The 57,453-nt window shown below is 68.3% G+C and carries 48 protein-coding genes and 1 riboswitch (2 of these 49 only partly in view); of the genes, 26 read left to right on the forward strand and 22 right to left on the reverse strand.

Annotated elements, in window-relative coordinates:
* The 3 genes in view from AWR35_RS06195 to gshA are tightly spaced (at most 26 nt apart) and all read right to left on the reverse strand, a layout consistent with a single transcriptional unit that may run on beyond the window.
* On the reverse strand, nt 1-570 hold the 5' portion of the coding sequence (locus tag AWR35_RS06195) for an FAD:protein FMN transferase (protein WP_058575067.1). The gene continues 489 nt to the left of window position 1, outside the view; the window shows 570 of its 1,059 coding nt (coding positions 1-570); the start codon lies at nt 568-570; the stop codon falls past the left edge of the window.
* A complete protein-coding gene (gshB, locus tag AWR35_RS06200; protein WP_058575068.1) occupies nt 567-1,511 on the reverse strand; it encodes a glutathione synthase in 945 nt (314 codons plus the stop codon). The genes AWR35_RS06195 and gshB overlap by 4 nt, the downstream gene beginning before the upstream one ends.
* Before the next feature lie 26 nt (nt 1,512-1,537).
* Nucleotides 1,538-2,869 (reverse strand): glutamate--cysteine ligase, encoded by a 1,332-nt coding sequence (gene gshA / locus AWR35_RS06205; RefSeq protein WP_082663945.1) that lies wholly within the window; start codon nt 2,867-2,869, stop codon nt 1,538-1,540.
* 197 nt (nt 2,870-3,066) lie between these two features.
* Here gshA and AWR35_RS06210 point away from each other — a divergent pair, with 197 nt between their 5' ends.
* From AWR35_RS06210 to AWR35_RS06235, 6 genes are all read left to right on the forward strand, one after another.
* The gene (locus tag AWR35_RS06210) at nt 3,067-3,498 is read left to right on the forward strand and encodes a response regulator (RefSeq protein ID WP_058575265.1); all 432 of its coding nucleotides are present in this window, start codon (nt 3,067-3,069) and stop codon (nt 3,496-3,498) included.
* A gap of 69 nt (nt 3,499-3,567) precedes the next feature.
* Entirely contained in the window at nt 3,568-3,930 is a 363-nt protein-coding gene (locus tag AWR35_RS06215; RefSeq protein WP_058575069.1) for a response regulator, read from the forward strand.
* A 4-nt stretch (nt 3,931-3,934) separates the two neighbouring features.
* Entirely contained in the window at nt 3,935-4,483 is a 549-nt protein-coding gene (locus AWR35_RS06220) for a chemotaxis protein CheW (RefSeq protein WP_058575070.1), read from the forward strand.
* A gap of 70 nt (nt 4,484-4,553) precedes the next feature.
* Nucleotides 4,554-6,662, forward strand: coding sequence for a methyl-accepting chemotaxis protein (locus tag AWR35_RS06225; RefSeq protein WP_082663946.1), 2,109 nt, complete (start codon nt 4,554-4,556; stop codon nt 6,660-6,662).
* 124 nt (nt 6,663-6,786) lie between these two features.
* The gene (locus tag AWR35_RS06230) at nt 6,787-13,392 is read left to right on the forward strand and encodes an Hpt domain-containing protein (protein WP_058575072.1); all 6,606 of its coding nucleotides are present in this window, start codon (nt 6,787-6,789) and stop codon (nt 13,390-13,392) included.
* A 16-nt stretch (nt 13,393-13,408) separates the two neighbouring features.
* Complete coding sequence (locus AWR35_RS06235; RefSeq protein ID WP_058575073.1) at nt 13,409-13,927, forward strand: chemotaxis protein CheW; 519 nt, start codon at nt 13,409-13,411, stop codon at nt 13,925-13,927.
* 98 nt (nt 13,928-14,025) lie between these two features.
* On the opposite strand, the gene AWR35_RS06240 is transcribed toward AWR35_RS06235, so the two are convergent.
* Together AWR35_RS06240 and AWR35_RS06245 are read right to left on the reverse strand one after the other, a co-directional pair.
* The gene (locus AWR35_RS06240) at nt 14,026-14,643 is read right to left on the reverse strand and encodes a hypothetical protein (RefSeq protein ID WP_156413946.1); all 618 of its coding nucleotides are present in this window, start codon (nt 14,641-14,643) and stop codon (nt 14,026-14,028) included.
* A 41-nt stretch (nt 14,644-14,684) separates the two neighbouring features.
* Nucleotides 14,685-16,526: a TonB-dependent receptor gene (locus tag AWR35_RS06245; RefSeq protein ID WP_058575075.1), complete on the reverse strand. Its 1,842-nt coding sequence runs from the start codon at nt 16,524-16,526 to the stop codon at nt 14,685-14,687.
* Nucleotides 16,527-16,562: 36 nt separating this feature from the next.
* Nucleotides 16,563-16,769, reverse strand: a riboswitch (cobalamin riboswitch).
* Nucleotides 16,770-16,917: 148 nt separating this feature from the next.
* Between AWR35_RS06245 and nudE the strand changes: the two genes are divergently transcribed.
* Both nudE and cysQ read left to right on the forward strand, forming a co-directional pair.
* On the forward strand, nt 16,918-17,487 hold the full coding sequence (gene nudE, locus AWR35_RS06250) for an ADP compounds hydrolase NudE (protein ID WP_058575076.1): 570 nt from the start codon (nt 16,918-16,920) through the stop codon (nt 17,485-17,487).
* The gene (gene cysQ / locus AWR35_RS06255; protein ID WP_231723564.1) at nt 17,484-18,341 is read left to right on the forward strand and encodes a 3'(2'),5'-bisphosphate nucleotidase CysQ; all 858 of its coding nucleotides are present in this window, start codon (nt 17,484-17,486) and stop codon (nt 18,339-18,341) included. Before nudE ends, cysQ begins: the two co-directional genes overlap by 4 nt.
* Before the next feature lie 27 nt (nt 18,342-18,368).
* On the opposite strand, the gene AWR35_RS06260 is transcribed toward cysQ, so the two are convergent.
* From AWR35_RS06260 to hrpA, 4 genes are all read right to left on the reverse strand, one after another.
* Complete coding sequence (locus AWR35_RS06260) at nt 18,369-18,776, reverse strand: hypothetical protein (protein WP_058575077.1); 408 nt, start codon at nt 18,774-18,776, stop codon at nt 18,369-18,371.
* Complete coding sequence (locus AWR35_RS06265) at nt 18,773-19,069, reverse strand: YcgL domain-containing protein (protein WP_058575078.1); 297 nt, start codon at nt 19,067-19,069, stop codon at nt 18,773-18,775. The genes AWR35_RS06260 and AWR35_RS06265 overlap by 4 nt, the downstream gene beginning before the upstream one ends.
* Before the next feature lie 66 nt (nt 19,070-19,135).
* Nucleotides 19,136-19,732, reverse strand: a complete 597-nt coding sequence (locus AWR35_RS06270; protein ID WP_082663948.1) for a DUF4124 domain-containing protein — start codon at nt 19,730-19,732, stop codon at nt 19,136-19,138.
* Nucleotides 19,733-19,840: 108 nt separating this feature from the next.
* Entirely contained in the window at nt 19,841-23,941 is a 4,101-nt protein-coding gene (hrpA, locus tag AWR35_RS06275; protein ID WP_197408145.1) for an ATP-dependent RNA helicase HrpA, read from the reverse strand.
* A 94-nt stretch (nt 23,942-24,035) separates the two neighbouring features.
* Between hrpA and AWR35_RS06280 the strand changes: the two genes are divergently transcribed.
* Nucleotides 24,036-24,731 (forward strand): sulfite exporter TauE/SafE family protein, encoded by a 696-nt coding sequence (locus AWR35_RS06280; protein WP_058575081.1) that lies wholly within the window; start codon nt 24,036-24,038, stop codon nt 24,729-24,731.
* A gap of 3 nt (nt 24,732-24,734) precedes the next feature.
* Here the strand turns inward: AWR35_RS06280 and AWR35_RS06285 are convergent, their stop codons facing one another.
* The 4 genes from AWR35_RS06285 to AWR35_RS06300 all read right to left on the reverse strand — a co-directional run bounded on the left by AWR35_RS06285 (nt 24,735) and on the right by AWR35_RS06300 (nt 26,813).
* The gene (locus AWR35_RS06285; protein ID WP_058575082.1) at nt 24,735-25,001 is read right to left on the reverse strand and encodes an acylphosphatase; all 267 of its coding nucleotides are present in this window, start codon (nt 24,999-25,001) and stop codon (nt 24,735-24,737) included.
* Nucleotides 25,002-25,051: 50 nt separating this feature from the next.
* Entirely contained in the window at nt 25,052-26,068 is a 1,017-nt protein-coding gene (locus AWR35_RS06290) for a hypothetical protein (RefSeq protein ID WP_058575083.1), read from the reverse strand.
* Nucleotides 26,069-26,232: 164 nt separating this feature from the next.
* Complete coding sequence (locus AWR35_RS06295) at nt 26,233-26,451, reverse strand: DUF2892 domain-containing protein (protein WP_058575084.1); 219 nt, start codon at nt 26,449-26,451, stop codon at nt 26,233-26,235.
* A 53-nt stretch (nt 26,452-26,504) separates the two neighbouring features.
* Nucleotides 26,505-26,813, reverse strand: coding sequence for a hypothetical protein (locus tag AWR35_RS06300; RefSeq protein WP_058575085.1), 309 nt, complete (start codon nt 26,811-26,813; stop codon nt 26,505-26,507).
* Between the two features lie 273 nt (nt 26,814-27,086).
* Between AWR35_RS06300 and AWR35_RS06305 the strand changes: the two genes are divergently transcribed.
* The 11 genes from AWR35_RS06305 to AWR35_RS06355 all read left to right on the forward strand — a co-directional run bounded on the left by AWR35_RS06305 (nt 27,087) and on the right by AWR35_RS06355 (nt 39,482).
* Entirely contained in the window at nt 27,087-28,334 is a 1,248-nt protein-coding gene (locus tag AWR35_RS06305; RefSeq protein WP_058575086.1) for a lipoprotein-releasing ABC transporter permease subunit, read from the forward strand.
* Complete coding sequence (locus AWR35_RS06310; protein ID WP_058575087.1) at nt 28,327-29,025, forward strand: ATP-binding cassette domain-containing protein; 699 nt, start codon at nt 28,327-28,329, stop codon at nt 29,023-29,025. The genes AWR35_RS06305 and AWR35_RS06310 overlap by 8 nt, the downstream gene beginning before the upstream one ends.
* A 138-nt stretch (nt 29,026-29,163) precedes the next feature.
* Entirely contained in the window at nt 29,164-29,649 is a 486-nt protein-coding gene (locus AWR35_RS06315) for a (2Fe-2S)-binding protein (protein ID WP_082663950.1), read from the forward strand.
* Nucleotides 29,646-31,793 carry a xanthine dehydrogenase family protein molybdopterin-binding subunit gene (locus AWR35_RS06320; RefSeq protein ID WP_058575088.1) on the forward strand — a complete coding sequence of 716 codons (2,148 nt, stop codon included), beginning with the start codon at nt 29,646-29,648 and terminating at the stop codon, nt 31,791-31,793. The genes AWR35_RS06315 and AWR35_RS06320 overlap by 4 nt, the downstream gene beginning before the upstream one ends.
* Entirely contained in the window at nt 31,790-32,806 is a 1,017-nt protein-coding gene (locus AWR35_RS06325; RefSeq protein ID WP_058575089.1) for an XdhC/CoxI family protein, read from the forward strand. Before AWR35_RS06320 ends, AWR35_RS06325 begins: the two co-directional genes overlap by 4 nt.
* Nucleotides 32,796-33,380 (forward strand): nucleotidyltransferase family protein, encoded by a 585-nt coding sequence (locus AWR35_RS06330; protein ID WP_058575090.1) that lies wholly within the window; start codon nt 32,796-32,798, stop codon nt 33,378-33,380. Before AWR35_RS06325 ends, AWR35_RS06330 begins: the two co-directional genes overlap by 11 nt.
* A gap of 124 nt (nt 33,381-33,504) precedes the next feature.
* On the forward strand, nt 33,505-35,007 hold the full coding sequence (locus AWR35_RS06335) for a glycoside hydrolase 100 family protein (RefSeq protein ID WP_082663952.1): 1,503 nt from the start codon (nt 33,505-33,507) through the stop codon (nt 35,005-35,007).
* 3 nt (nt 35,008-35,010) lie between these two features.
* On the forward strand, nt 35,011-37,194 hold the full coding sequence (locus tag AWR35_RS06340) for an HAD family hydrolase (protein WP_058575091.1): 2,184 nt from the start codon (nt 35,011-35,013) through the stop codon (nt 37,192-37,194).
* The gene (locus tag AWR35_RS06345) at nt 37,191-38,084 is read left to right on the forward strand and encodes an HAD-IIB family hydrolase (RefSeq protein WP_197408146.1); all 894 of its coding nucleotides are present in this window, start codon (nt 37,191-37,193) and stop codon (nt 38,082-38,084) included. Before AWR35_RS06340 ends, AWR35_RS06345 begins: the two co-directional genes overlap by 4 nt.
* A gap of 22 nt (nt 38,085-38,106) precedes the next feature.
* Nucleotides 38,107-38,913: a M90 family metallopeptidase gene (locus tag AWR35_RS06350; RefSeq protein ID WP_058575092.1), complete on the forward strand. Its 807-nt coding sequence runs from the start codon at nt 38,107-38,109 to the stop codon at nt 38,911-38,913.
* A 71-nt stretch (nt 38,914-38,984) separates the two neighbouring features.
* On the forward strand, nt 38,985-39,482 hold the full coding sequence (locus AWR35_RS06355; protein WP_058575093.1) for a bacterioferritin: 498 nt from the start codon (nt 38,985-38,987) through the stop codon (nt 39,480-39,482).
* Between the two features lie 80 nt (nt 39,483-39,562).
* Here the strand turns inward: AWR35_RS06355 and AWR35_RS06360 are convergent, their stop codons facing one another.
* Entirely contained in the window at nt 39,563-40,186 is a 624-nt protein-coding gene (locus AWR35_RS06360) for an alpha/beta hydrolase (RefSeq protein WP_058575094.1), read from the reverse strand.
* An 8-nt stretch (nt 40,187-40,194) separates the two neighbouring features.
* Nucleotides 40,195-40,899, reverse strand: a complete 705-nt coding sequence (locus AWR35_RS06365; protein ID WP_058575095.1) for a VIT1/CCC1 transporter family protein — start codon at nt 40,897-40,899, stop codon at nt 40,195-40,197.
* Nucleotides 40,900-41,068: 169 nt separating this feature from the next.
* Between AWR35_RS06365 and AWR35_RS06370 the strand changes: the two genes are divergently transcribed.
* Together AWR35_RS06370 and AWR35_RS06375 are read left to right on the forward strand one after the other, a co-directional pair.
* Complete coding sequence (locus AWR35_RS06370) at nt 41,069-43,003, forward strand: TGS domain-containing protein (RefSeq protein WP_058575096.1); 1,935 nt, start codon at nt 41,069-41,071, stop codon at nt 43,001-43,003.
* 37 nt (nt 43,004-43,040) lie between these two features.
* The gene (locus AWR35_RS06375; RefSeq protein ID WP_058575097.1) at nt 43,041-44,246 is read left to right on the forward strand and encodes a glycosyltransferase; all 1,206 of its coding nucleotides are present in this window, start codon (nt 43,041-43,043) and stop codon (nt 44,244-44,246) included.
* Between the two features lie 24 nt (nt 44,247-44,270).
* Here the strand turns inward: AWR35_RS06375 and AWR35_RS06380 are convergent, their stop codons facing one another.
* The 7 genes from AWR35_RS06380 to AWR35_RS06410 form a co-directional block, all read right to left on the reverse strand.
* On the reverse strand, nt 44,271-45,224 hold the full coding sequence (locus AWR35_RS06380; protein WP_058575098.1) for an MBL fold metallo-hydrolase: 954 nt from the start codon (nt 45,222-45,224) through the stop codon (nt 44,271-44,273).
* A 19-nt stretch (nt 45,225-45,243) separates the two neighbouring features.
* Nucleotides 45,244-45,612 carry a metalloregulator ArsR/SmtB family transcription factor gene (locus AWR35_RS06385; protein WP_231723565.1) on the reverse strand — a complete coding sequence of 123 codons (369 nt, stop codon included), beginning with the start codon at nt 45,610-45,612 and terminating at the stop codon, nt 45,244-45,246.
* Between the two features lie 130 nt (nt 45,613-45,742).
* Complete coding sequence (modC, locus tag AWR35_RS06390) at nt 45,743-46,840, reverse strand: molybdenum ABC transporter ATP-binding protein (RefSeq protein ID WP_058575100.1); 1,098 nt, start codon at nt 46,838-46,840, stop codon at nt 45,743-45,745.
* 4 nt (nt 46,841-46,844) lie between these two features.
* A complete protein-coding gene (modB, locus tag AWR35_RS06395) occupies nt 46,845-47,537 on the reverse strand; it encodes a molybdate ABC transporter permease subunit (protein WP_058575101.1) in 693 nt (230 codons plus the stop codon).
* Nucleotides 47,538-47,565: 28 nt separating this feature from the next.
* Nucleotides 47,566-48,327 carry a molybdate ABC transporter substrate-binding protein gene (gene modA / locus AWR35_RS06400; RefSeq protein WP_058575102.1) on the reverse strand — a complete coding sequence of 254 codons (762 nt, stop codon included), beginning with the start codon at nt 48,325-48,327 and terminating at the stop codon, nt 47,566-47,568.
* Between the two features lie 75 nt (nt 48,328-48,402).
* Complete coding sequence (locus tag AWR35_RS06405) at nt 48,403-49,206, reverse strand: TOBE domain-containing protein (RefSeq protein WP_066185086.1); 804 nt, start codon at nt 49,204-49,206, stop codon at nt 48,403-48,405.
* 63 nt (nt 49,207-49,269) lie between these two features.
* Entirely contained in the window at nt 49,270-50,724 is a 1,455-nt protein-coding gene (locus AWR35_RS06410; RefSeq protein WP_058575103.1) for a deoxyribodipyrimidine photo-lyase, read from the reverse strand.
* A 42-nt stretch (nt 50,725-50,766) separates the two neighbouring features.
* Between AWR35_RS06410 and AWR35_RS06415 the strand changes: the two genes are divergently transcribed.
* The 4 genes from AWR35_RS06415 to pstC all read left to right on the forward strand — a co-directional run.
* Entirely contained in the window at nt 50,767-51,867 is a 1,101-nt protein-coding gene (locus AWR35_RS06415) for an efflux RND transporter periplasmic adaptor subunit (RefSeq protein ID WP_197408147.1), read from the forward strand.
* A complete protein-coding gene (locus AWR35_RS06420; RefSeq protein WP_058575105.1) occupies nt 51,864-54,950 on the forward strand; it encodes an efflux RND transporter permease subunit in 3,087 nt (1,028 codons plus the stop codon). Before AWR35_RS06415 ends, AWR35_RS06420 begins: the two co-directional genes overlap by 4 nt.
* Nucleotides 54,951-55,128: 178 nt before the next feature.
* Entirely contained in the window at nt 55,129-56,145 is a 1,017-nt protein-coding gene (locus tag AWR35_RS06425) for a PstS family phosphate ABC transporter substrate-binding protein (protein WP_058575106.1), read from the forward strand.
* A gap of 237 nt (nt 56,146-56,382) precedes the next feature.
* Nucleotides 56,383-57,453: the 5' portion of a phosphate ABC transporter permease subunit PstC gene (pstC, locus tag AWR35_RS06430; protein ID WP_058575107.1), read on the forward strand. 189 nt of this gene lie beyond the right edge of the window; the window shows 1,071 of its 1,260 coding nt (coding positions 1-1,071); it begins with the start codon at nt 56,383-56,385; its stop codon lies off the right edge, out of view.

A 57,453-nucleotide genomic window follows, 5' to 3' on the forward strand; every position in this document is an offset into this window, starting at 1 on the left:
CCGGGCGGCGAACCCCTCGGCCAGCGCGTTGAAGTCGAACTGCACCCGACGATTGCTGACTTCGATCCGGTCGCCGTCGAGGTGGACGTCGTCAAGCGAGGGTGCGTCGGCCAGCCAGGCATCGAGCGTGGCCTCCGCCGGCGGTTTGGCGTCGGGTTGTCGCCTGCCGTCGCGATGGAAGCCCCACAGTTCGACCAGCCCGCCGATGCTGGGGTCGAAGCGCCCGCCGCTTGCCTCGAACAGGGGGCGTGCGGAATGAATCAGGGCGAGAATGTCGTCGCTGGCGCGGGCCTCGCCGTGGCGTGCCAGTTGGCGGTTCAGGCGGGTGAGCTCGCTGTCCTTCCAGGGGTGCAGGCGGCGGTAGAGCGGTTCGACGATGCCTTCGGCCGCGCGCAGGGCGGCATTGATGCGCTCGGGCGGGGTGTCGAAGAAGGTGAGGGTCCAGATCTGGCCGAATACCGAAAAGCCCCCCTCGCGCAGCGGCGGGGTGTCCGAGCAGCCCGGCAGCAGGGAAAGCAGCGGCAGGCCGGCCAGCCCGGCGAGCAGCGCGCGACGCCGCCGGTTGGTCACGCCGGGACGCGGCTCGCGAGGTGGTCGAGCAGTCGGCCGGTCACGTCCTGGTCGGTTGCGGCGCTGATCTCCCGGGCGCAGGTGGGGCTGGTGACGTTGATCTCGGTGAGCCAGTCGCCAATCACGTCCAGGCCGACGAACCAGTGGCCGCGCTCGGCCAGCCAGGGGCCGACGGCCGCAGCGATCTCGCGATCGCGCTCGCGCAGCGGCACCACCTCGCCGCGGCCGCCGGCCGCGAGGTTGGCGCGGAAGCTCTTCTGTCCCGGGATGCGCAGCAGGGCATGGTCGACCGGTTCGCCGTCGATCAGCAGCACCCGGCGATCGCCGGTGCGGATCTCGGGCAGGTAGCGCTGCGCCATCACCAGTTCGGTCTGGTCGCGGGTCATCACCTCGAGGATCACCTGGGTGTTGACGTCGTCCTCGTGGACCTTGAACACCGAGCTGCCGCCCATGGCATCGAGCGGCTTGACCACGATCTCGCCCTGCTCGGCGGCGAAGGCGCGCAGCTGCTCGATCGAGCGGCTGACCAGCGTCGGCGGACAGAACGCCGGGAAGTGCTGGGCGAGCAGTTTCTCGTTGGCCGCGCGCACCGCGTCGGGGCGGTTGGCCACCACGACACCCGCTTGCTCGGCCAGCGACAGCAGGCCGGTGACGTAGTGGTAGTCGAGGTCGATCGGCGGGTCCTGGCGCTGCAGGATGATGTCGAAATCCGTCAGCGCGCGAGTGGCGCGTTCGCCCAGCGTGTAGAAGTCCTGGTCGCGGTCGATGACCGAAACCGGCGCGGCCTCGGCCTGCGGTGCGCCGTCGGCGAAGAACAGCCACGACGGCTCGATGTACCAGCACTCCCAGTCGCGTGCCTGGGCGCTCAGCAGGAAGGCGAACGAGGTGTCCTTCCATGGCTTGATCCGCTCGATCGGATCCATGACGACGGCAATGCGCATGAGAGGGGCTCCGCTTGCGTGTCGGCTCAGTCGGCGGCCGGGCCGCCGATCAGGTCGCGCTGTTCGCGCGCGGCGGCCAGGAGTGCCAGGCGGGCGACCACGCCGTAGCAGTACAGCCGGTTCTGGTCGCTGTCGGGCGAGGCGTCCGGGGCCGGCGTGACGCAGGACTGGGTGAAGGGTAACGGCACGAACTCGGCGCCGGGCGAGTTGAGGTTCTCGCTCTGGCCCTTCTTGGTGTGGACGCGGTAGAAGCCGCCGACGACGTGGCGGTCGATCATGTAGAGCACCGGCTCGGCGACGTGGCCGCTGGAGCCGAGGCGTTCGAAGCTGTGGATGCCTTCCTGGATCAGTACCCGGTTGATGTCGCGGCCGTCCTTCGAGGCGGCCATGCGGGTGCGCTGCTTGCGGTTGAGGCCCACGACATCCTCGGCCGACTGGGCCATCATCACGCCCATGCCGTAGGTGCCGGCGTCCGCCTTGATGACGACGAACGGCTTTTCCTTGATCTCGAGTTCGTCGTACTTCTTCTGGATGGAGGCGAGCATCTCGCCGACCTTCTCCTGCAGGCAGGCCTCGCCTTCGCGCTTCATGAAGTCGATCTGGCCGCAGTCCAGGATCATCGGGGCGAGGTGCCATGGATCGAGGTCGATCAGCTCGGCGAGCTCGTGGGCGAGCGCCTGGTAGTGGCTGAAGTGATTGAACTTGGAACGGTTCCACCAGCCCAGGACGGTCGGCGGCACCACGGTCTGTTCGAGGTCGTCGAGGATCTCCTCGCGACCGCCGGAGAGGTCGTTGTTGAGCACGATGGTGCAGGGCGAAAAGCCGTCAACCTCGATGCGTCGACCCTCACGGTGAATCGGGTGCTGGATGAGGGTGCGTCCGGAAGGCAGTTCGAAGCGCGCCGGTTCGTCCAGTTCGTCGAGCGAGCCGATGCGGGTCTCGAAGCCGGCCAGTTCGAACAGTTCGGCCATGGTCGCCAGCGACTCGAGATAAAACTGGTTGCGGGTGTGGCGCTCCGGGATGATCAGCATGCCGCGTGCGTCGGGACAGGCATGCTCCACGGCCGACTGGATCGCCTGGACGACCAGCGGGTCGAAGCTGTGGTTGAGGTTGTTGAAGCCGGCCGGGAACAGGTTGGTGTCCACCGGGCCGAGCTTGTAGCCGGCGTTGCGCAGATCCACTGAGGCATAGAACGGCGCCGGGGTATGACGCCACTGCTCCCGGAACCAGGTCTCGATGTGGCGTCGGTTCTCGATGATGTGGGACTCGATCATCAGCAGCGGGCCGCAGTAGCTTTCCTCGAGCTCTGGGGTGGCATCGTTGCTTTCGATCTGCAGGGCTGAGTGGTTGTTCGGCATCGGATTTCGTCGGGCTCTTCGCTGGATGGCATGGCGGGCCGGCGGGCGGCGTGCGTTCCGGGGGCGTATTGTAAACGATGGGAGCCAGCCTTGTTTCGCCGCCTTCTCGGGAGATGGCGGCGTTTGCCAAAGGCGGGCACGTTGGTTACATTCCGATCGGAGCACGGCAAGAATCGGCCAGCAGCAAGGACGAAGACATGGAAGCGACAGAGAATCAGGCGGGCCTCGATGGCCTGAGAGTCATGGTGGTCGACGACAGCAAGACCATCCGCCGGACGGCTGACAGCATTCTCAGCAAGGCAGGCTGCGAGGTCGAGAGCGCGATCGACGGCTTCGACGCGCTGGCGCGGATCGGCAGCTTCGATCCCGACGTCGTGATCATCGACATCCTCATGCCGCGTCTCGACGGCTACCAGACCACGGCGCTGATCAAGAACAACGATCGCTTCGCCGACACCCCCATCATCCTGCTGTCGAGCAAGGACAGCATCTTCGACAAGGCGCGCGGGCGCATTGTCGGCGCCTCCGACTACCTCACCAAGCCCTTCAACAGCGACGAGATCCTCGCGGCCGTGGAGCGGTTCGCCGAGGGGCGTTCCGTGACCGACGAGGGCGCGATGGCCGGTTGAGGCCCGGATGGCAGTCGACCGCGGTCGGCAATTACGTTTCAGAACCGGATTTTCTAGAGGAACAGGGTAGTGGCTCACATCGTTGTCATTGATGACTCGCCCACCGAGGTGTACGTGCTCCAGCAGATTCTCGAGCGTCACAATCACCAGGTGTCCGTGGCCAACAGCGGCGAGGAGGGTATCGAACTGGTTCGGGAAGTGCGCCCCGATGCCGTGCTGATGGATGTAGTGATGCCCGGCATGAATGGCTTTCAGGCTACCCGCACGCTCAACAAGGATGGCGACACCAGCGATATCCCGGTGATCATCGTCACCACCAAGGATCAGCAGACCGACCGGATCTGGGGCATGCGCCAGGGGGCGAAGGAGTACCTGGTCAAGCCGGTCAAGGAAGCCGACCTGATCGCCGTGCTCAAGACTGTGCTCGGCTGACACCATGCAGCGGACGGAAGACGTATTCGACTATCTCGACTGGATCAACGGCCAGGTCGAGGCACATGCAGTCGGCCTTCCCCGGAACGAGGATCACGTCCGGACGTGGCAGGGCATCCTGTTCGCCGTGGACGGCCGGCGCATGCTGGTCGCGCTCGACGAGGTGCGCGCGATCGTCACCCCGCCGCGTCAGGTGGCGCTCCCCGGCGCGAAGCCCTGGGTGGTGGGTCTGGCCAACCTGCGCGGCGAGCTGACCGGCGTGTTCGATCTTGCCCGGTTCTGGTTCGACAACCCGGCGCCGGCCTCTCGTCATAGTGTGGTGTTCCTGGCCAAGCGTGCCCAGGCCGCCTCCGCCTTTCTCGTGGAACGTTCCTACGGCATCCGGCAGGTGCCCTATGGCGAGGAGCGCCCGCTGAGCGAGTCCGAGCACCATGGCGATCTCGCCGCCCTGCCGGGCTTCCATCAGGAAGTACGCCTGAACGACGAGTGGCTCCCGGTGATGGAATTCGGCTCGCTGTTGGAAAACGATCAGTTTCACAATGCCGTCGCGTGATGTCGCGGTTAGGGGCGCAGGCCCGCAAGCAACAAAAACGATGATTCGACCTCAGGAGTAACTGGCAACTATGAGTCTTGGCGCACGGATGGGCGGCATCAGCCGTAAGATACTGGTTCTCGTTGTCCTGGCGGTGCTGGCCCTGATCACGACGGTTGTCGTGTTCATCTATTCGGCCCAGCGCGAACAGGATTTCCTTGATCGCCGTCTGGCGGCCGCCGAACTCGAGCGCTCCTCTCAGGAGTTGACCATCGAGGTGCTGCGCGCCATCCGGGGCAATCCCGGCGCATTCGACCGAGTCCAGTCGATCCGTGCCGATTTCACCGACAGCCTCAACGGCCTGCAGGGCGAAGACCCCCAGCGTCCCCAGCTGGCGATTCCCGCCAACCGCGAGGAGCTGCTGGGCAAGGTGTCCCAGCGTTGGAACGTCTACAACGAGTCTCTGGCCAAGGTGCTGGAAGGGCGTGCTGCCATCCTGAGCGTCGGTGAGCAGTCCGGGCAGATCGAGGAGATCCTCCCGGACCTGACCGCCGCCTCGGACGAGGTGGTGCAGACACTGGTCGCCAACGACGCGCCCAGCCATGTCATCTACCTCGCGACCCGGCAGCTGATGTTCATCGAGCGCATCGGCACGACCCTTGACGAGATCACCGGCGGTGGCGAGCAGGCAGTCAACGCCTCCGAGCGCTTCGGTCGTGACGTGGCCCTGTTCGGCGGCGTGCTCAACGGTCTGCTGAACGGCAACCGCATGGCGCCGCGGGTGAGCGATCCCGAGGTGCGCGACGGCCTGCGCGAAGTGGGCGTACTGTTCGCCACGGTCAACCAGCTGGTATCGGCGGTACTCGAGCAGGCGCCGCAGCTGCTGGCGGCCAACCAGGCGGCCCGCGAAATCGACGCCATGTCGGGCGAATTCACCCAGGCGACGTCAGAGCTCGCCCGAACCCTGGCCGACGATCAGAACCAGGCCTCGGAGTTCCTCTACGTGGGCTACGCCAGCGGCGCGATCGGGCTGCTGTTCCTGATCTGGCTGGGCGTGACTCTGGTGCAGGAGTCCCGGCGGGCCCTGGCCGACACCGAGGCGACCAACCAGCGTAACCAGGCCGCGATCCTGCGTCTGCTCGACGAGATGATGACGCTGGCGGACGGCGATCTGACCGCGCACACCACCGTCACCGAGGACATCACCGGCGCGATCGCCGACTCGGTCAACTACACCATCGACGCCCTGCGAGACCTGGTCGGCACCATCAACGACACCTCGGTCCGGGTCGCCGAGGCGGTGCAGTCCTCGCAGGACAGCTCGCGGGCACTGGCCGAGAAATCCCGCAACCAGGCGCAGCGGATCACCGACATTTCGGACGCGATCGCGCAGATGTCCGACGAGATCCAGAGCGTCTCGGTCAGCGCCCAGCAGTCCGCCCAGATCGCCGAGTCCTCGGTCGACGTGGCCCACCGTGGTGGCGACGCCGTGCGTCAGACCATCAAGGGCATGAACCAGACCCGCGAGCAGATTCAGGAAACCTCCAAGCGACTCAAGCGCCTGGGCGAATCCTCGCAGGAAATCGGCGACATCGTCGGCCTGATCACCGACATCGCCGACCAGACCAACATTCTGGCTCTGAACGCCGCCATCCAGGCGGCCATGGCGGGCGAAGCCGGCCGCGGCTTCGCGGTGGTCGCCGACGAAGTCCAGCGCCTGGCCGAGCGTGTCAGTGACGCGACCCGCCAGATCGAGCTGCTCGTCAACACGATCCAGACTGATACCTCCGAGGCGATGCTCGCCATGGAGCAGACCACCTCGAACGTCGTCGACGGCGCGACACTGGCCGAGAATGCCGGTAAGGCACTGTCCGAGATCGAAAGCGTCTCGCTGAAGCTTTCCGAGCAGATCAACGACATCACCTCGGTCGCTCAGAAGGAGGCCTCGGTGGCCACCGATCTGCGTGAGGCGGTCAACCGGATCATGCAGGAAACCCAGCAAACCGCGGAGAACGCGACGCAGGCGGCCGACGAGATCGGTGAGCTCGGGTCGCTTTCCCAGGAGCTCAACCGCTCCGTGGCCGGCTTCACCATGCCCGAGCGAGACGAGCCGGCGGCTCAGCCGACCGTGCAGCAGGATGCGATCGAGGGTGAGTCGACCGACGAGGAGTGGGACGAGCCCGAAGAAAAGCGGGCCTGATCCCGGTCGACGCGACGGACCATGGCTCCGTTGGCCTGATGATGGGCGACGGGGATTCCAGCAGGCGGGATGCCGAGAGGCGGTGTAACTGAAGATGCGGACAGAAAGGAAAGTCGATGCGATCGTGTTCGACTGGCTCCGTGAGGGGCTGGAGGAACGTCTCGCCGAGCTGCTGAGGGCGCTGGAGCAGCTTTCCGAGGGCGAGAATGCTACCGAGCACGTCTTCGATGCCACCCAGGCGCTGCAGACGCTGGATCGCGTCTTCTCGATGGTCGACATCCAGTTGGTGCGCGTGCTGGTGCGGACGCAGCTGGCCGCACTCGAGCCCCTCGAAGAGGAGGGGCGTGACGAGGCTGCCGTCTCGGCGCAGATCGAGTCGGCGGCGCTGCTCCAAGCGCTGCTCGACCGCATGGCCGCCGGGGCGGACATCACCCCGGCGAGCCTGCGGCCGATGGTCAATCGCCTGCGCGAGACCATCGGTCAGCCGGCGCTGGACGTGCGTGAACTCGCCGCCCGCGCCTACCTGCTGCAGGCCGAACACGAGTTGGGCAAGCGGCCGCACCGCCCCAAGGGCGTGGATGCGGAAGCCGAGCTGCGCCCGTTGCTGCGGCGAATGGAGCGCGAGGTGCTGGCGGTCATGCGGGATGACTGGTCGGTGCTGCCCGGCCTGCGTGACCTGTCCATGCAGATCATCGCGCACGAATCCAGCCGCAGCGCCATCATCGCGATCCGAGTCGTGGGCGAGCTGCTGCGACTGACCGAAGCGGAACCGGAGCGCTACGCCCCCATCCTCAAGCGTGCCGTCGGTCGTGTACTGCAACTGTTCCGCCTACAGCTACAGGCCCGCAGCGAGGGTGTGATCAACCACGCCGGTCTCGACCTGGGTGCCTCGGTGCTGCTCTCGCTGCTCGATCAGGTGGACGACGATGACGTCATCTGCCGCGACACGGCGGCCGAATGGCGTGCCCAGCTGGAGAGCGCCGATGAAGCTCCGGCCCGCTTCGTCGGCCTCAATGCCGAGGCGCTGGTGGCCGTTCAGCAGGCGCTGCAGGAAGAGTTGCTGGTCACGCAGGACGTGCTGGACCTGTTCGTACGCGGCAAGCGCGACGACCTCGAGCCGCTCAGCCGGATCCTGTCGAAATTCGAGCAGATGTCCGGCGTGCTGGCTGCCCTGGGCTATGACGCGGCAGCGGCGTCACTGGACGACGGCCGTGACCGGTTGCTGGCCGTCACGCGGGGTACGGAACTGCTCGACGATGCCATGCTCATGGATCTTGCCGGCACGGTCATGCTGCTCGAGCAGGTCATTGACGGCATTCCGCGCGACATGGCCGACGGTGGCCGGGCCGAATCGCTCCACGACCAGACCGTTGCCAGCTCCATTGGTGCCATTGCCAGCGCCGCCTACGAATCGCTTGGCGAGGCTCGCGAGAAGATCGATGCCGGCCTGGCCGGGCGCACTGAAGCCGAGGCATCCCCGGGAGAATCCTTTGAGCAGGCCGCCGAGATGCTTACCGGTATCGGCGAGGTATTGCGGCTGTCCGGTCGTGAAGCGGCCACTCCGCTGGCCATGGCGCTTGCGCGGTGGAGTCGGAGCCAGGCCTCTGGGGAGCCCGCCGGTGACGACCACACGCTCTCGGCACTGAGCGAGATTTTTGCCGCACTGGAGTTCTATCTCGAGAACCTGCGTGACTTCCAGAAGGAAATCGCGCGCTTCCTCGAGGCGCCGAAACGACGCGTCGAGGACTTGCTGCCGGGTGACCAGAGCGAGACATCCGCTCAGCCGCCTGTCGATGAGCCGAGCGAGCCCGTGGACACGGCCGAGCCGGCGGCGGCCGAAGCGGCCGATGAAACCGCCGAGCAGGCAGCGCCGGAGCCCGTGGACGACAGCCTGGCCACCCCGGACGAGCTGATTTCGTTCTGGCAAGTCGAGCAGGACGAGCTCGAGGCCACGGCAGCAGAGACCGACACCGAGACATCCGAGACGGATGCTGGCAGCGAGCCGGTCGAGCCCATCGAGGCCGATGCCAGCGACCAGGCGAGCGGCGAGGAGCTCGAGGCCGCCCTGGATTACTCGTTGGATGCGGGTGAAGACGACCAGCGTCTTGACGCCGCGACGGAGGATGACGGCGAAGAGCTCCCGGATCTGCCCGAGGCCGGACCCGAACCTGCCGCGGCCGAGCCGGAGGAAGCGACGGAAGAACTCGAGGCGTTCAGCCTGCCGGAGACGGACGAGGAGAACGAGGCCCAAGCCGATGTCGACGAATCGGCATTGAGCGAGCCGCTCGCCAGCGACGAGGACGCCCTCCAGGTGCCGGAGACCGAAGGCGCCGAGCACAGCCAGGCGGAGCCGGCCGCCGAACCCTCCGTTGACGAGGACGCGCTCCTCTCGACCCCGCTGACCGAATCCGCCGAGGAGGCGGATCAAGCACAATCGGATGACGAGCCACAGGCCTTGTCGTTCGCGGAAACCGAGGCTGAATCCTCACCGGCCCTGGAATCGGCCCTCGATGCCGGCCTGGCCGAAGATCAGGACGAACTGCGTCTCGAGTCGGGCGAGACGGCCGGGGACACCGACGAGGACGCACAACCTCACGAGCTTCCCGATCAGCCGGTTGCCGCACCGGAAACCGAGGGGTTGCCGGTGGAGGCCGAGGAGCGAACGCTCTCGTGGACCGAGACCGAGACCGAGACCGAGACCGAGACCGAGACCGAGACCGAGACCGAGACCCAGACCGAGACCCAGACCGAGGCTGAGGCTGTGGCTGAGGCTGAGGCTGAGGCTGTGGCTGTGGCTGAGGCCGCGGCGGGAGAGTCCCCCAAGGATGGCGAGGCCGTAGCGGATCAGGGGGCAGCTTCTGACGAACCGGAGGGGTTGACCTTCGACGAGGCGGAAGCCGAACCCTCGTCGGAGCTCGAGTCGGCGCTCGATTTCGGACTTGCCGAGGACCAGGACGAACTGCGGGCCGACGCATCGCCCTCAGCGGACGACGAAGCCGCGGTCGATCTGCCCGACGAGGTCGTCGCGGCACCTGAGCTGCCCGAAAAGGCGGACGACGGCTCGTCGGCGGTTGAAGCCGAGGCGACGGAGGAAGTGGCCCCCGCCGAACCGGAAGAAGATCCGATGATGGCGGAGATGCGTGAAGTCTTCGCCGAGGAAATGGCAGAGACCGTGCCGGATATGGCCGAGGCCGCCGCCGAATGGCGCACTCAGCAGGGTGGTGATGAGCTTGCGCGCCTGCGTCGCGGTTTCCACACCATCAAGGGCAGCGGCCGGATGGTCGGGCTCGATACCATCGGCGAGTGGGCCTGGTCCTGGGAGCGCCTGCTCAACCAGGTGATTGACGGCAAGCTCGAAGCCGGCAAGACCACGCGCGAGGGGGCGAGCGACGCCGTTGCCCTGATGGAGGCGGCGTTGCCCGACCTCGAGGCCGGTCGGGCAACGCCGGCGGAGCATTGGGCGGCATCCCGGGAGCTGGCCGACCGTCTCGAGTCCGGCGAGGCCGAGTCCGAGGTCGACGAGGCGGCGGTCGAGCCGTCGGCCGCGATGGCCGACGAGATCACAGAGCCGGCGCAAACGGAGCCTGCCGAGGCGGTCGAGTCAGTCGACGCCGCAGCGCCGGTGATCGAGGATCCGGTACTGCGAGAGATCTTCGATCAGGAGATCGGCGGTTACATCGATGAGTTGCATCGCAAGATCGAATCCGCCCGCGAGCACGGCGTCGGTCTGACCTGCGACAACGACCTGGTGCGGCTGCTGCATACCACGCTCGGCTCGGCCCGTACGGCCGGTGTCGACATCATTGCCGCCCTGGCGCGCTATCTCGAGGACTGGACGCGGGTGCTGGCCGAACACAAGCAGCGTCTGGCCGGCGCGGACCTGGCGTTGTTCGCCGAAGGTGCGGATGCCATCGAGGCACTGCGCCAATGGGCGGTCGATCCCGTCCGTGAACGGCCCGACAGCGAGGCACTGGAGCAGCGGCTCGACGAACAGCTGCAGCGGGTGCTGGCCGAATATGGCGAGGTCGGCGAGAGCGCGGAGGCGCGCGAGTCCCGTGAAGAGGACAAGCCGACCGACGAGACCACCGAGGCCGATACGCCGGCTGACGAGGCGGTCGATCTCGAGCCGACCGGCGACGAGAACGAGCCCGAAACGTTCGAACCGGCCGATGCCACCGAGGAGACGGCAGACGCCGATGAGGGCGAACCCGCCGAGGAGTCCGAGGCCTCCTCCCAGGAGCCCGGCGACGAGCCGGCGGAGGCGGACGAGTACGCTGATATCGAGCAGCGTCCGGACGACGACCCATCCGAGCAGGACGAGGACATCCTGCAGATCTTCCTCGACGAGGCGGACGAGCTGCTCGAGCAGGCCGACGCCTACCTTGCCCACTGGCGCGTCCACCCCCACGACCTCGAATCGATCCGACTGCTGCATCGCAACCTGCATACTCTCAAGGGCGGTGCACGGATGGCCGGGCTGCTCAATCTCGGTGATGTGGCCCACCACCTCGAAGGCCGCCTCGACGTCGCTCGACGCGACGAGTCGCAGGACAACGAGGCCCTGGTGGCGTTGGTCCAGCACAGCTACGACGTCATCGCCGGCCTGCTCGACCGGGTGCGCAATCAGCAACCGATTCCCCAGCAACGGGAACTGATCGGCCTGATCCGCGACCCGGAGGGCGCGGAGCGCTTCGCCCAGCGTACTCAGGGTGGTGCGGAGTCGGAGGCTGAGCCCGAGGCGCCTTCAGAGGGCGATCTGCCCCCCGCCTCGACCGCGACCGTCGAGGAGACGCCGCCCGAGCCCGAGCCGGCCGCCAGCGAATCCGGCGGTGGGGCGGAGCCGGCCGCCGTCGAGCGTCGTGACGAGCAGGTGCGGGTCGCCGCCGGCAGCATCGATGCGCTGGTAAACCAGATCGGCGAGTCGGTACTGCTGCAGTCGCGTGTCGATCGCCAGGTCAACGGCTTCGAACGCCAGCTGTTCGAGCTGCAGCAGACGGTCACGCGCCTGCGCAGTCAGCTGCGCCGTCTCGAGATCGAGACGGAGACCCAGATCAAGGCCGACCTGATGGAAGAGGCGGGCGTCGACGAGGATCACTTCGATCCGCTCGAGTTCGACCGTTTCACGCAGGTCCAGGAGCTGTCCCGCGGCATCATGGAGTCGCTGGGCGACGTCGCCAACATCGAGGAAAGCCTCAGTTCGCTGACCGAGCAGTCCCAGCTCCTGCTCCTGCAGCAGTCCCGCCTCGGTCGCAAGATGCAGGACGGCGTGCTGGCCATGCGGCTGGTGCGATTCAACGACGTCGCCGGCCGCCTGCGCCGCATCGTCCGCCAGGTAGGCGACGAAATGGGGCGTCAGGCGGAGCTGGTGATCGAGAACGGCGATGCCGAGATCGACCGCGTTACCCTGATGGCCCTGCTGCCCTCGCTGGAACACATGCTGCGCAACTCGATCGCGCATGGCATCGAGCCGCCCGAGGAGCGCCGTGCCGCGCACAAGGCACCGGTGGGGCGCCTGGTCATGAATGTCGACAGCGGCGGCGGCAACATCACCGTCAGCCTGCGAGACGACGGCCGCGGCCTCGACCTCGACGCCATTCGCCGCAAGGCGGTCGAGCGCAGCCTGATCCCGGCCGACATCGATGTCAGCGACGAGGAGGCCCGTTCGCTGATCTTCCTGCCGGGCTTCTCCACCGCGGGGAACGTGTCCCAGGTCGCCGGGCGTGGCGTGGGTATGGACGTGGTCGCCAGCGCCACCCGCGAGCTGGGTGGCTTCGTCGACATCGACTCCGAGCAGGGGCGCTACACCGAGATTCGTCTCAACCTGCCGCTGACCCAGGCGATGACCCGCGGCATTCTCATCGGCAGCGGCGAGGACCGCTACGCCATCCCCTACAAGGGCGTGGTCGCGGTCACCCGCATGACCGGCGTGTCGCTGGCCGAGCACTATCGCGAGGAGAAGCCGCAGGTCGAGTACGACGGCGAGCACTACCCGCTGTATTACTTGGGCGAGCTGCTGTGGGGGCAGCCGCCGGCCGAGACCGAGCAGGACGTGGCCGCCATCCGGCCGATCCTGCTGTTCAAGCTCGGCGAACGTCGCTTCGCCCTGCACGTCGATCATCAGCTCGGCGGCATCCAGCTGTTCGTCAAGTCGCTTGGGCCGCAACTCGGCCGGATTCCCGGCCTCTCCGGGGCGACGATCGCCGACGATGGCGACGTCATCCTCGTGCTGGAGTTGTTCGAGCTGGTTCAGCAGTTCCAGCGGCGCGACTACCAGCGCCGGCTGGGCGAGCAGGTCGGGCTCAAGCCGCATCGCGCCCGGCCGACGGTCCTGGTGGTGGACGACTCGCTCACCGTGCGCAAGGTCACGGCGCGGACGCTGGAGCGCAACAACTACGACGTGCTGCTTGCCCGCGACGGCGTCGAGGCGCTGGGCCTGCTGCAGGACAGCATGCCCGACCTGGTGCTGACCGATATCGAGATGCCGCGCATGGACGGCTTCGAACTGCTGGGGGCAATCCGCAACGATCGGGCCGCCAAGGACACGCCGGTGGTGATGATTTCGTCGCGCACGGGGCAGAAGCACCGCACCCGCGCCGAAACCCTCGGGGTATCCGCCTACCTGGGCAAGCCGTATACCGAGCTCGACCTGATCGACACCATCGAGCGTCTGCTGCCGTCGACGACGGCAGACCGTCCGGATTCGACCGTAGGCGAAGAGCATGCCGACTGAAACGAGTAACGCCGTCATGGACCAGCCGAACGAATCGCAGGCGCAGGAGCAGGCCGGGGTCATCCGGACCGTGCGCCTGCCCACCCAGCTCACCGAGATCGAGCTGCTCGTACCCTATTCATTGATCGCCGAGATCACCGACGTCTCGCTGCCCGACGGCAGCATTCACCTGGGCCGAAACGAGGCGACCATCGTCAACTGGCGTGGCCAGCGCGTGCCGCTGGTGAGCCTGGAGGCGATGAACGGCGAATCGGTGCCCACCATCGGCCGACGGGTACGCTGCGCGGTGCTCTACGGCACCAATCCGGAGCGGGCCCTGCCCTACTTCGCCGTGCTGCTCTCCGGTGTGCCACGCTCCGAGCAGGTGGTTCGCGGTCAGGCCGAAGGCAGCAGCGCGCAGGACAATCCGCTCTGGCGCGCCGTGGTCCAGCTGGGCGGGCGCATGACCGCGATCCCGGACATCCGCGAGATCGAGGAGCGCATCGACCGGATGCGCCTGGGCGAGGAAGAGGGACGCGAATCGGCTACCGACTGAGTCCAGCCGGCTGCTGACGTCTCGCTCCCGATGCCATGAAAGAACCCCCGGCCACCGTCAGGTGACCGGGGGTTCTTGGTATTGGGGCGTGTCGTTTTTTAGCCGTGGTGGCGCTGGGCGGCACTTTCCCGGATGAGGTGAAAAGCGCCCAGCGAGGCCAGGGCCAGTGCCGAGTAGCCTGCCGCCGAGCCCAGGTAACCCGCCAGATACGGGAGCACCTGTGCGAGATAGTCGCCCGCGCTCATGGCCTCGAACTGCCCGGAGAAGACGTAGAAGGTCCCGTTCGCAATGCCGAACGCGGCGGCGACGCCGGCGACCAGCGCCACGGCGATCGCGGCGAGCCCCCCGATCATGCCTGCCCGGTTCGGGGTGGCAAGCCGGCGGCCGGCCAGCCGGCCGGCGCCCCAGAGCGCCGCGTAGGCCAGCAGCACGCCCGGGTAGGCCGGCGAGAAGCAGCTGGCCATGGCCGCGCCGTCCAGGACGATGCTGCCAAGGTCGACCAGTACCGCCACGGCAAGCAGCCCGACGAGTACGCGCGCCGAGCGGAACCACAGTCCGGCCAGGAAGAACACCGCCCAGGAGGTGTCCGCCAGATGCAGCGCCGAGCTGAAATGGTGATAGCGGGTCGCCAGCATCGACAGGGCGAGCAGGGCCAGTACCACCATGCCGACGACACGGCTGGACGGAAAGAGGCGGTCAAGCGTCGGGTTGGGCATCGGCAGCATGCTCCTGAAAGCCGGTAGGAAGGTCGCTTATGTTACCGACCGTAGCGCAGGCCCACAAACACGCCCCGAGGGGCTCCGTGGTAGCCATGGACCGGTTGATAGTCGCGATCGAAGAGGTTCCCGATGCGGGCCTCGACCCGCCAGTGGCGCTTGAAGCGGTAGCTGCCACGCAGGTCGGCGGTCACGAAGCCCTCGTTGTCGGGGGCGTAGGGGCCGCCCTCGGACTGGCTCTGGCCCCACAGGCTGCCGCCGACGCTGAAGGCACCCAGCGAACGATCGATGTCGAACCGGCCGCTCCAGCGGGGCTGACGCACCAGCCGGTCGCCGCTGGCCCGATCCTCGGTTGAGAGGTAGGTGCCGTCGAGTCGGGCGTGCCAGTCATCCCTCGTGTAGCTCAGCGCGAGTTCGGCGCCGCGCACCCGGGTCTCGTCGAGGTTCACCGGGTTCAGGCCGGTGCGAATCAGGTCGTCCCCTTCGGTCTGGAAAACGTGGGTTTCCACTGCGATCGCCTCGCCCTGCCACTGGACCCCGGCGCGCGTGGTGCGGGTGTGTTCGGGGTCGAGATCCGGGTTGCTGTAGGCATCGTACGTGCCGGTAAACCAGTTGTAGACCGGCGGGTAGTAGAGCAGGTTGAACGACGGCGCGGTGAAGGCGGTGCCGTGCCCCGCCGTCAGCGTCCATGCCTCGGTCAGCGCCCAGGCGAGATCCAGCGAGCCGGTGTTGGCGATACCGAACTGCTCGTTGAAGTCGCGGCGCAAGGCAAGCTGGAGGTCGAGGTCGCCCAGGCGCGAGTTGAGCTGGCCGAACAGCGCCCGGTTGCGTCGTGAGGTTTCGGTGAAATCGGTGCTGCTCGAAAGCTCGTCCCGGGTCTGCTCCGCGCCGATGGTCAGCGTGGTGTGGCTCGCGAGGAAGAAGTCGCCGGCCAGCGAGAGGGTGTCCCGCCGGGTATCGAAGCGGTTGACGGCACTGCCGTCGGCGAAGTTGTCCTGATAATCGAGATGACGGCCGAGGCGGGCGCGCAGCTGCCAGAATTCGATGCGCCCGGTGGCTGCCTCGACGCCGAACGTGGCCTGGTCGACGCTCGATTCGTTGGTGTAGCCGTCGTACTCGACATCGGCGCTGCTGGCGAGGAAGTGCCCCCGAACGTGCCCGCCGTTGCCAAAGCGGTACCCGAGCTGCCCCTGGGCCGAGTCGTTGACGTAGCCGTCACTGTCGGGTTCGTTCGCGTAGCAGCCGGCGGCCGGATCGTTGATGCAGGCGTCGAAGCCATCGGTCTCGCGATGGCTGACGCCGAGCGCGTAGTCGACGTTTTCCTGCCGGCCGCTGACATGCCAGTCGGCGGCACGATGGCCCCGCGATCCGGCCGCGATGCCGCCCGTTACCCGCGTGCCCTCGGCCGTGCCGTTGCGGGTGAATATCTGGATCACGCCACCGCCGGCGTCGGCTCCCCACTGGCCGGAGCGGGCGCCACGCACGATCTCGATGCGCTCGATCTGGGCCAACGGGACGTGCTCGAGGAAGGTCTGCCCGGCGGAGACCGAGCCGATGCGAACGCCGTCGAGGAATACCGCCGTGCGGCTGGCGCTCTGCCCCCACAGCGAGACATTGGTCGGCTTGCCGGCGCCGCCGAGGTTGGTCATCGTCACCCCGGCGCGACCGCGCAGCAGCTCGGCGAGCGAGCCGGCCTGGCTGCGTTCGATCTGCGCGCGGGTGATTACCGTCTCGGGCATTGCCGGTGCCGGAATCGGGGCGCTGCGGGCGGCGGTAATGTTGATCGGGCCAAGCCGGTCCGCGGCGGAAACGCTGGCGGTGACAAGAAGGGAAAGGCCGGTGAGGCCGGCGGCCAGTGGCCGCAGGGGGAGATGCTGAGTCATGGGAAAAGATCATCGCGCCGACCAGCCCACCGCGGGTCGGGAAAGCCGGTCAGAGGCCGGTCTCCGGGCTCGCGGTCTACCGACATCGCCTTCCCGGCCCGGGGCTGTCCGGACCAGTGGCGCATTGATGCCGGCGTCACCGCCTACCGTTGCGGGGGCAGCACAGGCGTTCGACCTGTTTCCCTGTTTCAGCGACCGCCGGCGTAATCGGCCGGGATCGCCACCTCTGACGTCGGTGTGCATTGTTCGTAATTCGTCCCATGAAGGCAAGTCCGCAGCCTGAGCCGGACTCATGGTTTGTATTAGTGGCGATGCACCACGCGGGGCGCGGGCGCCTGGAGGCTTGTCGGCTACAATGGACTCGCCCCATGCTTGCAGGACCGGAGACTTCATGCCGCTGAACGCACCGCCGACCATCCGAGCCGTCCGCCCGCTTGCCGAAACCCACCTGTTCCGGGTGGAGGGCGTCGACCTGCGATTCGACAACGGCACCGAAGTGAGCTTCGAGCGCTTGAAGGGCAGCGCGCAGGGGGCGGTGATCGTCGCGGCGGTGACCGATGACGATCGGTTCGTCCTGATCCGCGAGTACGCCTGCGGCACCGAGCGCTACGAGCTCGGCTTGCCGAAGGGCCGCATCGATGCGGGCGAGAACCCGATCGAGGCGGCCAATCGCGAACTGATGGAGGAGGCGGGCTTCGCGGCACGCCGGCTCACTCGGCTCAACGAGATGACCATGGCGCCGACCTACTCGGGGCAGCGCACACAGCTGGTGCTGGCCGAGTCGTTGTACCCGGCACGCCGCCCCGGCGACGAGCCCGAGCCGCTGGAGGTCAGCTTCCTGCCGGTCGTCGACCTCGACGAATTCGCCGCCTCGGGTGACTGCTCGGAGGCGCGCTCGCTGGCAGCCATGTACCTGGTGCGCGCGCACCGTCAACGACGGGAAAGGGAAGGGTCCGCGTGAACGAGACGATGAACAGCCAACGGATGGGAGCCCCGGTCGAGGTCGATCGCGCGTTGCTCGACGAGGTGCGAGCGATCGCCGAGGCCGCCGGCCAGGCCATCATGAGGATCTACGAGCAGGATTTCTCGGTCGAGCGCAAGGCAGACGCCTCGCCGGTGACCGAGGCCGACCTGGTGGCCAATCACCTGATTGCCGACCGCCTGGCGGGCCTGGGGGGCGGCTGGCCGATACTGACCGAGGAGGAGCGGGCGCCGGCCTGGCGCGAACGGCGCGCCTGGCAGCGCTACTGGCTGGTCGACCCGCTCGACGGCACGCGCGAGTTCGTCAAGCGCAACGGCGAGTTCTCGGTCAACATTGCCCTGATCGATGCCGGTGACCCGGTGCTCGGGGTGGTGCTCGCCCCGGCCATCGGCCTCGAGTACGCCGCCATCCGTGGCGAGGGGGCATGGCGCTACGACGACGGCAAGGCCTCGCCCATTCGGGTACGACCGGTCGCGGAGCCGCCGACCCTGGCCCTGTCGCGTTCGCACGCCAGCCGGCGCGAGATGCACCTGATCGAGACGTTTTCACGGCCCGGCGGCGACCGCGCCCGCGTGGTGCGTTGCGGCAGCTCGCTCAAGACCTGCCTGGTCGCCGAGGGGCAGGCGGATCTCTACCCGCGTCTGGGGCCGACCTCGGAATGGGACACCGCCGCCTCGCAGTGCGTGCTCGAGGCTGCCGGCGGTGCATTGACCGACCTGACCGGCCGGCCGCTGCGCTACAACACGCGCGACTCGCTGATCAACCCGATGTTCGTCGCGCACAACGGCATCGCGCTCGACTTCGACCGGCTCCACGAGATCGCCGCCCTCTGAGTCATTCGTGATGCGGGTTGCGCGGGCTTACTCGGACGTCGGCTCGGCGCGCATCCAGCCGTTCTTGCCCTCGATCAGCTTCAGTCGGGTGCGATAGGGGCGAGTCTCGCCGGCCTCGAACTTGCCGAAGCGCAGCATCAGTCCCAACCGGCTCAGGCTTTCCGCCGCGCCACCGTTTTCCTGCATGCCCTGGGCGACGTCGGTCAGGCTTTGCGGGAAGCGCAGCGTGGCCTTCACGTCCGTCAGCCAGACGTCGCCCTGTTCGGCGGCATTCAGCTGATCGACCGTCTCGACCCGCACCACCTCGGTGGACGGGTCCAGCTGCGACTGCAGGATCTCCTGCACATCCGCCTTGCTCGGGCCGCTCGGGGCACAGCCGGCAAGCAGCAGGGCGGCCAGTAACAGGCCGGCGAAGGAGGTGGTCGGGCGCATCATTCCGGCCGCGCCTTGCCGGCGCGGATGCCCGCCTTGAGGTTGTCCCAGTGCGCCCAGTTGTCGGCGGTGGGTGGCATCTGCAGATGGAAACCCAGCTTTTCGATGTGGTCGCGTACGGTGGCCGTGTCGGTCCGGGCCAGCTGCCGGTCTTCCGACAGGTCCAGCTCCATGACGAATTCCAGCTCGCCGAGGCGCTCACGGACCATCGCGTCCAGCTCGTCGAAGTCCTGTCCCTCGCGCACGAACAGGTACATGTCGGGATTCTTGCGGCTCTTGAAGATATGGGCCTGCATGGCGGGATGCTTGGGGTGTGAATGGGGCGATGATTGTCGCAGATTCCGGCCGATCGCGGCAGTTGCCTATCGGTAGCCGGGAAAGCCACCCGGATAGCGGCCGGAATAGCCCGGCTCCTTGATGGGGTTGCCATCGGCCGAATAGGGATCGCGCGGCGGATAGTCCGGATCGATCACCCGGGGCGACCGGTGTGGCGGATGGTGTCGCGGCAACGGGCGACGCGGCCCGAACCACAGTGACAGCCCGTCGTCGTTCAGACGCAGGCCGCCCTGCGCTCGGTCCCGGTAATGGTCGTACGGGGCGACCGGGTAGCGCGGATAGTAACCGCCGTCGCGCCAGGGCGTGATTACCGTGACCTCCGGATTGGCGAGACGCTCCTCGAAGGCGCGACGGCGCGCTTCTTCGCGGGCCTTTTCAGCCGCCTCGCGCTCGGCCTCGCGGCGCTGTTTGTATTCGCGTGCCAGCCGATCGATGCCTGCGCGCGCCGCCTCGCCACCGCTGCCCGCTTCGGGGGCGGTGATGGTCTGCACCTCCATCTTGCCGGTGCAGGGCTCGTCCGAGAAGACGATGCGCCCGTCGGAATGGGTGCACTTGTAGACGGTCTCGCTTTCCTGTGCCGAGGCGAACCCGGCCATTGCCGCGATCGCTGCAGCGGCCATCATGCGAGAGGATTTGCGTAACGCATTCACTTGCCCGGCGACTCCTATCGTTGCCTACCCACTGATATAGACCAGATCCGGGCGGGGCAGGTTCGCTCGAGCGCTCCCGGATCAGCCCTTGCTCAACGCCGCTTCGACGTCCTTGGCCTTGGGCGCGCCCTTGCCGGCCAGCTCCTGGGCGAACACGGCCAGCCGGTGGCCCTCGAGCAGATCGAGCAGTGCCTCGCGGCGTTGCCATTCGGGCAGGTCGGGCGTGCCCTTGGTCAGCCGGCTTGCCACCTGCTCGGCCAGTGGCGCGAACGGGACGCGCAGCATGCGGTCGCGTTCCGGCTGGCGCTCGGTCTTTTCCAGACGCTTCTCGGCGCCCTCGAGATAACGCGGCAGGGCGGCCAGCCGCTCGTCGCCGGCAAGCCAGACGAAGCCCGGATGGATCAGTAGGTCGAGCTGCTCGCCGATCTCGCGCGCCGCCTCGATCACGGACAGCGGCAGCCGGCCGCTCAGCTGGCGGCGCAGGCGATGCTGGCGCTCGAGGATGCTCTTGACCTCCTGGGCCCGCGCGCCGGCCCGCTCACCCAGCGCCTGGTCGAGCCGCTCGAGGCGCTGGTTGAACGTCGCGGCGTCGCGCACCGGCGGTTCGCCAGCGACGGCCAGCTCCCAGGCCGCGCGGAAGATCAGCTCCTGATCGAAGGCACGGTCGGCCCGCTTGGCGCGATGCATGCCCTCTTGCGGCACGGGTCGGGTCGCCTTGAGGCGGCTGTAATGCAGGCGGACGGTGTCGAGCGAGCGGTCGCCGCGCAGGTCGGATTCGGCCTGGCGGACCTGCTGGGCGCGGGCCAGCAGCAACAGGCGCACCACCCCGGCCTCGTGGATCAGGCGGGCCCGTTCGGGGTCGTCGATCAGCTCGACGCGCACGGCATCGCCGTCGTCGACCAGGGCCGGGTGCGCCTCGATCTCTGCCCCGCCGCTCTCGATGGTCAGGGTGTCGGGCAGTTCGCCGAGGTCCCACTCGCTGGTGCGGTGATCCTCGAGGCGGTGCTTGGAGCGCTGGTTGAACGCCTGCCGGGCGCGCTGGGCCTGCCGGCCGCGCAGGGCGTTGATGTCGCGATCGGCATCGATCGGCTCGCCGTCCTCGTCGACGGCGACGAAGCGCATGCGCAGATGCTCGGGCAGTTTCGATTCGTCGAGCAATGCCGGGTCGACCTCGTGGCCGGTCATGCGCCGCAGCTCGTCGGCCACCGCCTGGGTCAGCGGCAGGTCGGTGTCGCCGATGCGCTCTTCCACGGCCTCGGCGAAGCTCGGGGCCGGCACGAAATGGCGACGCTCGGCCTTGGGCAGGCCGCGGATCAGGGTCTCGATCTTCTCGCGCCGCAGGCCCGGCACCAGGTGGGTGGTGGGGGCGGCATCGAACGCATCGAGCAGGCCGATCGGGATGTGCAGGCTGACACCGTCATCGGGCTCGCCCGGGGCGAAATGGTAGGTAAGCTTCAGGCGGTATCGCCCGGCCTGCCAGTGGTCCGGCAGCTCGGCCAGCCGGCGGTCGTCGGGTTCGGCGGCCAGTAGATCCTCGCGGGTCAGTTCCAGGCGGCCCGCGGCGGCCCGGTCCTTCTTGATCCAGTGATGCAGCTTGCGCGCGTCGGTGACGTGCGCCGGGATGCGGGCATGGTAGAAGTCGAACAGCGCCTGCTCGTCGACCAGGAAGGCCGGCCGACGCAGCTTGGCCTCCAGCGTCTGGATCTCCTCGATCAGCGCCTGATTGTGCTGCCAGAACGGCTGGCTGGATTCGAAGTCGCCCTCGACCAGCGCGCGGCGGATGAAGATCTCGCGCGCCTCGACCGGGTCGATGCGGCCGTAGTCGACCCGTTTCTTGGTCACGATCGGCAGGCCGAACAGGCGGGTGGTCTCAAAGGCGCCCACCCGGCCGGATTTCGCATCCCAGGTCGGCTCGTTGTACTCGCGGGTCACCAGGTGCTCGGCCAGCGGCTCGAGCCAGCGCGGGTTGATCGGCGCGTTCATGCGGGCGAACACCCGCGAGGTCTCGACGATCTCGGCGGCGACCATCCACTTGGGCTGGGCCTTGACGGTCACCGAGCCGGGGAACAGGTAGAAGCGCCGGTTGTGGGCGCCGAGATACACGGTCGGGGCGCGGCGCTTCTTGCCGCGATGATCGCCGGCGGCCTGCTGGTACTTCTTCGGCGGGGCCGGGTCGCGCATGCCGATCTGGTCGAGCAGGCCCGCGAGCGCGGCCTGGTGGAGCTGCTCGAGCCGGGCGGCGAGCTTGCCGGGCAGTTGCTGCTTCTCGCCCTCCTTGGGCTTTTCCGGCATGACGAGCGGCTCGAATTCCGGCAGGCGGATGCGGAACATCTCGTCGACCGAGCCGCGCAGCTGGCCGACCAGATCGTGCCATTCGATCAGACGGTTCGCGTTGAGGTAGCGTTTGATCGCCCACTGGCGCGCCTGACGGCGGCTCTTGTGACGGCGCACCTCGTGCCAGGCCGACCACAGGGCAAGCGCGCTGGCGAAGTCCGAGCCGGCCAGGGCGAACTCGGCATGGGCGGCATCCGCCGCCCCGCGCGCCTCGCTGGGGCGCTCGCGCGGGTCCTGGATGGCGAGGAAGGCCGCCAGTACCAGCATGTCCTCGGTGGCGCGGTCGCCATGCTCGCGCGCCGCGACGATCATCCGCCCCAGCGCCGGGTCGATCGGCAGGCGCGAGAGCTTGCGGCCGATGTCGGTCAGGCGGCCGTTCTCGTCGAGCGCGCGCAACTCGAACAGGTGCTTGCGGGCGGTGGCCAGCTGGCGCGGGTCCGGCGGCTCGATGAACGGGAACTCCTCGGCCCGGCCGAGTTTCAGCGAATCGAGTTGCAGCAGCACCGAGGCGAGGTTGCTCCTGAGGATCTCCGGGTCGGTGAAGGCCGGGCGCTGGTCGAAATCCTCTTCCTCGTAGAGGCGGATGCACACGCCCGGTGCGATCCGGCCGCAGCGCCCGGCGCGCTGGTTGGCCGAGGCCTGCGAGACCGGCTCGATGCCGAGCTTCTGCAGCCTGGCGCGCGGGTGGTAGCGGTTGATGCGCGCCACGCCCGAGTCGATCACGTAGTGGATGCCCGGTACGGTCAGCGAGGTCTCGGCGACGTTGGTCGAGAGTACGATGCGCCGCCCGGCGTGTGGGGCGAACACGCGCTGCTGGTCGGCCGCCGACAGGCGCGCGTACAGCGGCAGGATCTCGGTGTTCCGCAGGCCGTGGCGCGAGAGCTGGCGCTCGGTCTCGCGGATCTCGCGCTCGCCGGGCAGGAACACCAGGATGTCACCCGGCCCCTCGTGGACCAGCTCGTCGACGGCATGCATCACGCCGCGGGCGATGGTGGAGCCGAGCTCCTCGTCGCGGGAGGCCTCCGGCGGGCGGTAGCGCACCTCGACCGGATAGCCGCGGCCGCTGATCGAGATGATCGGCGGTCGGCCGTTATGTTCATCGGCGAAATGCTCGGCGAAGCGCTCCGGATCGATGGTCGCCGAGGTGATGATCAGGCGGAAGTCCGGCCGGCGTTTGAGCAGGCGCTTCATCACGCCCAGCAGGAAATCGATGTTGAGGCTGCGCTCGTGGGCCTCGTCGATGATCAGCGCGTCGTAGCGCAGCAGGTCGCGGTCGTGCTGCAGTTCGGCAAGCAGCAGGCCGTCGGTCATCACCGCCACGCGCGAGTCGGGGCGGGTCTGGTCGGAGAAGCGCACCTTGTAGCCGACCGCGGTGCGGCCGTCACCGCCGCCCTTGCCCTCGTCGAGCTCCTCGGCCAAGCGGCGGGCGACGTTGCGCGCGGCGATCCGCCGCGGCTGGGTGTGGCCGATCAGGCCGCGCCGCCCGTAACCGAGCTCGAGCAGCATCTTGGGGATCTGGGTGGTCTTCCCCGAGCCGGTCTCGCCGGCGATGATGGTGACCGGGTGGCTCTCGATCGCCTCGAGGATTTCCTCGCGCGCCCCGGACACCGGCAGGCTCTCGGGGTAGGCGATGTCGATCGCCAGCGCCTCGCGGGCGGCGACCTCGTCGGCGGCCTTCGTCACCCGGTCGACCAGCCGGTGCAGGGCCTCCTCGTCGGGCGCACCTTCCTCGAGCCGGCGCAGCTGCCGGTCGATCTGTGGCAGATGACGCAGGGCCAGGTGATCGCGATTGGCGTTGATATACGCGAGAATGCTCGCCGGATCGGCGCTGTCAACAGGATGGCTCATCCGACCCATTGTACGAAAAGCCACCGCCAAGCCGTGCCCGGATGATGCACGGGGCGCCATCTGGACCTGACTGGAGCGTTGAGCAGGAGACCCGATGCCGGAGAACATCAGCTTTTTCGCCGCCCTGGCCGTGGGCTTCTTTGGCGGCGTGCACTGCGTCGGCATGTGCGGCGGCATCGTCGGGGCACTGACCTTCGGCCTACCGGCCGAGACCCGCGAGCGCCCGCTGCGACTGCTGCCCTACCTGCTGGCCTACAACCTCGCCCGGATCACGTCCTACACCGCGGCCGGCGCGATCGCCGGCACGGTGGGACTGCTGGGGCTGTCGCTGGTGCCGATGCAGCAGGCGCAGTTGGTATTGCTCGGCATTGCCGGGCTGTTCATGGTGATGATGGGGTTGTACGTCGGTGGCTGGTGGTTCGGCCTGACGCGCATCGAGCGGGCCGGCTCGCGGTTGTGGCGGTTCATCGAGCCGGTCGGTCGGCGCCTGATGCCGGTGCGCTCGCCGGCGCAGGCCTTCGGTCTCGGCCTGGTCTGGGGCTGGCTGCCCTGCGGGCTGGTCTACAGCGTCCTGATCTGGGCGTTGTCGGCCGGCGGGCCGCTGGCCGGGGCGCTGCTGATGCTCGGCTTCGGTCTGGGCACCCTGCCGAATCTGCTGGCGATGGGGGCGTTCGCCGCCCAGCTGGCCGCCTTCGTGCGGCGCCAGTGGGTGCGCCGGGTTGCCGGCGGCATGGTGATCGCCTTCGGTGTCTATCAGCTGGCCTTGGCCGGGATGCGTCTGTCCGGTTGAGGGTCAGCGCACGTTGAAACCCTTCAGGTCCTCGGGCGGCTCTTCCTGATGCAGGATGTCCTCGACCTGCGCCTGGGGCGGGCCGTGACGCAGTCGTTCCGTCACGGCCTCCACGTCGGCGCGCGCCCCTTCGAGCACGGCCTCGACCCGGCCGTCGGCCAGGTTGCGCACCCAGCCGGACAGGCCGTGTTCGAGGGCCGTGCGGCGGGTGAAGTCGCGGAAGAACACGCCCTGCACACGGCCACTGACCCACAGGTGCATTCGGAACATGATCGTCCTCCTCTCGATGGCATCGCCCGGAGTCTAGCCGCTCCGGGAGGCTAGTGGCGCGGCGCGCTGCGGGCCGCTTCCGGGATTTCCAGGTGACGCATGCTGGCGGCGTCGCTGCCCTCGCGAACGATGCTGACGAAGCGTCCGTCCGGCGAGAAGGCGAGGCCTTCCCACTGGTCGATGCGTGGCAGCGAGCGCGAGGCGACCGGTCGGCGGATCGCCTCGGCCCAGGGCTCGCCGCGATCGCGGCGGAAGAAGTACAGCGAGGAGTAGGTCAGCACGGCCAGCAGGCGCCCGTCCCCCGACAGGGCCATGTCGGTGGGCAGGCTGGTCTGACCGCCGGTCAGCGGCGAGAGCAGCCAGTTGATGGGGTCGGTCGGCACCAGTCCGCCCATCGGACCGATCAGGCGGGCCTCGTGGACCGGCGCTGCGCGCAGGCGCTGTCGGTCGCTGTCGCCTCGGGTCGCATCGAATGGCTGGCGCGCCGAGACGGGCAGCGAGAACAGCCGCGGCGGGGTCTCCCGCTTGCTCAGCAGCAGTATCTGGCGACCGGCGGGGTCGAGAGTCATGGCCTCGGTGTCCGCCGGCCCGTCGGGGTAGCGGTAGCGCAGCAGGGCGGTGGGCGCGGTGCGGATCTCGCCGGATGCCGGCAGGGTTGCCGGTTCCGGGATGAACCAGAGCGCGTAATCCGGCCAGCTGGCGCGGTTGTCACCGGAATCGGCGACCACCAGCGTGTCGACCCCGTCGAGGCGGCCACTTTCGATCGCCTCCCAGTCGCGCTGGGTCAGCCCGGTCAGCTCGACACGGACCCGGCGCTGGCCGTCCGGGGCGATGCCGTACAGAAACGGCGTCACCCGGCGCATCGAGCCGGGATCATTGATGTTGTCGTTGTGCGTCCAGAGCAGGTCGGACTGGCCTGTCGAGTAGGCCAGTCCGGAGGCCTCGTCGATGCCGGCCGGCAGTTCGGCTTCCGATGGCAGTGCCGAGCTGGCAGGGGCGTTCGGGGCCCACGACAGCGTCAGCAGCAGCGCGAGCGTCGGCCGATGGCGAAGGACGGAGAAGGGCATGGGCGGCTGAGCGTCGAGGCGAAAAGGGTATTGGACGGGCACGAAGATACCCCGCCTGCCCCGGTGTGTCCGGGGCGGGGCGAGGATGCGTCGGTTTGGTTGGTCCGTCGAAACCGCCCAAGGTTCCCCGTCGAGCCGGGGTGGCGGTTCGCGCAGAAGCGGTATCAGGCGGGGCCGTCACCCGACGAGCCGCCCTTGCCGGCACCGATGGTGTCGATGCCGATCAGCCGATAGACCGGGCAGAAGTTGATCACCGCGGTCGCCAGCGGGACGATGCCGATGTAGCCCCACCAGCCGATCACGCCGAACAGTGCCAGCGCGATCAGTGCCACGCCGACCACGATCCGCAACCACTTGTCGATCACTCCGATGTTCGCTTTCATCGCGCGTTCCTCCGATTGAGGTCTGGACTAGGAATTCTCTGTGGCGAGTGTAGTCACTGCGGCGGGAATTTCCCGTGTTCGACGCGATGCAGGGCGGTATCGTTCTCGAAGTAGATGCTGAAATCGGCGTAATCCCAGCGGGTGATCGGCGGGGTCGGGTGGTCGCCCTGCGCGGGTACCGGGGCGAAGCGTTTCTCGGGCTCGCCGTAGCGGGCGGTCACCTCGCTCTTCGAGAGCCCGTGAACCGAAGCATGGGTTGCGCTGTCTTCTGCCTGGGCCTGGACGGCGGTGGCGGAGACGGTCATGGCGATCGCGAAGGCGATGGTCGCCAGCAGGCGGTTCAGGTGAGTCAACGGTTTCATGGCTAGCTCCTGGATCCTTGGTCGGATGGCTCGTTCCCTGACGGTTGCCCGGTGACTGATCGGCTGGTCGGTGTTGTCCGGCCGCGACATTCCGGGCGCTGCCTCCCGCCACGGGAGCGGGATCGGCTCGCCACGACGGGAATTTCCGCTAGTCTGCGTCACGCCGCGTCATGCTGCAAGCGCGTCGGCGAGCAGCCACCCGCAGCGGGACAGTCGGTGCAGATGCCATTAGACTGCGCTGTTCCACGCATCGAGACCACACGAGAGGGCCGGATGAGGCGAACATTCGAATGGATGATCGGGTTGCGCTACACGCGTGCCAAGCGACGCAACCGCTTTGTGTCGTTCATCTCGGCTACCTCGATCATCGGCATCACCCTCGGCGTGACCGCCCTGATCGTGGTGATCTCGGTGATGAACGGCTTCCAGGACGAGCTGCGCGAGCGCATCCTCGGCATGACCGCGCACGTCACCGTCAGCCAGCAGGGCGGGGCGCTCGCGGACTGGCCGTCGGTGGTCGAGCGGGTGGACGGCAACCCCGCGGTACAGGCCGCCGCGCCCTACATCCAGTCCGAGGGCATGCTCTCGGCCGGGTCGGCGGTCTCCGGGGCGATCATCCGTGGCATCCGTCCGGCGCTCGAGAAGCCGGTCACCGACATCGGTGCCCACATGCAGCAGGGCGCGCTCGAGGATCTCGAACCGGGCGACTTCGGCATCGTACTGGGTTCGGCGCTCGCCCGTTCGCTGGGCGTGGGGATCGGCGACAAGCTGATGCTGATCAGCGCGGACGTGGCCGTCACTCCGGTCGGCGGCATGCTGCGCCAGCGGCGCTTCACCGTGGCCGGCATCTTCGAGGTCGGCATGTACGAGTACGATCGCGGCACGGCGATGATTCATCTCGCCGACGCCCAGGCGCTGTTTCGCCAGGGCGAGTCGGTCACCGGGGTGCGTCTGACGCTCGACGACATCTTCGCCGCACCGTCCGTGGCGCGTGATCTTAACCACCGCCTCGGCCCGCCCTACGTGGCCCAGGACTGGACCCGTTCGAACGCCAATTTCTTCCGCGCGATCCAGATCGAGCGCACCGTGATGTTCATCATCCTGTCGCTGATCGTGGCGGTGGCCGCGTTCAACATCGTCTCGACGCTGGTGATGCTGGTCACCGACAAGCAGGGCGACATCGCCATCCTGCGCACGCTCGGCGCCAGTCCCGCCTCGATCATGATGATCTTCATCATCACCGGGGTGGTGATCGGCCTGATCGGCACGCTGGTGGGCGTCGGCGTCGGCGTGCTGATCGCGGAGAACATCGACGTGATCGTGCCCTGGATCGAGAACGCCTTCGGCGTGCAGTTCATGCCCGCCGATGTCTACTACATCAGCGACGTGCCGTCGCGGCTCGACTGGGGCGATGTCGGCCTGATCGGTCTGATGGCCTTCGCCTTGTCGTTCCTCGCCACGCTCTATCCGGCGTGGCGCGCCTCCCGTGTCCAACCGGCCCAGGCCCTGCGATATGAATGATTCGTCCACCGAACGTGCCGTCCTCGAGGCGCGCGGACTGACCCGCACCTTCCGCGAGGGCAACCTCAACGTCGAGGTGCTGCGCGGCATCGACCTGACCATCCGGGCCGGCGAGCGCATGGCGATCGTCGGCGCCTCCGGGGCGGGCAAGTCGAGCCTGCTGTCCCTGCTGGCGGGGCTGGACCAGCCGAGTGACGGCGAAGTCTGGCTGGCCGGGCAGCGCTTCTCGGCGCTGGGCGAGCGCCGCCGTGGCCTGCTGCGCAATCGGCATCTGGGTTTCGTCTACCAGGCGCATCACCTGCTGCCGGAGTTCTCGGCGCTCACCAACGTCGCCATGCCGCTGATCATTCGTCGCGTGGGGCGGGAGCAGGCCGAGGCCGACGCCCGTGCCCTGCTCGAGCGCGTCGGGCTGGGTCATCGGCTGGACCATCGTCCGGGCGAACTGTCCGGCGGCGAGCGTCAGCGGGTCGCGATTGCCCGGGCGCTGGTCGCGCGTCCCGACGTGGTGCTGGCCGACGAGCCGACCGGCAATCTCGACACGCAGAGCTCGGAGGCCGCCATCGAGGCGATGCTCGAGCTCAACCGGGCCATGGGCAGTGCCATCGTGCTGGTCACGCACGATCTCGGCCTGGCCGCTCGCATGGACCGCACCCTCCGCATCGTCGATGGCCTGATCACCGATCGTCTCTGACCCGGCCTCGCGCCTGTCGGCGCTCTGTTCGGCAAAACATATTGCGACCCGGTCAGCAGGGTCTAGGCTCCTTTGCACGTTTTGATCGCTCCGCTCTGGAGCGATTGTCGACTGTGCTTTCCAGAAAGGAGGTCCGCCGTGGCAACACTCACCCTCAATGGTCGTCCGGTGACGCTCGAGGTCGCCGACGATATGCCCCTGCTGTGGGCAATCCGCGACTACGTCGGCCTGACCGGCACCAAGTTCGGTTGTGGCACCGGCCTCTGCGGTGCCTGCACCGTGCACGTCGATGGCGAGGCGACGCGCTCCTGCGTCACGCCGATTGCCTCGGTCGACGGCAAGGACGTCACTACGATCGAGGGGCTCTCCTCGGCCGGCGACCACCCCGTGCAGCTGGCGTGGGTGGCCGAGGATGCGCCTCAGTGTGGCTACTGCCAGTCCGGCCAGATCATGCAGGCCGCCGCGCTGCTGGCGGACAACCCCGACCCGTCCGATGCGGACATCGATCAGGCCATGCAGGGCAACATCTGCCGCTGTGGCACCTACAACCAGATCCGCGCGGCGATCAAGCATGCCGCGGCGACAAAGATGGCCGGTCGTGACGGCGAGGAGGTGTCGGCATGACCACACGCAGGCAGTTTCTGAAAGTCTCCGCCGCGGTCGGTGGCGGCCTGTTGATCGGTTTTCGCCTCGGTGCGCCCGAGTCCGCCCGTGCCGCGTCGGCGGACGGCGCCTCGTCTGACGGGAAGGCGGTCTTCGAGCCCAATGCGTGGGTCGAGATGCATGCCGATGGTCGCAACATCCTGACCATCTCCGGCTCGGAGATGGGCCAGGGCGCGATGACGGTGATCCCGATGATGATTGCCGAGGAGCTCGACCTCCCCTGGGCCGACTTCGACACCCGTTTCGCGCCGGCCGATCCGGTCTACGCCAACCCGGTGCTGGGTGGACAGGTCACCGGCGGCAGCGCCACCGTGCGCGGCTTCTACAACCAGCTGCGCGAGGTCGGCGCCAGTGCCCGGGAGCTGCTGATGCAGGCCGCGGCCAATCGCTGGGGGGTGCCGCTCAGCGAGTTGCGGACCGAGCCGGGCGTGGTCGTTCACACCGCCACCGGCCGCCAGGCCGAATATCGCGATCTGGTCGCGGATGCCGCCGAGCTGGAGCCGCCCGAGGAGGTGTTTACCAAGTCGCCCGAGGAGTTCCGCCTGATCGGCCAGCCGACCAAGCGGCTCGACTCGCCGCAGAAGACCACGGGTCAGGCCGACTTCGGTATCGATGCCCGGCCGGGAGGCGTGCTCAAGGCGAGTATTGCCCGCTGCCCGGTGTTCGGCGGCACGCTGAAGTCGGTCGACGCATCCAAGGCGCGGAAGGCGGCCAATGTCGTCGACGTGATCGAGATGGAGCGTGGCGTGGCCGTGCTGGCACGTGACTGGTGGAGCGCCGATCAGGCGCGCAGCATGCTCTCGATCGAGTGGGACGAGGGCGAGCTGGCGGATCTCGACGATGCCGCCATCGAGGCGCAGTTCCGCGAAGGCGTGCAATCCGGCGGCAAGCCGGCCCGCAGCGAGGGGCGTGGTGCCGAGGCCTTGGCCGACGGCGAGAATACGCTCGAGGCCACCTATCGGGTGCCGTACCTGGCGCACACCACCATGGAGCCGATGAACGCCACCGCCTCGGTGCACGGTGACGGCGTCACCGTCTGGGTACCCACCCAGGCCCAGGGTTCGGTCCAGCAGGTCGCCGCGGACGTGGCCGGTGTGTCCAAGGACAAGGTGACGGTACATACCACCTTCCTCGGCGGCGGTTTCGGCCGGCGCTTCGAGACCGACTTCGTCCGCGAGGCGGTGGAGCTCTCCAAGCAGGCCGGGCGGCCCGTGCAGGTGATCTGGTCTCGGCCCGACGACATCCGGCACGACTTCTATCGCCCGGCGGCCTACAACGAGCTTGCCGCCACGCTCGGCGACGACGGCCTGCCGGTGGCCTGGGTGCATCGCATTGCCGGTCCGTCGATCTGGTCGCGGGTCGCGCCGGGCATGGTCAAGGACGGCATCGACCCGGCGGCGGTCGAGGGGGCAGCCGATCACCCCTACCAGATCGAAAACATCGATGTCTCCTACGCCCAGGTCGATCCGGGCATCCCCGTCGGCTTCTGGCGCTCGGTGGGGCATTCGCAGAACGCCTATGTTGTCGAGTCGTTCCTCGACGAGCTGGCGCGCAAGGCCGGCATGGATCCCGTCGAGTACCGCCGCCGGCTCTTGAAGTCCGATGCGCGTGAGCGCGGCGTCCTCGACCGGGTTGCCGAGATGGCCGACTGGGGTGGCAAGGTCCCCGAAGGGCGCGCCCGCGGTGTTGCGGTGGCCAAGTCGTTCGGCAGCTACTGTGCCGAGGTGGCCGAGGTGTCGATCGAGAACGGCATGCCGCGCGTTCATCGCGTCTGGGCCGCGATCGATTGCGGTATTGCGGTCAACCCGGCGGGCGTCGAACGTCAGATACATTCGGGCATCGCCTACGGCCTGACCGCGGCGCTGTTCGGCCGCATCTCGATCAAGAACGGCCGTGTCCAGCAGCAGAACTTCAACGACTACAAGGCACTACGCATGGACCAGATGCCGGCCGTCGAGGTGTCGATCGTCGACTCCGGCAATGCGCCGGGTGGCGTGGGCGAGCCGGGGGTGCCGCCGATCGCGCCGGCCGTGGCCAACGCGCTGGCGAGCCTCACCGGCAAGCCGGTCCGTGAGCTGCCGATCGAGCTGGACGGCTCGGCATGACCTCCGCCGCGCGGTCGTTCTCGGACCGCGAGGCGGCCCTGAGACTGGCCGTCGACGGGCTGGCCACCGGTCGCGAGGTGGTGCTGGTCACGGTGTTGTCGACCTACGGCTCGGCCCCGCGTCGGCCCGGGTCGATCTGGGTGATCGTCGACCCGGGCGCCGACCGGCCTCGGATGCAGGGGTCGATATCCGGCGGCTGTGTCGAGGACGACCTGCTCGACTGGCTTGCGCAGCAGCCGTCCCGGGGCGAGCGCCAGGCACCGGTGACCCGTTCCTATGACGGTCGCGAGCATCCCGGCCTGCCCTGCGGCGGCACCCTGACGGTACTGGTCGAGTGGCCGCGGCAACTCAACGAGCTCGAGCCGGCCCTGGCGGCCGTGTCCGGCCGGCAGCCGGTCTGGCGCCAGGTCGACCTGGCCAGTGGCGCGGTTGAATGGCGGCCCGCGACCAGTCCATTGGCCGAATCGCCGCAACACGACAAGCGGCGCCTCGCGGTGCCCTTCGGCCCGGCGTGGCGGCTCGTGATCGTCGGCAGCGGTCCGGTGGCCGATCAACTCGGGCCACAGGCGCTGGCCCTGGGCTTCGAGGTGATCGTCTGCGACCCACGCGACAGTGTGCAGCCGGCGCCTGCCGGAGCAACGCTTTCCTCGGAGGCGCCCGAGCGGCTGTTCGCACGCCTGGGACTGGATGAGCGCACCGCCGTGGTCGCGGTCGCCCACGACCCGCGCCTGGACGATCTGGCCCTGATCGACGCGCTCGACTCATCCGCCTTTTACGTTGCCGCGATGGGCGGGGCAGGCACGAGTCGGGCCCGCCGCGACCGGCTGGCCTCGCTGGGTGTCGACACCTCGCGGCTACGAGCGCCGGCCGGGCTGGACATCGGCTCGCACACCCCAGCAGAGATCGCCGTCTCGATCGCCGCCGAACTGGTGGCCGCCCGCAGCTTGGCGCGGAAACGTGCCGATGGCGTGGCGGCCATGCCGGTTGCCCGCGCCTCGCTGGATGCCGGCTGAACGCCGCGCCCCGGCCGAATCGGAGGCGGGCATCGTCGGCGTGGTGCTCGCCGCGGGGCGGGCGCGGCGCTTCGGGGCGGACAAGCGCTGGGCCAGCTGTCGCGGCGAGCCGCTGCTTGCCCATGCGCTGACGGTCGCGCGGACGGTCTGCGACCGCGTCCTGGTGGTGGTCGAGGCCCCCGATCCCCGTCTGGATGCCCTGCTCGACCGACTGCCCGCCGAGGCGATCATCTGTCCGGAGGCCCACCAGGGTTTGGCGGCCAGTCGTCGCTGTGCGCTGGCTCGGATCGAGCGAGCGGTCGGTGTCGCGGGAGTCTTGATCTTTCTCGGCGACATGCCCGATGTTCGTCCGGTGGATGCCCTGCGGCTGATCCGTTCGATGCGCCTGGACGGCCGCCCCGTGCGTCCGGTGCATGACGGCCGGCCGGGGCACCCGGTCGCCTGTCCGCCCGGCTGGATTGGTCACGTGGCCGCGCACGGCTTTCCGGCCGGCGAGGGCAAGATGCTGCGCTGCATTCATCCTGGTGTGGTGCAGGACGTGGACCGACCCGGCGATCTCGGCATTCACGCCTGACCAGGGACTGACCCGAACGCGGCCGCGACGTCGTGCATCAGCCTGTGCTAACTTTTCAATTGACGCCGGGGCGCTCGTGCCGCGCCCGCGGACATCTCATCGCGATTGCATCAAAGGACCCCGGATGAACGAGCGTCCGCCAACGAGTCGTGCCACCGAGCCCCTGCACGCCTCGCACCACTGTTTCGCATCGCCCCGTTTCGCCGACGAATCGGCCGTGCTGGCCGATGCCTATCGGCTGCTCGACGACGCGGTGATCCGTTACGAGGGTCAGACCGTCGGCACCATGGCGAGTCTCGATCCGCGCGCGCCGGCCGACAACTATCGTGACTGCTTCGTGCGCGATTTCGTCTCGGCCGCCTTCCTGATGCTGCTCGAGGGGCGCTCCGACGTGGTGCGCGAGTTCCTCGCCATGATCCTGCGCATGCGTGGCCAGCAGGAGGAACTCGAGGGGCAGCAGATCGCTCCTGGCGTGCTGCCAGCCTCCTTCCGCGTGATCACGCTCGACGACGGCAGCGAACAGCTGTCCGCCGACTTCGGCGACCGCGCCATCGGTCGGGTGGCCCCGGTCGACTCGATGATGTGGTGGGCGGTGTTGCTGCGTGCCTACGTGCGCTTCACCGGCGACACCGCCTTCGCCCATACCCCCGAGGTGCAGCGCGGCCTGCGCATGATCCTGAGCCTGTGCCTGCAGAGCCGATTCGAGGTCTTCCCGACGCTCCTGGTGCCGGACGGCTCGTTCATGATCGACCGCCGCATGGGCGTCAACGGTCATCCGCTGGAGATCCAGGCGCTGTTCGACATGACCCTGCGGGCGGCGGACCTCCTGACCGTCGACGAGGGCAGCCACTGGCTGATCGATCTGGCCAAGCGCCGCCGCGGCGTGCTGCGCGATTATGTGCGTCGCTACTACTGGCTGGATCTCGACGTGCTCAACGAGGTGCACCGCTTCTCCACCGAGAAGTTCGGTCACGACGTCGACAACGTCTTCAACATCTACCCCGAGTCGATCCCGGAGTGGGTGGCCGACTGGCTGCCCGACGACGGCGGCTACTTTGTCGGCAATCTGGGCCCCGGCCGGATCGACTTCCGCTTCTTCTCGCAGGGCAACTACCTTGCCACCCTGGCGGGGCTGGCCACGCCGCGTCAGGGAGGGTTGCAGATGCATACCCTCGCCGAGCGCTGGGACGACCTGATCGGGCAGATGCCGGCCAAGCTGGTCTATCCGGCGGTGCGCGGTGCCGAATGGCGGCTGATGACGGGGTCGGATCCGAAGAACGTGCCCTGGTCGTACCACAATGGCGGCAACTGGCCGGTGCTGGTATGGCCGCTGGTGGCCGCCTCGATCGTGGCCGGTCGTCAGGACCTCGGCGAACGGGCCTTCCGCGTCGCCGAGCGGCGACTGATGGAGGACAGCTGGCCGGAGTACTACGACGGCCGTCATGGTCGGCTGATCGGCCGCCGGGCGAACCTGCACCAGGTGTGGAGTGCGACCGGCATGCTGCTGGCCCGGCATTTCCTCGAGAGCCCCGGGCGGCTGGCCGCGCTGGCGCTGACCGAGGACGATGACACCGAGCCGCGCAACGGAGACGACGGTCCGGACATGGACGATCACGGAGATGATTGAGGCATGACGATTACGGCAGGGGAAAACGGACTCTATATCTGCCTGGTCAGCGTTCACGGGCTGATCCGAGGGGAGAACCTGGAGCTGGGGCGTGATGCCGATACCGGCGGGCAGACGCTCTACGTGGTCGAGCTGGCCCGGGCGCTGGCACGGCGCCCCGAGGTCGAGCGCGTCGACCTGTTTACCCGGCGGGTGGTCGACCCGCGCGTCGATGCCGACTACGCCCAGCCGGAAGAGGAGCTGGGTGACAACGCCCACATCATCCGCATCGACGCCGGTCCGGAGGAATACCTGCCCAAGGAACGCCTCTGGGACTACCTCAACTGCTTCGTCGACGGGGCGCTCGCCCATATCGACTCGGTGGGTCGGACACCGACACTGGTGCACAGTCATTACGCCGACGCCGGCTACGTCGGCGTGCGCCTGGCCAGCAATCTCGGCGTGCCGCTGGTGCATACCGGCCACTCCCTCGGGCGGGTCAAGCGCCGCCGCCTGCTGGCCCGTGGCGAGAGCAGCGCGACCATCGAGAACACCTATGCGATGTCCACCCGGGTGCGCGCCGAGGAAGAGGTGCTGCTCGCCGCGGACATGGTGGTGGTGAGTACCGGCCAGGAGATCGAGGAGCAGTACGGGCTCTACGACTGGGCCGACGAGGACAAGATGACGGTCATCCCGCCGGGGGTGAACCTCGAGCGGTTCAACCCGCCGCCGGCGACCTTCGCCCCCCCCATCCGCGCCGAGCTCCGGCGCTTCCTCAAGGAGCCGGAGCGGCCGCTGGTGCTGGCACTGTCCCGCCCCGACGAGCGCAAGAACATCGCGACCCTGATCGAGGCCTTCGGCGGCCATCCCGAGCTGCGCGATCAGGCCAACCTGGTGATCATTGCCGGCAAACGCGACGACATCCGCGACATGGATGCCGGGCCGCGCAAGGTGCTCACCGACCTGCTGCTCCTGATCGACTACTACGACCTCTACGGCGTGGCGGCCTACCCGCGCCACCACGCCTCGGGCGATGTGCCGGATCTCTACCGGTTGGTCACGCGCAGCGGTGGCGTGTTCATCAATCCGGCTCTGACCGAACCCTTCGGCCTGACGCTGATCGAGGCGGCCGCCACGGGCGCGCCGATACTCGCCACCGAGGATGGCGGGCCGCGCGACATCGTCGGTGCCTGCGAGAACGGCGAGCTGATCGATCCGCTCGACGCCGGCGCCATGGGCGAGAAGATCCACGCCCTGCTCGACGACCGGGAGCGCTGGCGGCGCTACTCGGACAACGGCGTGCGCCGCGTGCGCGAGCACTACTCCTGGGATGCGCACGTCGAGTCCTACCTCGAGCGCGTCGGACAATTGGGTGGTGGCGAGCGCCGGGCCGAACGCCCCGAGCTGCCGGACCACCTGCTTACCCAGATCGACCGTGCGCTGGTGATCGAGCTGGCGGCCCTCGGGGACTCCACCGACAAGGCGAACCGGGAGCGCCTGCTGGAAGCCCTGCGACGCCATCGTCGCCAGGTGGGGTTCGTCGTGGTCTCCGACCGCCCGCGCCACCAGGTGCTCGCCCTGCTCAAGGAAATGGCGATTCCCTCGCCGGACGTGCTGATCACCCGCGGCGGCACCCAGATCCATTACGGCGCGCATCTGACGCGCGACGAGGGCTGGAGCCGCCACATCGGCTATGCCTGGCAGCCCGACCGTGTCTACAACTTCCTCGCGCAGACACCCGGCGTGGTCCTGCGCTCGAGGGCGGTCCAGGGCGTTCATTCGGTGCATGCCTTCATCGAGGATGCCGATGCCTTCGAGGGTATCGAGGCGGTCGAGAACGAGCTGCACGCCCTCGACATTCACGCCCATCTGGTGCGCCTGACGCGCAACGAACTGCTGGCCATGCCGGTGCGCGCCTCCAAGGGCTTCGCCCTGCGCTACTTCGCCAGTCAATGGGATATCCCGCTCGACCACCTGCTGGTCGCCGGCGGTGTCGCCACCGACGAGGACATGCTGCGCGGCAACCCGCTCGGCGCGGTGGTCACCGCCCACGGCAAGCACGAGCTGCCCGGTCTGACCGGGCTCGACCGGGTGATCTTCACCCGCGCTCACGGGCCGGGCGGGGTGCTCGAGGCGATCGAGCATTACGACTTCTTCGGGGCCTGCGACGTGCCCGAAAACCGTGACGTGTCGGAGGGCGAGCAGTGAACGGGGTGGCGCCGATCCTGTTGTGCTGCGACCTGGATCGCACCCTGATCCCCAATGGCAAGGCCGAGGAGTCGCCCGAGGCGCGTGCCCGGCTGGCGCGCTTCTGCGCCCATCCATCGGTCGAGCTGGTGTTCGTCTCGGGGCGTGACCTGCAGCTGGTGCTCGACGGTATCGACGAGTGGTCGCTGCCGCAGCCGGATTACATCATCGGCGATGTGGGCACGACCATCTATGCGCCTCGTCGGCAGACGGGGGCGGGCAGCGGTGACTGGATCCACTGGCCGGCGTGGACCGACGAGATCGCACCGTACTGGAACGGCCTGACCCACGACGACATCAGCGACCTGTTCGACGACATCACCGCGATCCGCTCGCAGGAACCGTCAAAGCAGGGGACGTTCAAGGCGAGTTACTACGTCGAGCGCAACGTGAACCAGGAGGTCCTCGATGCCGAGCTGCACGGCCGCCTGTGGCGCAACGGCATGGATGCGCGACTGGTGTGGTCGGTCGACGAGGCGGCCGACGTGCTGTTGCTCGACGTGCTGCCGTCGGGTGCGAGCAAGCTGCACGCGATCGAGTTTCTCATCCAGTCGTTGGCCTTCGATGAGCGCCGCGCTCTGTTTGCCGGAGACTCGGGCAATGACCTACATGCGCTGGGCAGTCACATCAACGGCGTGCTGGTAGCCAACGCCGATCCCGAGGTCAAGGAGCGGGCTCGGGAACTGGTGCGTGCCGGTGCGCTCGAGGACACCCTCTACCTCGCCCAGGGTGGCCTGTTCGGCATGAACGGAAACTATGCCGCCGGCGTGCTCGAGGGGCTGGTGCACTACCTGCCGGAAACCCGTGCGCTGATGAGTCTGGGCGACGACAGTCGGGCCGACGGGGCATGAGCCGCCGAACGAGTCGTCGTTGATGCTCTGGCAGGCCCTCCGCCGGCTGTTCGGCCGGCATCCCGTCCCGTCCGTCGAGATCCCGCCCGATACCTGGTCGGCGCTCTGCCGCGAGCAGTCGGAGCTGGCCGACCTGACCGACGACGAGGTCGAGCGCCTGCGGCAGCTGGCCGGGCGCTTCCTTGCCGGCCGGCCGTTCTATGCCGCCGGGGGCATGGCGCTGACCGATGCCGCACAACTGCGCATCGCTGCCCTGGCGGTGCTGCCGGTGCTCGGTCTGGGCCTGGACTGGCTCAAGGCGATCCGCTCGGTGATCGTCTACCCCGATGCCTTCGAGGTGGACCACGAGGAAATGGACGAGGCCGGCGTGGTGCACGAGGTGCGCGACCTGCGCGCCGGCGAGGCCTGGTCGCACGGCACGCTGGTGCTTTCCTGGGCGGACATCGAGGCCGGGCTCGATCCCGAGGTGGCCACCAGCGTGGTCGTGCACGAAATCGCCCACTTCATCGACGGGGCGAACGGGGCGGAAAACGGCTTCCCGCCGCTGCACAAGGATCAGGATCGTCGTCGCTGGACCGAGGATTTCCAGGCGGCCTTCGAGCGGCTCAACAGCTGCCTTGACGCCGACCGGGAGCCAGCGATCGACCCTTACGCGGCCACCAATCCGGCCGAGTTCTTCGCCGTGCTCAGCGAGTACTTCTTCCGCCTCCCCGAGGAGCTCGCGCATTTCGATATCCGTCTCTATCGTCATCTGGCGGCGTTCTACGGACAGGACCCGCTGCGGCGTCACGACAGGGTGGCGGCTGTCAAAACGGCTCTCGACGTCTAAAGTCTTGCACAGGCACCGGCAAGCGGCCGGCAGACGGAATCATTCACATTGTCGACGGAGGATTTCCATCCATGAGTGCAGCCAAGGCGAAGAAGAACGACAAGACCCTCAAGAATCTGCAGCAGGCGCTTTCGATGGAGCTCACCGCTACCCATCAGTACATGCTGCATGCGCACGTGCTCGAGGACTGGGGGCTGGATCGCCTGTCGAAGAAGATGCACGGCGAGGTCCAGGAAGAGCTGGGCCACGCCAGTCAGTTCATCGATCGCATCCTGTTCCTGGACGGCGACCCCGAGGTCACCGAGGCCAAGCCGGCCAAGCGCTCCAACTCGTTGAGCGACATGTTCAAGGCCGACCTCAAGGAAGAGCTGGCCTCGATCGAGTTCTACGGCAAGGCGGCGATCCAGGCGCGTGACGAAGGCGATGTGGGTACGGTCCATATCTTCGAGGAGATCCTCATGGACGAGGAGGGCCACGCCGACTGGCTCAAGCGCCAGCTCGAACTGATCGAGCGCATGGGCGAGCCCAACTACATCCTCGCCTATCACTCGCCCGACACCGGCGAATAGTCAGCCGCCGCGGCCAGGTCGCAACGGCATCAGCGGGCCGACCCACCGGGTCGGCCTTTTTCATGCCAAGGCGACTGCCGTCAACGGCCGAGGAAGTCGATCGCCGCCGCGGCCACCGTTTTCGACAGCAGCAGGCCGAAGTGGTTGACGGGCAGGCACAGGTGCGCGGCGATGCCGGGCACGCGGGTCTCGGCGACCGCGACCGTGCCGTCGTTCGCTCCGTTCAGGGCGCCGGGCACCAGTCGACCCGGGCCGATCGGGCGGGTGCCGGCGACCATCAGGGTGTCCGTTGCCTGCCAGGCCGGTGCCTTGCCGTCGAGGCCGTCGACCAAGCTGCCGGCGAGCAGCCGCCGGCCGAGTGACCAGCGTGCCAGGCGTCTGGCGACCTCGCTGCCGGCCAGCGGGCTGCCGAGCAGCACCATGCGCGTGTCGGAGGCGAGCAGGGCCGGGTGACGGTCGATCAGGTGCGCGAGCACGATGCCGCCCAGGCTGTGGGCGATCAGGTGCCGGGGTGTGGCGGGTTGCCGTTTCAGCCAGGCGGCCAGCTGATCGGCACTCGCCGCGGGAGTGGCGCGGGTGGAATAGCCGAACCGGGAGGGAGTCATGCCGGCGCGATCGAGTCGGCCGGCCAGTGGGCGTAGGGCCCAGGGCCCCATCCACAGGCCGTGGATCAGGGCGATCGTCGGCCGCGGCTCGTCCGTCACCGGGCGGGTCAGGCGATGTTCGCGATCAACTGGCCGACCAGGGCGGTCGCGGCCATGGTCGCCGCGCCCCAGAAGGCGGTGCGAAAGCCGCCGAGGAACAGCGAGGCGCCGCCGGTCCGGGCGCTCAGCGCGCCGAGGGTTGCCAGTACCGCCAGGGTGACCGGCACGGTCACCAGCGTCATGACCGATGCCGGTGCGAGCAGCGTGGCGAACAACGGCGTGGCCGCGCCGATCGCGAAGGCCGCGGCCAGCGGAATGGCGGCGAGAAACGGGCGGGTGGTGGTGATCCGGTAGAGCCCCATCTCTTCGCGCGCATGGGCGCCCAGGGCATCGTGGGCCATCATCTGGCGGGCGACGCGCTCGGCGGTTTCCGGGTCGCAGCCGCGGTGGACGTAGATGTCGCGCAGTTCGCCGAGCTCGTGCTCGAAGTTGATCTCCAGCTCGCGCGCCTCCATCTCCAGGTCGGCCTGCTCGGTGTCCTGACGCAGTCGCAGCGCGACGTGCTGGCCCGCCGCCAGAGCCAGGGCGCCGGCCACCAGGGCGATGCTGGCGGCGAGCACGATGTCCGCGCGCTCCGAACCCGCCGCCAGCAGCCCGGCGATCAGGCTGGCGACCGCGACCAGGCCCGCGATGGCACCGAGCAGGCTGGCGCGCAGGCTGCGGTAGCGGTTCAGCCGGTGATGTTCTCCATGAAGGTCGGGCCGTTGCGTCATGCGGGTCTCTCTGTTCCTGACCGGCCCAACGGCCGGATGGTAATCTGGGCGCTCCGGGGCGAGCGGCGATCGCGTCGGTCGCCCATGATACTGCCACGGCGGTCGCGGCAACCCAACCGGAGTCGCGTCCACAGCAAGGGCCAACCGGCAGGCGGAATCTCTCTCGCGCATGCAGCATCCATTCGACATCAGCACCGATCATCTCTGCCAGCGCCTGCAGCAGGCGCTGGCGGACGTCGACGCAGGCCTCGCCCAGGCCGCGGCGCAGGCCCTCGATCGCCTCTGCCATGCCGCCGCACAGCCCGGCGAGGACAGCCCGGCGACCACCGGGCCGCGCGTCGCGGTGGCGCTGGCGGGCATCCATGCCGACCTGCCCACGCTGGTGGCGGCGCTGCTGGCCGATCCCGACCTCGCCAAGGGTGCGGATCTCTCGTTCGGCGTCGGCGTGCTCGATCGCGCCGGCCAGGAACAGGTGCAGCAGCTGCTGACCGCCATCGAGCGCTTGCGTGAGTGGGAGGCGCGGTATCCGGCACCGCGCTCGGAGCGCCAGCGCGAGTACTGGCGGCGCCTGCTCCTGGCCGGGGCGCGCGACGCCCGTGCCGTGCTGATCGATCTCGTCTACCGCCTCGAGGGCATGCGGGCGCTGGTCGACGAGCCGGACGAGGCCAGTCGCCGCCGATTTGCCGGTATGACGCTGGCCGTGCACGCCCCCATCGCCCATCGCCTCGGTCTCGGGCAGATCAAGTGGGAGCTCGAGGACCTGGCATTCCGGCATCTCGAACCGGCCACCTACGTCGAGATCGCCCGCCTGCTCGACGAGCGCCGCGCCAGCCGCGAGGCGTACCTCGCCCGCACCGAGGGCCAGTTGCGACACGCGCTGGTGCAGGCCGGCATCCGTGCCGAGGTCTACGGCCGGCCCAAGCACATCTACAGCATCTGGGGAAAGATGCGTCGCAAGCAGCTGTCCTTCGACCAGTTGTTCGACGTGCGGGCCCTGCGGGTGCAGGTCGACTCGGTTACCGACTGCTATGCCGCGCTTTCGGTGGTCCACGAGCTGTTCCGCCCGATCCCGAGCGAGTACGACGATTACATCGCCCGCCCCAAGCCCAACGGCTACCAGTCGCTGCACACCGCCGTCGAGGCCGATGAGGGCAAGGTGGTCGAGATCCAGATCCGCACCGAGCGCATGCACGCCTTCGCCGAGTACGGCGTCGCCGCCCATTGGCGCTACAAGGGTGGCGGCGGGGGTAACAACCCCTTCGACATGCAGGTCGAGTCGTTGCGCCGCGGCCTCTCGCGCGGCGAGGTCCAGCCGCTGGCCGCGCCCATGGTTTACGCCTTCACGCCCAACGGCGAGCTGGTCGAGCTGCCTTACGGGGCGACGGTGCTCGATTTCGCCTATCGCATCCACACCCATCTCGGCCATCGCTGTCGCGGGGCGAAGGTCAACGGCCAGATCGCGCCGCTGAAGACCGAGGTGGCCAATGGCGACGTCGTCGAGGTGCTGACCCACAAGGAGCCGGCCCCGAATCGCGAGTGGGCGCATGCCAACAGCGGCTTCCTCAAGTCGGCGAGCTCGCGCGCCAAGGTGCGTAACTGGTTCGCCCAGTTCGACCGCGAGGATGCGCGCGAACGCGGGCGGGTCCACTGCGAGCGTCTCTATCGACGCTTTTCCATGGATGCCGCGGCCCGCCGTCGGCTGTTGACCGCCCTGGGCGTGAACAGCGAGGAGCAGCTGTTTCTCGCGGTGGGCAGTCACCGCATTGCCACCGAGACCCTGCAGGCCGCTGCCCGCTCGCAGCTTGGGACGGACGCCGATCGCTCGGCGCGCCCGCCTCGGCCCAGCGCGCCCGAAAGTGAGCCACTGGCCGAGCCCCCCGGCGGACGCAGCCTCCTGATCGAGAACCAGGCGATCGACGGGCTCAAGGTGACCGCGGCGAAGTGCTGCCAGCCGCAGCCGGGCGAGCGGGTGATGGCCTTCATCAGCCGCTCGCAGGGCTACAAGCTGCACCGCCCCGACTGTCGCAATCTCGCCCATCTGGCCGGCCGTTACCCGGAACGGGTGCTGCCGGTCGAATGGCCGTCGCCGGGCGACGACGGCTGACAGCAAAACGTCATCCGCGGCGATTACCGTGGCGGGCATGGACAAGCACAGCCCTTTCGCTTCCCTGCACCTCGCCGACGTCACCATGTTCTGGGGGCCGGCCTCCGGCGGCGTTCGTCGCTACCTCGAGGCCAAGCGCGCCCATCTCGCCGGTCGTGCCGATTGCCGCCACAGCCTGCTGGTGCCCGGTCCCTACCCGGCGTGGTCCGCCGATGACAACCAGTGGCTGCGTCAGCTGCCGGCGCGTCGCCTGCCCGCCGGCGACGGCTACCGCTTTCCCTTGCGGCCCGGGCCGTGGCGGGACGCGTTGGTCGAGCTGGCACCGGACGTGATCGAAGCCGGCGACCCCTACGTCACCGCTCACGCGGCGCTGGCGGCCGGCCGCCGGCTGGACGTGCCGGTGGCGGGGTTCTTTCACTCTGACCTGTCGCGGCTGCTGGCCCTGCGTTTCGGCGAGTGGGTGCGGCCACTGTCATCGCGCTACCTGGCCCGACTGTACGACCGCTTCGACTGGATGTTCGCGCCCAGCGAGGTGATGGCCGAGCAGCTCGCGGACCTGGGCGTGCATCACGTCAGCGTGCAGCGCCTCGGGGTGGACACCAACGTGTTCCGCCCCTCGGCAGCCAGCCCGGTGCTGCGCGAGGCGCTGGGTATCCCGCGTGAGGGGCGCTTGCTGGTGTTCGCGGGGCGCAATACCCGCGAGAAGCATGTCGATCAGCTGATCGCGGCACTCGAGCGTCTCGACGATCGCTACCATCTGCTGCTGATCGGTGCCGGCATGCCATCGACCGGCCATCCGCGTCTGCGGGTGGTCGATTACCTCCGTGATGAGCACGAGCTGGCGGCGTATCTCGCCTCGGCGGACGCGCTCCTGCACGCCGGTGACGCCGAGACCTTCGGGTTGGTGATCGTCGAGGCGATGGCCTGCGGCCTGCCGGTGGTGGGGGTGCGTGCCGGCGCGACGCCCGAGCTCGTGGACGAGCACGTCGGCGAACTGGCCGAGCGTGCCCGCGGCGCCGAGCTGGCGCGGGCGGTCGAGCGGTTGTTCGAGCGCGACTGGCTTGGGCTGGGTGCCGCCGCCCGCCGGCAGGCGGTGCAGGTGCACGGCTGGACACGCCAGTTCCAGCGGCAGTTGGCGCAGTTCGCCCGGTTGGCCGGCGAGACATCGTCCGCCGAGGAGGCGTCCGGGTCGGGGTCCGAGCTGACAGCCGGTGCCCTCGGTCCCTCGACACCCCATTCCTGATCCGCAGCGAGGGGTGGCTGGCGTCTATTGCATCGCCGCCGCTTCGATCTGGGTGTAGGCCCGGCTGATGTTGGTGCGATGCCAGTTGTCGAAGTGCTCGAGGTGCTTGAAGCGAGGCGCATCGGTCAGGCGATCCACCGTGGCCTGCAGGCCCTCGAAGTTGTCGACCGCGGTGCGGATCTCGGCCACCAGGAAGTCGAGATAGTCGCCGGCCTCGGCGCGCGCCTGTGCCATGTCGGTCACCTGGCCGTGGCCGGGCACGACATGTTTCGCCTCGAGCGTTTCCATCTCGTGGAAGGCCCCCTGCCAGGAGAGCACGTCCGACCAGGGGTGGATGCCCAGCATGCGGTCGACGTAGACCATGTCACCGGTGAAGACCGTCTCCCGTTCGGGCAGCCAGACGACGATGTCGCCGGGGAAATGCGCGTCGCCGAACCAGATCAGTTCGAAGGTGGTGCCGCCGATCTCCAGCCGCTTGCGATCGGCATCGATCGGATCGGCCGACGGCATCGGTTCGGTGCCCGCAAAACGCTCTCCCAGCACCTCCTCGAGGCGGGCGACGTGCTGGTCGGCGAACCGCCGCTGCGTTTCCACCGTGCGTTTGAGCGCGATGATCTCCGCCCCCTGCTCGGCAAACCAGGCATTGCCCAGCCAGCGATGGTCCTGGCTGCCCGTGTTGATGACATGCGTGACCGGCTGGTCGGTCACCGCGTCGATGGCCGCGTCGATCTGCTTTGCCCCGAGGCGCGAGGCGCCGGAGTCGATCAGCACCACGCCCGTGTCGGTGACCACGAAGCCGAGATTGTTGTTGAGGGCGTCGTTCCCGGCGGTACGGCCCGTGATCGGGCCGACGATGGCGTAGACGTTGTCGACCACGGGCGTGGCCCTGGGCTCATAGTTCTGGGGCTCGTCGGCCTGGGTGATGCCGGCAAGGCCGAGACCGAGCAGAGCAAGCAAGGAAACAAGGGCTTTCTTCATGGGGTGGTTCCGTGGGAGGTCAGGCCGAGCAGGCGGCATTGGGGCGGTCGGTCATGCTGGTCAGACGACGGCGGTCTTCGTTGAATGCCGCGTCGTCCTGCATGCCGGCCAGGGCGTTGTCGATGATTGCGCCCGCCCAGCCGGGCAGGCCGGGCGACAGGCGGTAATGAACCCACTGGGCGCGGCGTTCGCCCTCGATCACACCGGCCTGGCGCAGGTTGGCCAGCTGGCGGGAAACGCGGGGCTGATCCTCGCCGAGGGCGTGTTGCAGTTCGCAGACGCACAGCGTGCCGTGCTCGGCCATCAGCAGGGCGAGGCGCAGACGCGTGGGGTGCGACAGGACGGCGAACATCTCGGCCGGTGACAGGGGGGATTCCATGGGTGTCATATGCAAATATCGGTACATGGCATATGTTGCATATGAGGGGTCGTCCCGGTCAAGCCGTTTCGCGGGAGCGCCCGCCCCATGAAGCGGCACCGCCCGACCTCCTAGCGGTGCGCGGTGGAGGACGTCGGCGTCAGCCCATCAGTGCGGCGCTCTTGATCAAGGCGGTGATCGGCTGATCCGGCTCGAGTCCGAGGTGCTCGACCGTGCGGCTGGTGACTTCGCTCACCAGACGTTGCCCGTCGGCCAGTGCCAGGAACACTGCGACCCGGCCGGGAGCGCTGGTTTCTATGCGCTCGATGCGGCAGGCCACCTGATTCTGCACCGAGATGCCTTCCACCGGCCCATGCGACAGCGCCACGTCGTCGCCACGCACCCGCAGGCGGCGCGGGCCGTTGCTTGTCGGGCGGCCGTCGTGAGTGAGCCACAGCGAGACGGGGCCGCTCGTCCTGTCGGAGGGGCGGGTGACGAAGCGCAACCGATACGGATCGTCGGCCACCGGTTCGAGATGCCCTTCCAGCGAGGCGACTGGCCCCTCCTCGGTGAACAGCGGCGAGTCGGCCCGGCCAAGCGCCTCGCGCAGGGTCTCGACCCGCTCGACCCGGCCCTCGTTCATGAACACCACCCGGTCGGCCAGCCGTTCGACCTCCTGCGGCGCGTGGGTGATCAGTAGCGTCGGGATGCCCAGGTCGCGGATCACCGACTCGAACAGCTCGAGCAGCTCGGCCTTGGCGCGCCAGTCGAGCGCGGCCAGCGGCTCGTCCATCATCAGCACGCGCGGCTGGCCGACCAGCGCCCGGGCGATGGCGACCCGCTGGCGCTCGCCGCCGGAGAGATTGCCGACCGCCCGGTTGAGCAGCGGGCTGATGCCGGTGCGTTCGACGATCTCGGCATGGTCGATGCCGGTGTGGCCGTCACGCGGGGCGCGTCGGGCGGCGAAGTCGAGATTGCCGCGCACGGTGCGGTTGGCGAGCAGGGCGGCGTGCTGGAAGACCATGCCGATGTCGCGCCGCTCGGCTGGCAGGGCGCGACGGCCGTCCTGCCAGGTCTCGTCGTGGAAACGCAGTTGCCCGCGGGTGTGCCGGTCGAGCCCGGCCATGGCGCGCAGCAGTGTGCTCTTGCCCGATCCCGAGCGGCCGAACAGGGCGGTCACGCCGGTCGAGTCGAAGGCGAACGGCCCGGAGTCCAGCTGGAATCGGCCCAGTTTCAGCGAGAGATTGCCTTCGAACATCGCGTTACCCCAGTCGCGCCGACAGGCGACGATTGATCAGGTAGACGGAGACCAGCGTCACGAACGAGAACAGCACCATGATCGCCGAGAGCAGGTGGGCCTGGGCGTACTCGAACGACTCGACGTGATCGAATATCGCGATCGAGACCAGCCGTGTCTGGCCCTCGATATTGCCGCCTACCATCAGCACCACGCCGAACTCGCCCACTGTGTGGGCGAAGGTGAGCACCGCGCCGACCACGAGCCCCTGGCGCGACAGCGGCAGCACCACGTTGACGAAGCGGTCGACCGTCCCGGCGCGCATCAGCCGCGCGGCATCCAGCACCTCTTCGGGCAGCGACTGGAACGCGCTCATCAGCGGCTGGACCATGAACGGCAGCGAGAACAGCACCGAGCCGATCACCAGCCCGGCGAGATTGAAGGTCAGCTGCCCCTCGAAACCGAACACGCCGAGCAGGTCGGTGACCGGGCCGGCAGGCCCCAGCGCGATGATCAGGTAGAAGCCCAGCACCGTCGGCGGCAGTACCAGCGGCAGCGATACCAGTGCCTCGAGCAGCACCCGCCAGCGCGAGCGCATCCGGGCGAGCCACCAGGCCAGCGGAATGCCGATGACGGCCAGCATCAGCGTCGTCAGCGTGGCCACCTGCAGGGTCAGCCAGATCGGGTGGGTGTCGAGGGGGATGCCGAACAGGGTCATTGCCTAACTCTTCGCTGAGCGGGCCGGGTCAGGGCACATCGTAGCCGAAGCGGCGGATGATCCCGGCGGCCGTCTCGCCGCGGACGAAGGTCAGGAAGTCGTCGACGACCTCCGGGTGCGCGCTGCGCGTCAGCGCCACGGCCCCCTGGCGAATCGGATCGTAATCCCCGGTCGGCGGCAGCCAAGCGTGGCCCTTGTCTTTCACAGGGCTGTCCGGGTCATGCAGTTGCGACAGGGCGACGAAGCCCAGCTGGGCGTTGCCGGTGGCGGCGAACTGGAAAGCCTGGCTGATGCTCTCGCCCTGCACGATCCGCCCCTGTGCCTTGAGCCGCTCGTACAGGCCCCGCTTGTCCAGTACCTGTTGTGCCGCCGTCCCGTAGGGCGCGGCCTTGGGGTTAGCCATCGCCAGGTGGCGGTAATCGCCGTCAGCGAGGATGGTCTCGGCGTTCTCGTCGACCGGCAGGGTGGCGCTGTAGAGCGCGAGCTTGCCGCCGGCGTAGACGAAGAAGTCGCGCGCCTCGCCCGAGTCGACCAGGATCTGCGGCCGGCGGGTGTCGGCGGAGAAGTAGGCGTCGAAGGGGGCGCCGTGCTGGATCTGGGCCAGCAGCTTGCCCGACGGGCCGAAGGCGAAGCGCACCTCGTGGCCGCTTTGCGTCTCCCAGGCCGCGCCGATCGCCTCGGCCGTCTTGGTGAAGTTCGCCGCCACCGCCACGGTGATGGTCTCCGCCCGGGCAAGGCCGGCCCACAGCAGTGCGCCGAGCAGGGCGATGATCCGCGTCGTTCTGACCATGGGTCGCTGTCCTCGATGTGTTGTCCGGTATATCTCGATGAGCACGATCAATCGGCTGGCGGCTGGGTCGTCTGCTCAGTCGTCGACGCCCAGGATCACGTGGCTGGCCTTGATCTGCGCGCAGGTCTCGCCGCCCTCGCGCAGGCCCAGGATCTCGATGCTGGCGTTGGTCACCACCGCCGTAATGCGGGCCCCGCCGGGCAGGGCGACCACCACCTCGCTGTTGACCGCCCCGGTCTCGATCCGCTCGACCGAGCCGCACAGATGATTGCGCGCCGAGGTGCGCGAGCCGGCATCGCTCAAGATGACGAAACTCGACTTGATCAGCGCATGCACCGGCCGGTCCTCGGCCAGCGCCATCTCCTCGGCGCTGTGGCGCGTGATCACCGCGACCAGCTCGTCGCCGCCGGCAAGCGTCACGACCACCTCGCTGTTCACCGCCCCCGGCGTGACGGTCTTCACCCGCCCGGCGAGCGCGTTTCGGGCACTGGTCTTCATCCGGATCCTCCGCAGCTGGTCGAGGTCCTCGCCCAGCTCATTGCGGTCGAACAGCTCGAGCAGCTCGCGCTGCATCGCCTCCAGCCGACGCCAGGCGGACAGCAGTCGCCGGCCCTCCTCGGTCAGTTCGGCCCCGCCGCCGCGGCTGCCGCCATGGCGCGTGGCCACCAGCGGACGTTCGGCGAGATTGTTGATCGCGTCGACCGCGTCCCAGGCCGCCTTGTAGGTCATGCCGATCGAGCGGGCCGCGCCGCTGATCGAGCCGGTCTGTTCGAGCGCGGCCAGCAGTCGCAGGCGGCGATCCGAGACCTCGCCTGCGCCCAGCTTCAGTCCCAGCGAACCGGTGAACGAAGCGTTATGTTTTTCACTATATATCGACATCGGGGCCGTGACAACGAGCGGTGGGTATCGGTCAATCTTACCCGGGGACGCGGCGCGGGAATGCTAGCGCGGTTCGTCCTTGATCTGCTGGAAGGCGTCCAGGGCGCGCTGTCGCGAAGCCTTGAGATCGACGATCGGCTCGGGATAGGTCTCGCCCAGCGTCACCCCGGCGCGATCGAGCGTCTCCGGTTTCGCCTCCCAGGGCGCGTACAGCGCCTTGTCGGGCAGATCGGCCAGTTCCGGCACCCAGCGACGGATGAAGGCGCCCTCCGGGTCGAACTTCTCGCCCTGCAGCACCGGGTTGAAGATGCGGAAGTAGGGTGCGGCGTCCGCGCCGGTGCCGGCCACCCACTGCCAGCCGGCGGTGTTGCTGGGGAGATCCGCGTCGACCAGCGTGTCCATGAACCAGTCCGCGCCGGAGCGCCAGTCGACCAGGCAGTTCTTGGTCAGGAACGAGGCGACGATCATCCGGGCGCGGTTGTGCATCCAGCCGGTGGACCACAGCGCGCGCATGGCGGCATCCACCACCGGGATGCCCGTCTGCCCGCGCTGCCAGGCGGCGAGATCGTCGGGGTGATCTTCCCAGGGCAGGGCATCGAAGCGCGCGTCGAGGTTGTCGGTCTCGGTCTGCGGGAAGTGATAGATGAGGTTGGCGCCGAACTCGCGCCAGCCGATCTCGCGCAGGAAGGCCTCGGTGCCCTTTTCCTCCAGCGCCTCGGGATGCTCGGCCCGCACCCGGGCGACGACCTGGCGCGGGCCGATCTCGCCGAAGTGCAGATGCGGCGACAGCCGCGAGGTGCCGTCGAGGTCCATGCGGTTACGGGTCTCGTGGTAGTGGTCGACCTCGTCGAGGAAGGCCTCGAACCGCTCCCAGGCACCGGCCTCGCCGGGTGTCCACCAGTCGGCAAAGCCGTCCGCCCAGTCGAGCCTCGGCAGCAGGTCGAGCGCGTCGATTTTCTCGCTCTCAATGTCGTCGGGTGCCGGCTCGAGTCGCTCGGGTTCCGGCAGCAGTTCCTGGTCGATGCCTTGAGCCAGCAGCGCCTTCCAGTAGGGCGTGAACACCTTGTAGGGCTCGCCCTGCTTGTTGAGCACGTTCCAGGGCTCGTGCAGGTAGTTGCCGTTGAACGACTGCACGGCAATCCCCGTCTTGCGCAGCGCCTGCTTGACCTCGCGGTCGGTGGCGATGCCGGCGGGTTCGAGACGGCGGTTCCAGTGCACGCCTGTCGCCCCGCTCTGCTCGGCCAGCTCGCGCAGCACGGTCGCCGGTTCGCCGCGGCGGACGACGAGACGGCTGCCCTTTTCCCGCAGGGTGCGGTCGAGTGCGACCAGGCTGTGATGCAGCCACCAGCGACTGGCCCCGCCGGCATGAAAGCCGTCGCGGCGGGTCGTTCGCCGGCTATCGGTCGGCGCGATGTAAATGGGTATGATGGGCCCGGCAGCAAGCGCCCGCGTCAGGGCGGGGTTGTCGGCCAGGCGCAGGTCCTGGCGAAACCAGACGATGGTGGGAGTGACGGACATGGACGAGTCGATGGCTTCTGGGCGGGGATGCGGCCGGTGAGTATGGCAAAGCTTTTCGCGATTGCTCGGGCGGCTCTGACGGCGTCTGTCCTGTTGTCCTTCACCCCGTCCGCCCTGGCTGAATCCGACCAGCGGCCGGTGGTGCTGGTCGCCCCGATCGCCGCCGGTGTCGAGCCGCGCCCACCGCTGGTCGGCAGCGTGGTCGCCGAGACGAATGCCGCCGTCGGTTTCCAGGCGGCTGGACGCATCAGCGAGCGCCTGGTGCGGCGTGGCGAACGGGTCGAGCAGGGCGAGCCGCTCGCCCGGCTGGACGAGCGCGATCTCGCCGCCCGGGTGGATTCGGCTCGGGCCGCGCTCGAGCAGGCGCGTGCCGATGCGCGCCTCGCCGAACAGGAGCTCGAACGCATCCGCACATTGTTCGAGCAGCAGGTCGCCAGTCGCCAGGCCCTCGACCAGGCAGAATCCCGCGCCCAGGCGACTGCCTCCCGGGTGACCAGTGCCGAGGCGCAGCTGGCCGAGGCCAGGAATGCTCTCGACTATGCCTCGTTGGCCGCGCCCTTCGACGGGGTGGTGACGGGGCTCAGTGCCGATGTGGGTGACGTGGTCGCCGCCGGCCAGCCGGTGGTCCGCCTGGCGGCCGATGAGGGGCGGCTGGTCGAGGTGGCCGTGCCCGAGCGCCGCCGTGCCGATCTCGCCGAGCGGGCCGAGGCCCGTCTGGAGGCCGACGGCGCGACCGCCGAGGTGAGCCTCGACACGATCAGCGGTGCGGCCGACCCGGTCAGTCGCAGTTATGCCGCCCGTTACCGGCTAGCCGATTCGGCCGCGGGCATGACGCCGTGGTCGCTCGGCCAGACCGCCATTCTCTCGTTCACCCGGGAGGGGGCGCGCCACCAGCGCGTGCCGGTCGGGGCGGTCTTTGCCCGCGACGACCAGCCGCGGGTGTTCCGCGTGCTCGACGGGCGGTTGGAGGCCGTCGAGGTAACGTTGCGGCGCATCGATGTCGATTACGCCCTGATCGACTCCGAGCTGCCGGCCGGGACGCTGGTGGTGATCGCCGGGGTCAATCGTCTGCATGACGGCCAGGCCGTGCGCGTGCGCCGCGGCGACGAGGTGGCGACGGGTGCCGGGGAGTCCGCTCCTTGAGCGAAGCGTCCGTCAGCCGCTTCAACCTGTCCGCGCTGGCGGTCCGCGAGCGGTCGGTCACCCTCTACCTGATCCTGCTGGTGGCGCTGGCCGGTCTGTACGCCTTCGTCTCCCTCGGCCGGGCCGAGGATCCGGCCTTCACCCTCAAGGTGATGCTCGCCGAGGCGCACTGGCCCGGGGCGACCGCCCGCGAGATGCAGGAGCAGGTCGGCGAGCCGCTCGAGGTCGCACTCGACAACGTGCCTTACTTCGATTTCGTCGAGAGCATCAGCCGGCCGGGTTCGATCTATCTCAGGATCAACTTCGAGGAGTCCACGCCGCCCGAGGCGGTCGATGACGTCTTCTACCAGGTCAGGAAGCACCTCTCCGATGCCGAGCCGCAACTGCCGCCCGGCGTTGCCGGCCCGTTCTTCAACGACGACTTCTCCGACGTCTACTTCACCCTGTATGCCCTGACCGCGCCGGGGGCGGACCAGAAGAGTCTGGTGCGTGCCGCCGAGACGCTGCGGCGCGAGGCACTGCGGGTCGAGGGTGTCGACAAGGCTCATCTGATCGGTGAGCAGGACGACCGCATCGAGGTGCGCCTCGACCCGGCGCGCATCCAGTCGATGGGGCTGACCACCGAGGCGGTTGCCGCGGCCATCGCCGGGCAGAACCGCATGACTACCGCCGGGCTGATCGAGACCGACGGCCCGCGCCTGTACCTGCGCGTCGGGTCGGGGCTTGATGCCGAGGGGGCGGAGACGATCGAGCGCATTGCCGCCACGCCCCTGAACATCGACGGCCGGGTGCTGCGCCTCTCGGACGTGGCCGACATCTCGCGACGCCTGGCCGAGCCGCCGGCCTTCGTGGTGGAGAACAACGGCCAGCGGGCGCTGATGGTGGGCGTGATCATGGCCGACAACATCAACGGCCTGAAGCTCGGCGAGCGGCTTTCTGCCTTCGAGGAGCGCGTCGCCGCCGACCTGCCGGCCGGAGTGCAGCTGGAGAAGGTCACCAACCAGGCCGACGCGATTCGGCTGGCCGTCGACACCTTCCAGATCAAGTTCCTGCTCGCCCTGGGCGTGGTGATGCTGGTGGGCTTTCTCGCCCTGGGGCTGCGCGCCGGGCTGGTGGTCGCCTTCGCCGTGCCGCTGACGCTGGCGATGACCTTCGTCGTCATGCAGATCACCGGCAAGAACCTCGACCGGATCACGCTCGGCGCGCTGATCCTGTCGCTGGGACTGCTGGTGGACGACGCCATCATCGCCATCGAGATGATGCTGGTGAAGCTCGAGGAGGGCGCCGAGCGGACAGCTGCCGCGGCGCACGCCTGGACGGTCACCGCCATGCCGATGCTGGTGGGCACGCTGGTGACCGTGGTCGGTTTCGTGCCGATCGGCTTCGCCCAGTCGAACGTCGGCGAGTATGCCGGCAACATCTTCTGGATCCTGGGCATCTCGCTGATCGCCTCCTGGTTCGTCGCGGTGGTGTTCACCCCCTACCTGGGCGTGAAGCTGCTGCCTCGTATCGAGCCTTCGTCTCCCGACGATATGTACAGCGGGCGTATCTATCGCGCATTGAGGCGTGTGGTGACCGCCTGTGTGGCGCATCGCTGGTGGGTGCTCGGCGCCACCCTGATCCTGTTTGCCGGCTCGGTGGTGCTAATGGGTCAGGGGGTGGCCAAGCAGTTCTTCCCCAGCTCCGATCGTCCGGAGCTGCTGATCGACATCCAGCTGCCGGAGGGCAGCTCGGTCGAGGCGACCCGCGCGGTGGCCGAACGGGTGGCCGCGGCGATCGAGGACGACCCGGCGCTGGAATCGCTCTCCACCTACATCGGTCGGGGCGCGCCGCGCTTCTTCCTTGCGCTCAATCCCGAGCTGCCCGATCCGGCCTTCGCCAAGATCATCGCCGTCACCCACGATGCCGAGTCACGCCAGGCCCTGCGCGAGCGGATGGAGGCGATGATTGCCGAGGGCGCCTTCCCCGAGGCGCGCGTACGTCCGCACCCGCTGCTCTACGGCCCGCCGGTGGTCTGGCCGGTTCAGTTCCGGGTCATGGGGCCCGAGGTCGGGCAGCTGGTGGCCATCGGCGAGCAGGTGCGCGAGATCATGGCGAAGAACCCGCATCTCGTTGATCCGCACCTGGAGTGGGGGCGGCAGGTGCCGGCCCTGCGTCTGGCGCTCGATCCGGGCCGGCTGGCCGCGCTGGGCGTCACGCCGGTCGAGGTCCAGTCGCAGCTGGCCGAACTGATCAACGGTCGTGCGGCGACGCGGCTGCGCGAGGATATCCGCGGCGTCGAGGTGATCGTGCGCGCCGAGCCGGGCGTTGCCCGCGACCCGGCGCAGCTCGCCCGTCTGCCGATCCGGATCGCCGAGGGGCGGACCGTGCCGCTCGAGCATCTGGGCGAGATCGAGGTCGAGACCGAGCTGCCGGTATTCAAGCGGCGCAACCAGACGCCGTATATCAACGTCAACGCCGAGATCCGCGGCGCGCAACCGCCGGACGCCACCTTTGCCAGCTGGGACGATCTGGCCGAGCTGAGGGCCTCGCTGCCGGCCGGCTACCGGGTCGAGATCGGCGGCACGGTCGAGCAGTCGGCCAAGGCGCAGAACTCGCTCAAGGTGATCATGCCGCTGATGGTGGTGCTGATGCTCACCCTGCTGATGTTCAACATGCGCTCGTTCCCGGGGCTGTTCATGGTGCTCCTGACCGCGCCGCTGGGGCTGATCGGCGCGGCCGGCGCCCTGGCGCTGTTCAACCAGCCGTTCGGTTTCGTCGCCTTGCTGGGGCTGATCGGTCTCGCGGGCATCCTGATGCGCAACACCCTGATCCTGGTAGGGCAGATCGACGAGAATCGCCGCGCCGGTGACGATCGTTATACCGCGGTGATCGAGGCGACCATCCGCCGCGCCCGGCCGGTGGTGCTGACCGCGCTGGCGGCCGTGCTCGCCTTCGTGCCGCTGACGGCCAGTACCTTCTGGGGACCGCTTGCGGTCACGCTGATCGGCGGGATTGCCGTGGGGACGGTGCTGACCATCGTCTTCCTGCCGGCGATGTATGCGGTCTGGTTCCGGGTGCGGCCGCCCGAGCCGACGGGGTGACGAAAGCCATCCCGGTGGGATGAAGGCAGCCTCCATCTCCTTGATATCCCGTTGCCCCCGGCTTTCCGCTACCCTCTGTCACGGAATCGTTGTCACAATTTCATCTTGCTGTCACAAACCGTCATCAGACTGCGTTCCTGCAATCGCGTTGTGTTGAACATCAACTGAGGTTTTTCTGATGAAACGTTTTGCCGTATCCAGCATCGGCCTGGCCGCCGTCATGGCGGCGACCATGGGCACCGCCCAGGCGCGTGACCAGGTCCGCATCGTCGGCTCGTCCACCGTCTTCCCGTTCGCCAGCTATGTCGCTGAAGAGCTGGGCGCGACCACCAAGTGGCCGACCCCGGTCATCGAGTCCACCGGTTCCGGCGGCGGCATGAAGCTGTTCTGCGAAGGCAACGAGATGGACACCCCGGACATCACCAACGCCTCGCGTCGCATGAAGCCGTCCGAGTTCGAGCGCTGCCAGGAAAACGGCGTGACCGACATCACCGAGGCCATGGTCGGCTACGACGGCATCGCCTTCGCCCAGAGCAACACCAATGACCAGGTCAACCTGACCCGCGAGCAGATCGCCCTGGCCCTGCTGGAGAAGGTGCCGCAGGACGGCCAGCTGGTCGACAACCCGTACATGAAGTGGAGCGACATCGACGCATCCCTGCCGGCCCGCGAAATCCGCGTTTACGGCCCGCCGACCACCTCCGGTACCCGTGACGCCTTCGAGGAGCTGGTGCTTGAGGCCGTGACCGAAGAGATGGACGCCTTTGGTGGCGAGGGCTACACCAACATCCGCAAGGATGGCGCCTACATCGACGCCGGCGAGAACGACAACCTGATCGTCCAGAAGCTGCAGAACGACGTCGACGCCTTCGGCATCTTCGGCTACTCCTTCCTCGAGGAGAACGCCAACAAGCTGGCCGGCGCGAACATCGACGGCGTCGCACCGGAGCCGGAAGCCATCGGTTCGGGCGAGTACCCGGTTTCCCGCTCGCTGTGGTTCTACATCAAGAACAGCCACGCCGACGACGTTCCGGCCATGGGCGAATACGTCGAGCTGTTCATGAGCGACAAGATGATCAGCGATCTCGGCTACCTCAAGGGCATCGGCCTGATCCCGATGCCGCAGGATCTGCTCAACGAGTGGCAGACCAACGTGGCCGATCGCAAGCAGCTCGAGCTGTCCGATCTGAAGTAAGCGAAGGACTCGCTCCCCAGGGATGGGGAGAGGGTGTCTCCCAGGGACGGGAAAAGGCCGGCGCGTATTGTCGCCGGCCTTCTCTTGTCGCAAGTGTTTGGCGGAATTTGTGCCGAATGCTTGCAACAGGAGTCAGGTTCTCAATAATGGGCCGCTTCGGGACTCCTGGAATGGCCTTGGCCGGCACAGCCGCCCGATGGATACCGACACCGTGATCCACGACGGAATAGCGCAGAGATGCAGACCGACCACATACTGATGACGTTCTTCGCCGGGGTGATTCTGCTCGGGGCGTTGGGGTTCTACCTCGGGCGTACCAAGGCGGCACGGACGCGTGCCGGCGGGGCGCACATGCACTCCCAGCCCGATCAGTACGCCTGGTTCGCGGTGCTGACATCCGCCGGGCCGGCGGTGATCGTCGCCTTCCTGGCGGCGATCGTGCTGGGTCTGTTCGAGAATGCCTTCCCGGGCTGGCTGGCAGTGGCCGGCTCCCTCGGGCTGGGTGCCTTCGGCCTGTTTCTCGGCCTGAATCGTATCCGTCCCGAGCTGCGCGCGCGTGACTCGCTCGAGCGCGCGGTCAAGTGGACGCTGCTTGCCGCGGCCTCCGTCTCGATCCTGACTACCTTCGGCATCCTGTTCTCCATCCTGTTCGAGGCGATCCGCTTCTTCCAGATGGAGAGCTTCTGGTACTTCATTACCGGCACAAACTGGGCGCCGGGCGACTCCTTCCTCGAGGCCGCCGGCCGCGCCGAGGGCGGCGAGGGCCCGTCCGGCAACTTCGGTGCCGTGCCGCTGTTCGCCGGCACCTTCATGATCACCGCGATCGCGATGCTGGTGGCGGTGCCGATCGGCGTCTCGGCGGCGATCTACATGTCGGAGTACGCCCCGGCGTCGGTGCGCACCGTGGCCAAGCCGGTGCTCGAGGTCCTCGCCGGCATCCCGACCGTCGTCTACGGCTTCTTCGCCGCGATCACCGTCGCGCCGCTGATCGTCTCCGCGGCCAATTCGGTCGGCGTGGATGCCTCGTTCAACAACGCCCTGGCCCCGGGGATCGTGATGGGCATCATGATCATCCCGTTCATTTCCTCGCTCTCCGACGACGTGATCAGTTCGGTGCCGAACACGATGCGACAGGGCTCGCTGGCGCTGGGCACCACCCGCAACGAGACCATCCGTTTCGTGGTCCTGCCTGCCGCGCTGCCCGGCATCATCTCGGCGACCCTGCTGGGCGTGTCGCGTGCCCTGGGCGAGACCATGATCGTGGTGATGGCCGCCGGCATGCGGCCGAACCTCACGGCCAACCCGTTC

This window comes from Guyparkeria sp. WRN-7 (genome assembly GCF_001641825.1).
GTDB lineage: Bacteria > Pseudomonadota > Gammaproteobacteria > Halothiobacillales > Halothiobacillaceae > Guyparkeria.

Excerpts from the sequence above, each read along its gene's own strand:
- AWR35_RS06340 (WP_058575091.1), top strand. The coding sequence starts at position 35,011 with ATGACGATTACGGCAGGGGAAAACGGACTCTATATCTGCCTGGTCAGC.
- AWR35_RS06265 (WP_058575078.1), bottom strand. The coding sequence starts at position 19,069 with ATGCAGGCCCATATCTTCAAGAGCCGCAAGAATCCCGACATGTACCTG.
- AWR35_RS06410 (WP_058575103.1), bottom strand. The coding sequence starts at position 50,724 with ATGTCCGTCACTCCCACCATCGTCTGGTTTCGCCAGGACCTGCGCCTG.
- AWR35_RS06300 (WP_058575085.1), bottom strand. The coding sequence starts at position 26,813 with ATGAAACCGTTGACTCACCTGAACCGCCTGCTGGCGACCATCGCCTTC.
- AWR35_RS06415 (WP_197408147.1), top strand. The coding sequence starts at position 50,767 with ATGGCAAAGCTTTTCGCGATTGCTCGGGCGGCTCTGACGGCGTCTGTC.
- AWR35_RS06305 (WP_058575086.1), top strand. The coding sequence starts at position 27,087 with ATGAGGCGAACATTCGAATGGATGATCGGGTTGCGCTACACGCGTGCC.
- AWR35_RS06210 (WP_058575265.1), top strand. The coding sequence starts at position 3,067 with ATGGAAGCGACAGAGAATCAGGCGGGCCTCGATGGCCTGAGAGTCATG.
- AWR35_RS06310 (WP_058575087.1), top strand. The coding sequence starts at position 28,327 with ATGAATGATTCGTCCACCGAACGTGCCGTCCTCGAGGCGCGCGGACTG.
- AWR35_RS06380 (WP_058575098.1), bottom strand. The coding sequence starts at position 45,224 with ATGAAGAAAGCCCTTGTTTCCTTGCTTGCTCTGCTCGGTCTCGGCCTT.
- gshB (WP_058575068.1), bottom strand. The coding sequence starts at position 1,511 with ATGCGCATTGCCGTCGTCATGGATCCGATCGAGCGGATCAAGCCATGG.
- AWR35_RS06330 (WP_058575090.1), top strand. The coding sequence starts at position 32,796 with ATGCCGGCTGAACGCCGCGCCCCGGCCGAATCGGAGGCGGGCATCGTC.
- AWR35_RS06335 (WP_082663952.1), top strand. The coding sequence starts at position 33,505 with ATGAACGAGCGTCCGCCAACGAGTCGTGCCACCGAGCCCCTGCACGCC.
- AWR35_RS06325 (WP_058575089.1), top strand. The coding sequence starts at position 31,790 with ATGACCTCCGCCGCGCGGTCGTTCTCGGACCGCGAGGCGGCCCTGAGA.
- AWR35_RS06235 (WP_058575073.1), top strand. The coding sequence starts at position 13,409 with ATGGACCAGCCGAACGAATCGCAGGCGCAGGAGCAGGCCGGGGTCATC.
- AWR35_RS06350 (WP_058575092.1), top strand. The coding sequence starts at position 38,107 with ATGCTCTGGCAGGCCCTCCGCCGGCTGTTCGGCCGGCATCCCGTCCCG.
- AWR35_RS06270 (WP_082663948.1), bottom strand. The coding sequence starts at position 19,732 with ATGATGGCCGCTGCAGCGATCGCGGCAATGGCCGGGTTCGCCTCGGCA.
- AWR35_RS06385 (WP_231723565.1), bottom strand. The coding sequence starts at position 45,612 with ATGACACCCATGGAATCCCCCCTGTCACCGGCCGAGATGTTCGCCGTC.
- AWR35_RS06225 (WP_082663946.1), top strand. The coding sequence starts at position 4,554 with ATGAGTCTTGGCGCACGGATGGGCGGCATCAGCCGTAAGATACTGGTT.
- AWR35_RS06220 (WP_058575070.1), top strand. The coding sequence starts at position 3,935 with ATGCAGCGGACGGAAGACGTATTCGACTATCTCGACTGGATCAACGGC.
- hrpA (WP_197408145.1), bottom strand. The coding sequence starts at position 23,941 with ATGAGCCATCCTGTTGACAGCGCCGATCCGGCGAGCATTCTCGCGTAT.
- AWR35_RS06260 (WP_058575077.1), bottom strand. The coding sequence starts at position 18,776 with ATGATGCGCCCGACCACCTCCTTCGCCGGCCTGTTACTGGCCGCCCTG.
- AWR35_RS06245 (WP_058575075.1), bottom strand. The coding sequence starts at position 16,526 with ATGACTCAGCATCTCCCCCTGCGGCCACTGGCCGCCGGCCTCACCGGC.
- AWR35_RS06375 (WP_058575097.1), top strand. The coding sequence starts at position 43,041 with ATGGACAAGCACAGCCCTTTCGCTTCCCTGCACCTCGCCGACGTCACC.
- AWR35_RS06355 (WP_058575093.1), top strand. The coding sequence starts at position 38,985 with ATGAGTGCAGCCAAGGCGAAGAAGAACGACAAGACCCTCAAGAATCTG.
- AWR35_RS06240 (WP_156413946.1), bottom strand. The coding sequence starts at position 14,643 with ATGCCCAACCCGACGCTTGACCGCCTCTTTCCGTCCAGCCGTGTCGTC.
- AWR35_RS06320 (WP_058575088.1), top strand. The coding sequence starts at position 29,646 with ATGACCACACGCAGGCAGTTTCTGAAAGTCTCCGCCGCGGTCGGTGGC.
- AWR35_RS06295 (WP_058575084.1), bottom strand. The coding sequence starts at position 26,451 with ATGAAAGCGAACATCGGAGTGATCGACAAGTGGTTGCGGATCGTGGTC.
- modC (WP_058575100.1), bottom strand. The coding sequence starts at position 46,840 with ATGTTCGAAGGCAATCTCTCGCTGAAACTGGGCCGATTCCAGCTGGAC.
- modA (WP_058575102.1), bottom strand. The coding sequence starts at position 48,327 with ATGGTCAGAACGACGCGGATCATCGCCCTGCTCGGCGCACTGCTGTGG.
- AWR35_RS06425 (WP_058575106.1), top strand. The coding sequence starts at position 55,129 with ATGAAACGTTTTGCCGTATCCAGCATCGGCCTGGCCGCCGTCATGGCG.
- AWR35_RS06280 (WP_058575081.1), top strand. The coding sequence starts at position 24,036 with ATGCCGGAGAACATCAGCTTTTTCGCCGCCCTGGCCGTGGGCTTCTTT.
- AWR35_RS06290 (WP_058575083.1), bottom strand. The coding sequence starts at position 26,068 with ATGCCCTTCTCCGTCCTTCGCCATCGGCCGACGCTCGCGCTGCTGCTG.
- gshA (WP_082663945.1), bottom strand. The coding sequence starts at position 2,869 with ATGCCGAACAACCACTCAGCCCTGCAGATCGAAAGCAACGATGCCACC.
- nudE (WP_058575076.1), top strand. The coding sequence starts at position 16,918 with ATGCCGCTGAACGCACCGCCGACCATCCGAGCCGTCCGCCCGCTTGCC.
- AWR35_RS06370 (WP_058575096.1), top strand. The coding sequence starts at position 41,069 with ATGCAGCATCCATTCGACATCAGCACCGATCATCTCTGCCAGCGCCTG.
- AWR35_RS06365 (WP_058575095.1), bottom strand. The coding sequence starts at position 40,899 with ATGACGCAACGGCCCGACCTTCATGGAGAACATCACCGGCTGAACCGC.
- modB (WP_058575101.1), bottom strand. The coding sequence starts at position 47,537 with ATGACCCTGTTCGGCATCCCCCTCGACACCCACCCGATCTGGCTGACC.
- AWR35_RS06285 (WP_058575082.1), bottom strand. The coding sequence starts at position 25,001 with ATGTTCCGAATGCACCTGTGGGTCAGTGGCCGTGTGCAGGGCGTGTTC.
- AWR35_RS06405 (WP_066185086.1), bottom strand. The coding sequence starts at position 49,206 with ATGTCGATATATAGTGAAAAACATAACGCTTCGTTCACCGGTTCGCTG.